Annotated in this window: 50 protein-coding genes, 1 tRNA gene and 2 riboswitches (2 of these 53 only partly in view); of the genes, 30 read left to right on the top strand and 21 right to left on the bottom strand. The window is 67.6% G+C overall.

All coding sequences use genetic code 11. The features are described 5' to 3' along the window. Both HZ989_RS12925 and HZ989_RS12920 read right to left on the bottom strand, forming a co-directional pair. Positions 1-739: the 5' portion of a lytic transglycosylase domain-containing protein gene (locus HZ989_RS12925; protein WP_209321210.1), read on the bottom strand. Its footprint begins 1,007 nt before the window's first position; the window shows 739 of its 1,746 coding nt (coding positions 1-739); the start codon lies at positions 737-739; its stop codon lies off the left edge, out of view. Positions 740-872: 133 nt separating this feature from the next. After that, positions 873-1,682 carry a uracil-DNA glycosylase family protein gene (locus HZ989_RS12920; protein WP_209321209.1) on the bottom strand — a complete coding sequence of 270 codons (810 nt, stop codon included), beginning with the start codon at positions 1,680-1,682 and terminating at the stop codon, positions 873-875. A 195-nt stretch (positions 1,683-1,877) separates the two neighbouring features. On the opposite strand from HZ989_RS12920, the gene HZ989_RS12915 reads away from it, so the two are divergent. Together HZ989_RS12915 and HZ989_RS12910 are read left to right on the top strand one after the other, a co-directional pair. Next, a complete protein-coding gene (locus HZ989_RS12915; RefSeq protein WP_209323130.1) occupies positions 1,878-3,530 on the top strand; it encodes an electron transfer flavoprotein-ubiquinone oxidoreductase in 1,653 nt (550 codons plus the stop codon). 56 nt (positions 3,531-3,586) lie between these two features. Further along, a complete protein-coding gene (locus HZ989_RS12910; protein WP_245162369.1) occupies positions 3,587-4,753 on the top strand; it encodes a mechanosensitive ion channel family protein in 1,167 nt (388 codons plus the stop codon). 114 nt (positions 4,754-4,867) lie between these two features. Here HZ989_RS12910 and HZ989_RS12905 read toward each other — a convergent pair whose 3' ends face one another. The 6 genes from HZ989_RS12905 to HZ989_RS12880 all read right to left on the bottom strand — a co-directional run bounded on the left by HZ989_RS12905 (position 4,868) and on the right by HZ989_RS12880 (position 11,420). Beyond that, on the bottom strand, positions 4,868-8,305 hold the full coding sequence (locus HZ989_RS12905; RefSeq protein ID WP_209321208.1) for an AAA family ATPase: 3,438 nt from the start codon (positions 8,303-8,305) through the stop codon (positions 4,868-4,870). An 8-nt stretch (positions 8,306-8,313) separates the two neighbouring features. Continuing rightward, the gene (locus HZ989_RS12900) at positions 8,314-8,946 is read right to left on the bottom strand and encodes a thioredoxin domain-containing protein (protein WP_209321207.1); all 633 of its coding nucleotides are present in this window, start codon (positions 8,944-8,946) and stop codon (positions 8,314-8,316) included. 4 nt (positions 8,947-8,950) lie between these two features. Next, on the bottom strand, positions 8,951-9,562 hold the full coding sequence (locus tag HZ989_RS12895) for a DsbA family protein (protein WP_371812955.1): 612 nt from the start codon (positions 9,560-9,562) through the stop codon (positions 8,951-8,953). Positions 9,563-9,569: 7 nt separating this feature from the next. Further along, entirely contained in the window at positions 9,570-10,211 is a 642-nt protein-coding gene (locus tag HZ989_RS12890) for a DsbA family protein (RefSeq protein ID WP_209321205.1), read from the bottom strand. Positions 10,212-10,478: 267 nt separating this feature from the next. After that, entirely contained in the window at positions 10,479-10,724 is a 246-nt protein-coding gene (locus HZ989_RS12885) for a hypothetical protein (protein WP_209321204.1), read from the bottom strand. Between the two features lie 120 nt (positions 10,725-10,844). Then, positions 10,845-11,420, bottom strand: coding sequence for a DUF721 domain-containing protein (locus HZ989_RS12880; protein WP_209321203.1), 576 nt, complete (start codon positions 11,418-11,420; stop codon positions 10,845-10,847). Positions 11,421-11,441: 21 nt separating this feature from the next. On the opposite strand from HZ989_RS12880, the gene mutY reads away from it, so the two are divergent. Beyond that, positions 11,442-12,506 (top strand): A/G-specific adenine glycosylase, encoded by a 1,065-nt coding sequence (gene mutY, locus HZ989_RS12875; protein ID WP_209321202.1) that lies wholly within the window; start codon positions 11,442-11,444, stop codon positions 12,504-12,506. A 382-nt stretch (positions 12,507-12,888) separates the two neighbouring features. Here mutY and HZ989_RS12870 read toward each other — a convergent pair whose 3' ends face one another. The 4 genes from HZ989_RS12870 to HZ989_RS12855 all read right to left on the bottom strand — a co-directional run bounded on the left by HZ989_RS12870 (position 12,889) and on the right by HZ989_RS12855 (position 17,999). Beyond that, a complete protein-coding gene (locus tag HZ989_RS12870; protein WP_209321201.1) occupies positions 12,889-15,036 on the bottom strand; it encodes an amylo-alpha-1,6-glucosidase in 2,148 nt (715 codons plus the stop codon). Positions 15,037-15,114: 78 nt separating this feature from the next. After that, positions 15,115-16,221, bottom strand: a complete 1,107-nt coding sequence (locus HZ989_RS12865; protein WP_209323129.1) for a glycosyltransferase family 4 protein — start codon at positions 16,219-16,221, stop codon at positions 15,115-15,117. Positions 16,222-16,398: 177 nt separating this feature from the next. Further along, on the bottom strand, positions 16,399-17,478 hold the full coding sequence (locus HZ989_RS12860; protein ID WP_209321200.1) for a site-specific DNA-methyltransferase: 1,080 nt from the start codon (positions 17,476-17,478) through the stop codon (positions 16,399-16,401). A 47-nt stretch (positions 17,479-17,525) separates the two neighbouring features. Next, positions 17,526-17,999: a hypothetical protein gene (locus HZ989_RS12855; RefSeq protein WP_209321199.1), complete on the bottom strand. Its 474-nt coding sequence runs from the start codon at positions 17,997-17,999 to the stop codon at positions 17,526-17,528. Between the two features lie 143 nt (positions 18,000-18,142). On the opposite strand from HZ989_RS12855, the gene murC reads away from it, so the two are divergent. The 14 genes from murC (at position 18,143) to HZ989_RS12785 (ending at position 37,695) form a co-directional block, all read left to right on the top strand. Beyond that, positions 18,143-19,576 (top strand): UDP-N-acetylmuramate--L-alanine ligase, encoded by a 1,434-nt coding sequence (gene murC, locus HZ989_RS12850; protein ID WP_209321198.1) that lies wholly within the window; start codon positions 18,143-18,145, stop codon positions 19,574-19,576. Positions 19,577-19,712: 136 nt separating this feature from the next. Next, on the top strand, positions 19,713-20,624 hold the full coding sequence (gene murB / locus HZ989_RS12845) for a UDP-N-acetylmuramate dehydrogenase (RefSeq protein WP_209321197.1): 912 nt from the start codon (positions 19,713-19,715) through the stop codon (positions 20,622-20,624). 15 nt (positions 20,625-20,639) lie between these two features. Next, positions 20,640-21,578 carry a D-alanine--D-alanine ligase gene (locus HZ989_RS12840; protein WP_209321196.1) on the top strand — a complete coding sequence of 313 codons (939 nt, stop codon included), beginning with the start codon at positions 20,640-20,642 and terminating at the stop codon, positions 21,576-21,578. After that, entirely contained in the window at positions 21,566-22,450 is an 885-nt protein-coding gene (locus tag HZ989_RS12835; RefSeq protein WP_209321195.1) for a cell division protein FtsQ/DivIB, read from the top strand. The genes HZ989_RS12840 and HZ989_RS12835 overlap by 13 nt, the downstream gene beginning before the upstream one ends. Before the next feature lie 27 nt (positions 22,451-22,477). Continuing rightward, positions 22,478-23,803: a cell division protein FtsA gene (ftsA, locus tag HZ989_RS12830; RefSeq protein ID WP_209321194.1), complete on the top strand. Its 1,326-nt coding sequence runs from the start codon at positions 22,478-22,480 to the stop codon at positions 23,801-23,803. Between the two features lie 174 nt (positions 23,804-23,977). Then, positions 23,978-27,766 (top strand): TonB-dependent receptor domain-containing protein, encoded by a 3,789-nt coding sequence (locus HZ989_RS12825; RefSeq protein WP_209321193.1) that lies wholly within the window; start codon positions 23,978-23,980, stop codon positions 27,764-27,766. Positions 27,767-28,089: 323 nt separating this feature from the next. Next, positions 28,090-29,649, top strand: coding sequence for a cell division protein FtsZ (gene ftsZ, locus HZ989_RS12820; RefSeq protein WP_209321192.1), 1,560 nt, complete (start codon positions 28,090-28,092; stop codon positions 29,647-29,649). 300 nt (positions 29,650-29,949) lie between these two features. Beyond that, on the top strand, positions 29,950-30,849 hold the full coding sequence (lpxC, locus tag HZ989_RS12815; RefSeq protein WP_209321191.1) for a UDP-3-O-acyl-N-acetylglucosamine deacetylase: 900 nt from the start codon (positions 29,950-29,952) through the stop codon (positions 30,847-30,849). Between the two features lie 60 nt (positions 30,850-30,909). Continuing rightward, positions 30,910-32,352: a M20/M25/M40 family metallo-hydrolase gene (locus HZ989_RS12810; RefSeq protein WP_209321190.1), complete on the top strand. Its 1,443-nt coding sequence runs from the start codon at positions 30,910-30,912 to the stop codon at positions 32,350-32,352. 14 nt (positions 32,353-32,366) lie between these two features. Then, a tRNA-Leu gene (locus HZ989_RS12805) sits at positions 32,367-32,451 on the top strand. Positions 32,452-32,528: 77 nt separating this feature from the next. Further along, positions 32,529-34,061, top strand: a complete 1,533-nt coding sequence (locus tag HZ989_RS12800; protein WP_209321189.1) for an acyl-CoA carboxylase subunit beta — start codon at positions 32,529-32,531, stop codon at positions 34,059-34,061. Between the two features lie 87 nt (positions 34,062-34,148). Continuing rightward, positions 34,149-35,114, top strand: coding sequence for a hypothetical protein (locus tag HZ989_RS12795; protein ID WP_209321188.1), 966 nt, complete (start codon positions 34,149-34,151; stop codon positions 35,112-35,114). 90 nt (positions 35,115-35,204) lie between these two features. Further along, positions 35,205-35,492 (top strand): phosphotyrosine protein phosphatase, encoded by a 288-nt coding sequence (locus HZ989_RS12790; RefSeq protein WP_245162368.1) that lies wholly within the window; start codon positions 35,205-35,207, stop codon positions 35,490-35,492. 220 nt (positions 35,493-35,712) lie between these two features. Beyond that, entirely contained in the window at positions 35,713-37,695 is a 1,983-nt protein-coding gene (locus HZ989_RS12785; protein WP_209321187.1) for an acetyl/propionyl/methylcrotonyl-CoA carboxylase subunit alpha, read from the top strand. Positions 37,696-37,701: 6 nt separating this feature from the next. Here HZ989_RS12785 and ispH read toward each other — a convergent pair whose 3' ends face one another. After that, on the bottom strand, positions 37,702-38,685 hold the full coding sequence (ispH, locus tag HZ989_RS12780; protein ID WP_209321186.1) for a 4-hydroxy-3-methylbut-2-enyl diphosphate reductase: 984 nt from the start codon (positions 38,683-38,685) through the stop codon (positions 37,702-37,704). A gap of 138 nt (positions 38,686-38,823) precedes the next feature. Between ispH and HZ989_RS12775 the strand changes: the two genes are divergently transcribed. The 11 genes from HZ989_RS12775 to HZ989_RS12725 all read left to right on the top strand — a co-directional run bounded on the left by HZ989_RS12775 (position 38,824) and on the right by HZ989_RS12725 (position 49,919). Further along, entirely contained in the window at positions 38,824-39,483 is a 660-nt protein-coding gene (locus HZ989_RS12775) for a Tat pathway signal sequence domain protein (protein WP_209321185.1), read from the top strand. Then, on the top strand, positions 39,480-41,282 hold the full coding sequence (argS, locus tag HZ989_RS12770; RefSeq protein ID WP_209321184.1) for an arginine--tRNA ligase: 1,803 nt from the start codon (positions 39,480-39,482) through the stop codon (positions 41,280-41,282). The genes HZ989_RS12775 and argS overlap by 4 nt, the downstream gene beginning before the upstream one ends. 71 nt (positions 41,283-41,353) lie before the next feature. Beyond that, on the top strand, positions 41,354-42,133 hold the full coding sequence (locus tag HZ989_RS12765; RefSeq protein WP_209321183.1) for an NYN domain-containing protein: 780 nt from the start codon (positions 41,354-41,356) through the stop codon (positions 42,131-42,133). 10 nt (positions 42,134-42,143) lie between these two features. Next, positions 42,144-43,151 (top strand): adenosine deaminase, encoded by a 1,008-nt coding sequence (locus HZ989_RS12760; RefSeq protein ID WP_209321182.1) that lies wholly within the window; start codon positions 42,144-42,146, stop codon positions 43,149-43,151. A gap of 88 nt (positions 43,152-43,239) precedes the next feature. After that, a riboswitch (glycine riboswitch) is annotated at positions 43,240-43,350 on the top strand. 4 nt (positions 43,351-43,354) lie between these two features. Then, a riboswitch (glycine riboswitch) is annotated at positions 43,355-43,463 on the top strand. Positions 43,464-43,522: 59 nt separating this feature from the next. Next, positions 43,523-44,638, top strand: coding sequence for a glycine cleavage system aminomethyltransferase GcvT (gcvT, locus tag HZ989_RS12755; RefSeq protein ID WP_209321181.1), 1,116 nt, complete (start codon positions 43,523-43,525; stop codon positions 44,636-44,638). Positions 44,639-44,679: 41 nt separating this feature from the next. Beyond that, a complete protein-coding gene (gene gcvH / locus HZ989_RS12750; protein ID WP_209321180.1) occupies positions 44,680-45,045 on the top strand; it encodes a glycine cleavage system protein GcvH in 366 nt (121 codons plus the stop codon). A gap of 144 nt (positions 45,046-45,189) precedes the next feature. Further along, positions 45,190-46,536: an aminomethyl-transferring glycine dehydrogenase subunit GcvPA gene (gene gcvPA, locus HZ989_RS12745; protein WP_209321179.1), complete on the top strand. Its 1,347-nt coding sequence runs from the start codon at positions 45,190-45,192 to the stop codon at positions 46,534-46,536. Positions 46,537-46,538: 2 nt separating this feature from the next. Then, the gene (gcvPB, locus tag HZ989_RS12740) at positions 46,539-48,119 is read left to right on the top strand and encodes an aminomethyl-transferring glycine dehydrogenase subunit GcvPB (RefSeq protein WP_209321178.1); all 1,581 of its coding nucleotides are present in this window, start codon (positions 46,539-46,541) and stop codon (positions 48,117-48,119) included. A 41-nt stretch (positions 48,120-48,160) separates the two neighbouring features. Beyond that, positions 48,161-48,559, top strand: a complete 399-nt coding sequence (locus tag HZ989_RS12735; RefSeq protein ID WP_209321177.1) for a nucleotidyltransferase family protein — start codon at positions 48,161-48,163, stop codon at positions 48,557-48,559. Further along, entirely contained in the window at positions 48,556-48,975 is a 420-nt protein-coding gene (locus HZ989_RS12730) for a DUF86 domain-containing protein (protein ID WP_209321176.1), read from the top strand. The genes HZ989_RS12735 and HZ989_RS12730 overlap by 4 nt, the downstream gene beginning before the upstream one ends. A gap of 5 nt (positions 48,976-48,980) precedes the next feature. Next, the gene (locus HZ989_RS12725; protein ID WP_209321175.1) at positions 48,981-49,919 is read left to right on the top strand and encodes an SDR family oxidoreductase; all 939 of its coding nucleotides are present in this window, start codon (positions 48,981-48,983) and stop codon (positions 49,917-49,919) included. Between the two features lie 87 nt (positions 49,920-50,006). Here HZ989_RS12725 and HZ989_RS12720 read toward each other — a convergent pair whose 3' ends face one another. The 7 genes from HZ989_RS12720 to HZ989_RS12690 form a co-directional block, all read right to left on the bottom strand. Then, positions 50,007-51,596, bottom strand: coding sequence for a hypothetical protein (locus tag HZ989_RS12720; RefSeq protein WP_209321174.1), 1,590 nt, complete (start codon positions 51,594-51,596; stop codon positions 50,007-50,009). A 546-nt stretch (positions 51,597-52,142) separates the two neighbouring features. Next, on the bottom strand, positions 52,143-52,730 hold the full coding sequence (locus HZ989_RS12715) for a hypothetical protein (protein WP_209321173.1): 588 nt from the start codon (positions 52,728-52,730) through the stop codon (positions 52,143-52,145). Positions 52,731-52,921: 191 nt separating this feature from the next. Then, on the bottom strand, positions 52,922-53,437 hold the full coding sequence (locus tag HZ989_RS12710) for a F0F1 ATP synthase subunit B (protein ID WP_209321172.1): 516 nt from the start codon (positions 53,435-53,437) through the stop codon (positions 52,922-52,924). Position 53,438: 1 nt separating this feature from the next. Further along, on the bottom strand, positions 53,439-54,038 hold the full coding sequence (locus HZ989_RS12705) for a hypothetical protein (protein WP_209321171.1): 600 nt from the start codon (positions 54,036-54,038) through the stop codon (positions 53,439-53,441). An 81-nt stretch (positions 54,039-54,119) separates the two neighbouring features. Beyond that, positions 54,120-54,344: a F0F1 ATP synthase subunit C gene (locus HZ989_RS12700; RefSeq protein WP_209321170.1), complete on the bottom strand. Its 225-nt coding sequence runs from the start codon at positions 54,342-54,344 to the stop codon at positions 54,120-54,122. A 55-nt stretch (positions 54,345-54,399) separates the two neighbouring features. Continuing rightward, positions 54,400-55,182, bottom strand: a complete 783-nt coding sequence (locus HZ989_RS12695; RefSeq protein ID WP_209321169.1) for a F0F1 ATP synthase subunit A — start codon at positions 55,180-55,182, stop codon at positions 54,400-54,402. Between the two features lie 48 nt (positions 55,183-55,230). Continuing rightward, positions 55,231-55,593, bottom strand: coding sequence for an AtpZ/AtpI family protein (locus tag HZ989_RS12690; protein ID WP_209321168.1), 363 nt, complete (start codon positions 55,591-55,593; stop codon positions 55,231-55,233). 244 nt (positions 55,594-55,837) lie between these two features. On the opposite strand from HZ989_RS12690, the gene tgt reads away from it, so the two are divergent. After that, on the top strand, positions 55,838-56,953 hold the full coding sequence (tgt, locus tag HZ989_RS12685) for a tRNA guanosine(34) transglycosylase Tgt (RefSeq protein WP_209321167.1): 1,116 nt from the start codon (positions 55,838-55,840) through the stop codon (positions 56,951-56,953). Positions 56,954-57,067: 114 nt separating this feature from the next. On the opposite strand, the gene HZ989_RS12680 is transcribed toward tgt, so the two are convergent. Next, entirely contained in the window at positions 57,068-57,241 is a 174-nt protein-coding gene (locus HZ989_RS12680) for a YdcH family protein (protein ID WP_209321166.1), read from the bottom strand. 126 nt (positions 57,242-57,367) lie between these two features. On the opposite strand from HZ989_RS12680, the gene HZ989_RS12675 reads away from it, so the two are divergent. Continuing rightward, positions 57,368-57,671, top strand: the 5' portion of a protein-coding gene (locus HZ989_RS12675; RefSeq protein WP_209321165.1) for a UbiX family flavin prenyltransferase. Its footprint extends 305 nt past the window's final position; 304 of the gene's 609 nt are visible here — the first part of the coding sequence; the start codon lies at positions 57,368-57,370; the stop codon falls past the right edge of the window.

Raw genomic sequence — 57,671 nt, 5'->3', positions numbered from 1 at the left:
GGCCCGACTGTCCGGCGGCGCGTGCGGCCCAGACGCCGGCTCCGGCCCGGATCCAGGCGTCCTCCGTCGGGTCGTTGGCGACGCGCTCGAAGGCGGCGAAGGCGCGGGGATAGTCAGCGGTTCGCCAGGCCGCCAGTCCCACCGTCCACCAGTCGCCGATCTGCTCGCCCAGTGTCAGCGCGCCCGACAGGTCGTCATGGTTCAGGGCGACGCGCGCGGCCCTGGCCGGGTCGCCCTCGGCGTTTCCACCGGCCGCGGCGACCGCATCCCAGGTGCGGCTGAAAAAGGTGCCGGTCGGGCGACGGGGCTCCTCGGCGCCATCCGGGCGACGACGCATGGCAAGGGCATAGACCCGCCGGGCGCTCGGAAGGTCGGCATAGGTCTGGAGCCAGGCCGCCAGCTCGTCATAGGTGGCGGTATAGTCGGGGTGGAACAGGCGCTCGAACTCGACCTGACCCACCAGGACCCGGTCGCCCGCCGCTTCTGCCGAGGCGCGGGCTCTGTCCAGATCACCGCGACGCAGGGCGTCGAACGCGTTGGTGTAGCTCAGGCGGTCGGCGTTCGACAGGGCGGTCGGTGTGATGCGCGCGCCGTTCTGGTCATCAGCCTCGGAGACACTCGCCTCGGGTCCAGTGACGTCATCGGACGCGGCGTACGTCGGGGCGGCGACACCCGACAGAGCGGCCAGAATCAGGGCAAGCGTCGGCGCGAGATACGCGCGGCGGCGGATTTTGAACAAGGCGGCGGCCCCCTCGTGCGACGCGTCCCCCAGGATCGATTCAGTCTCGATTCGGGATCAAACGCGCGGTCTGCGATCGGTCGTCAAGCAGGGACTATGCCGGAATCCCCTGTTAACTTCAATCACATCGGCGTCAGACGTCAGATAGCGCGGGTCTGTCGGCGTCGCTGTCCAGCCTGGCGGCCAGTTCCAGCATGTCGGCCCAGGCCTGCCGTTTGGCCTGGGGCTGCCGGAGCAGGAAGGCCGGATGCAGGGTCGCGATGACCGGGGCGGACACGTCCCCCTCGGTGGACCGCCAGTCTCGCCATTGCCCGCGCACCTTCATGATGCCGTCCTCGGTCCGCAGCACCGACCGCGCGGCCGCCGCCCCCAGCAGCAGGACCGCGCGGGGTTTCATCAGGACGAAGGCCCGCTCAACGAAGGGCGCGCAGACCGCCTGCTCCTGCGGGGTCGGGGTGCGATTGCCGGGTGGACGCCAGAAGACGGTGTTGGTGATGAAGACCCTGTCTGCCAGCCCGGCGGCGGCCAGCATCCGGTCCAGCAGCTTGCCTGCCCGTCCCACGAAAGGCTGACCGGCCGCGTCCTCTTCCGCCCCGGGTGCCTCGCCGACGACCAGGATCGGCGCATGGGGGTCGCCCCGGCCGAAAACGCAGCCGCGTGCGCCCATTCCGACCAGTTCGCAGCCCTTGAAGGCCGCCGCCGCCCCGGCCAGCGCCTCCATCGTATCCGCGTCGCTCGCCAGCCGCCGCGCCTCGGCCGTCGCGTTCCCCAGGTTCACCACCGGTGTGACCGAGGCCGTGGCCTTCGTGACCGCCTTCAGCGCGGGGGCCACGACGATCGTCCGGTCCTGCGGGGCGTCCTCGAAGCACGCGTCCACGCCCGCATCGCGCCAGAAGGCGAGCAGGCTTTCCATCGCAGCGGTATCGTGGGGCTGGGCGTTCATGGTCGGATGCGTCAGGGATAGGCCTTGACCGCCCTCGCGTCACCTTCCGATAAGGCGGGTGCACAGACAAAACCAAGGATTCCCGACCCCGTGACCGAACAAGCCTTCGAAGGCGGTGCCGAGACCCCGGCGCAGGACGCCATCATCGACAACCTGCCGCCGCTGGAGGCGCTGAAGGGCGTCGAGCGCGAGGTCATGGAATACGACGTCGTCATCGTCGGCGGCGGCCCGGCCGGCCTGTCGGCCGCCATCCGCCTGAAACAGCGCGCGGAAAAGGACGGCCGGGAGATCTCCGTCGCGGTGCTGGAGAAATCGGCCGAGGTCGGCGGGCACATCCTGTCCGGGGCCGTGATCGACCCCAGGGCCCTGCGCGAGCTGTTCCCCGACTGGAAGGAACGCGGCGCACCCCTCGAGACGCCCGTGACGAAGGACCGGTTCATGATCCTGGGCCCCATGGGTCAGGCCAGCCTGCCGATGGCGATGCTGCCGCCCATGATGCACAACGACGGCTGCTACATCGCCTCGCTCGCCAACGTCGCCCGCTGGCTGGGCGAGCAGGCCGAGGCTCTGGGCGTCGAGGTCTATCCCGGCATGGCCGCCAGCCACGTCGTCTGGGACGAACCCACCGGCCGGGTGAAGGGCGTCGTCGCCGGGGTCTTCGGCATCGACAAGCACGGCCAGCCCACGGACGACTTCCAGCCCGGCATCGAGCTGCACGGCAAATACGTTTTCATCGCCGAGGGGGTGCGCGGGTCGCTGGCCAAGACCATCATCGCCCGCCACAGGCTGGCCGAGGGCAAGGAGCCGCAGAAATACGGCATCGGCCTGAAGGAGCTGTGGCAGGTTCCGGCGGAGAAGCACCAGCCCGGTCTGGCCCAGCACACGACCGGCTGGCCCCTGGACGAGCACACCGGTGGCGGCAGCTTCATGTACCACTTCGGCGACAACTACGTGGCCATCGGCTACGTCGTGCATCTGAACTACAAGAACCCGCATCTGTCGCCGTTCGACGAGTTCCAGCGCTTCAAGCATCACCCCGCCATCGCCGAACACCTGGAGGGCGGCACCCGCATCTCCTACGGCGCGCGGGCGATCACCGAGGGTGGCTGGCAGTCGGTGCCCAGACTCGCCTTCCCGGGCGGGGCCCTGATCGGCTGTTCCGCCGGGTTCGTGAACGTGCCGCGGATCAAGGGCAGCCATAACGCCATGAAGACCGGCATGCTCGCTGCCGATGCCGCCTATGACGCCGTCATCGCGGGCCGGGCCGGCGACGAACTGGTCGAATATCAGGCGGCCTATGAGGCCAGCTGGGTGTTCAGGGAGCTGAAGGGCGTCCGCAACGCCAAGCCCCTGCTGTCGAAGTTCGGCACCACCCTGGGCGGGGCGTTCGGTGTGTTCGACCTGTGGACCAACCACCTGTTCGGCCTGTCGGTCTTCGGCACCCAGAAACACGGCAAGACCGATGCCGCCTCGACCGAACCGGCCTCGAAGCACAAGGCGATCGCCTATCCGAAGCCGGACGGGAAACTGTCGTTCGACAAGCTGTCCTCGGTGTTCATCTCCAACACCAACCATGCCGAGGAACAGCCCGCGCATCTGAAGCTGCTCGATCCGTCGGTGCCGATCCGCGTCAACCTGCCGAAATACGGCGAGCCCGCGCGTCTGTATTGCCCGGCCGGGGTCTATGAGGTGCTCTACGCCGACGAGGCGACGAAGTCGGATCCGCGCTTCCAGATCAACGCCCAGAACTGCGTCCACTGCAAAACCTGCGACATCAAGGACCCGTCGCAGAACATCGTCTGGACCACCCCCGAGGGCGGCGGCGGGCCGAACTATCCGAACATGTAGGGGCCACCCCGGCGGTCGCGTTCGAACCATGGGCGTGGCCGTGCGTTTGGGAGCGGATGCCCCCTGAAATCGTCGACCTGACCCACCGGATCGCCGTTCTCTGGCGACAGTTCCACTGGCTGCCCGAATGGGCGGTGGTGGCCATCGTCGTGGCCGTGTTCACGGGCGCGGGCTGGCTGGTCCATCGCGTGGTGTTCGCGATCCTGCGAAGGCTGGTGAAAAGCCGCGACCTGTTCTGGCGCGGCGTGGTCGAGCGGGCGCGCAAGAAGCTGCGCATCCTGATCATCCTGATCGCCATCGGCTTTTCGATCACCGTCTCGCCGCTGGATCCCGCGCCGTCGGCCAGCGTCCGCGCCGTGCTGCTGTTCGCGACCATCCTGGTTCTGGGGTGGATCGTGGCCGGGGCGGTCGACATGTGGGCGATCGTCTATATGCGGAGCTTCAACATGGCGGCCGAGGACAATCTCGTCGCCAGGAAGCACATCACCCAGACCCGTATCCTGCAGCGCGCCGCCATCATCCTGATCGGGGCCTTGACGGTGGCCCTGGCGCTGATGACGATCGGGGCGGTCCGTCAGTGGGGCATCTCGCTGCTCGCCTCCGCCGGCGTGGTCGGCATCATCGCCGGCCTGGCCCTGCAGCCGGTGCTGAAGAACCTGATCGCCGGCATCCAGATCGCCACCGCCCAGCCCATCCGCATCGACGACGCCGTCATCGTGGAAGGGGAGTGGGGCACGGTCGAGGAGATCACCTCGACCTATGTGGTGGTCAAGCTGTGGGATTGGCGGCGCATGATCCTGCCGCTCAGCTATTTCATCGAAAAGCCGTTCCAGAACTGGACCCGCGAGACCTCGCGCCTGATCGGCACGGCCATGCTCTATGTGGACTACGAGGCCCCGATGGACCGCCTCCGCGCCGAGCTGGAGCGCATCTGCCGCGCCTCGCCGCTGTGGGACGGCGACGTCGTCAATCTGCAGGTCACCGACATCACCGACCGCGTCGCCCAGGTCCGCTGCCTGGCCAGCGCCCGCTCGGCCCCGGTGGCCTTCGACCTGCGCTGCGAGATCCGCGAGAAGATGCTGGCCTTCATGCGCGATGAATGCCCGCAGGCCTTGCCGCAGGATCGCGTGGTGCCGGGGCGGAACGAGGCTTCTCCCTCTCCCAGCGGGAGAGGGCTTGAGCGCCTGAGAGCCGAAGGCGATCAGACTTGCGCGAAAGGGTGAGGGGTTATGCGCCAGCCGGTTCGCACCGCAACCCCTCACCCTTTCGGCTGAAGGCGCATCGCTTTCGCTCTGCGAGCCTCAAGCCCTCTCCCTCCGGGAGAGGGAAGCCAAGCATCACGCCACCAGGGTCTCGGCCTGTTTCAGGTCGACGCTGACCAGTTGTGACACGCCCCGCTCCGGCATGGTGACGCCGTACAGCCGGTCCATCCGGCTCATGGTGACCGGGTTGTGGGTGATGACGATGAAGCGGGTGTCGGTACGTTTGCGCATCTCGTTCAGCAGTCGGCAGAAGCGATCGACGTTGGCGTCGTCCAGCGGGGCGTCGACCTCGTCCAGCACGCAGACCGGGGCAGGGTTGGCCAGGAAGACGGCGAAGATCAGGGCCGCCGCCGTCAGGGCCTGTTCGCCGCCGCTCATCAGGCTCATGACCGACAGCCGCTTGCCCGGCGGACAGGCGAAGATCTCCAGCCCCGCTTCCAGCGGATCGTCGCTTTCGACCAGCTTCAGCTCCGCCTGACCCCCCCCGAACAGGGTCTCGAACAGGCTCTTGAAATTGTCGTTGATGACGTCGAAGGCGGCGGTCAGCCGCGCGCGTCCCTCGGCGTTCAGTTCGTCGATGCCGTCACGCAGGCGGGCGATGGCTCCGGTCAGGTCGGACCGTTCGATCCGCATGGTGTTCAGCCGCTCGCCATATTCCCCGGCCTCGTCCTCGGCGCGCAGGTTGACGGCCCCCAGATGCTCCCGCTCGCGTTCCAGACCGTACAGCAGGCTCTCGGCCCCGGCGGCGTCCGGCGGGCTCGCGATGGCGTCGTCGGACAGTTTCTGGCCCAGCTCCCCGGGCGACATCTGGGCCGTCTCGCGCACATGGGTTTCGGCCTCGGTCAGACGTGCGGCGGCGGCCTCGGCGCGGGCGGCCAGACCGGCACGGGCCTCGCGGGCGACAGCGGCGGCGCTGTCGGCGGCCCGGCCGGCGCGGTCGGCTTCCCCGGCCAGCCCTTCCGCGACCGACAGGGCGTCGGCGGCGGCCTTGCGACGGGTCTCGGCGGCGGTCAGGGCATCGATCAGCTTCGACCGCTGGGCCGCCAGGGCCTCGGGCGCCCGCGCGGCCTGGAGCAGCAGGGCGGCGATGCGGGTCGCATCGGCTTCCAGAGTGGCGATGCGGGCGGTGCTGTCCCTGGCGCGCGTGGCCCAGCCGTCGCGCTCGCGGGTCAGGCTGGTCAGACGCTGTTCGCGCCCGACGCGCTCGCGGGCCTCGGCGTCCCGGTCCGCCCGCGCGGCCGCTGAGGCCGAGCGGGCCGTATCGGCCGCCGTACGGGCGGCCGTCAGTTCGTCCCTCAGCGTCTGCTGCGTCTCCGCCGGCGTGTCCACCGAGGCAGCCTCGGCCAGCGCGGTTTCCGCCGCCTCGACCTCGGCGGTCTGGCGGATCAGGGTCTCGTCCAGCGCCTGGGCCCGGGCCTCGCGCCGGGCCTGGTCGCGGCCCAGGGCCTCGACGCGATCGCGGGCCGCCGTGACGGCCTTGTCGGCAGCGAAGGGCTGCAGACGGGCGGTCTTCACCGCCTCCTCGGACGCCCGGAAAGCTTCGGTCGCCGCTTTCAAGGCCGCCTGCGCCTCGGCCAGCGCGGGTTTGCCGGCATCGATATCGGCTTCCAGTTCCGAAAGCCGCGACCGCTGGGCCAGACGGATGGCGGCGGGGCGGGGGGCCTCGGCGCGGCTGATAAACCCGTCCCAGCGGAACAGGTCCCCCTCGCGCGTCACCAGCCGGGCCCCGGGCGGCATCCCCCGGGCCAGACGCGGAGCCTCGGCCCGGTCGGCAATGCCGCAGAAGGCCAGACGGGCCGCCAGCGCGCCCGGGGCTTCCACCTTCGCTGCCAGGGGTTCGATCCCCTGTGGCCAGACCGGCGGGATGGCATCCGCCCCGCCCCAGTGCGCCGCTGCCTTCGGATCGAGGGCGGCGTCCAGATCGTCGCCCAGCGCCGCCGCCAGCGCCGCCTCATAGCCTTTCGCGGCCGAGACCCTGTCCAGCGCGGGCGGATGATCCCGGCGGGTCGAGACCAGCAGCGAGGCCAGCCCCCGCGCCTCGGTCTGCAGCCGCCCCAGCCGGTCCTCAGCCGCCCGCGCCGCCGTTCGCGCCTCCTGTTCGGTGCGGGCCAGATCGCCCCGCGTCGCCTCCGCCGCCTCGACGGCCGCTCGCGCCTCGGCCAGCGCCCTTGTCGCTGCCTCCAGCGCGACCCGCGCCTCTGCCAGTTCCGGCGTCTCCAGCGGTCCCAGCGCCTCGCGTTCACGGCGGGCGGCATCGAGGGCGGCCTGCGCCCGCGTCACCCGCGCCTCGGCGTCGCGTTTCCGGGCCGTCTCGGCATTGGCCCGCGCCTCGACCGCGGCCAGGGTGCCGGCGACCCGCTCGACCTCGGCATCGGCGACCCGGCGCGCATCCTCCGCGGCCGCCAGCGCCCGCTCCAGCTCGGGGCCGCGTTCCGGTGCCGCCGCGACCTCGGCCGTCAGCCCCTCGAGCGCCTCGCCCAGCCGTGCCAGTTCGGCCCCGGCATCGCCCGCCATGGCGATCTCGCGTTCGGTATCGTTGGCGATGCGCTGACGTTCGGCGGTCAGACGGTCGACCTCTGCCCGCGCCTGCTGCTCGGCCATGTCCAGCCGGTCGCGTTCCAGACTGGCCCGGTGCAGCAGGGCCGCCGCGACCGCGTCCTCCTCCCGCGCGGGCTTCAGCCCCTCCTGTGCCGCCAGGGCCGCCGTCTGCGCCCGGGCCGCCGCGCCCGCCGCCTCAGCCACCGCCCGGTCGGCCTCGGCCAGCTCCTCCGCCGCCGCCTCGGCTGCCAGCCGCGCGTCGTTCCAGCGCACGAACAGCAGGGCCGCCTGCAGGGCGCGGATCTCGGCCGAGATCTTCTTGTACTTCTCGGCCTGCCGCGCCTCGCGCTTCAGCCGGTTCAGGGCGGTCTCCAGCTCGCGCCCGATGTCGTCCAGCCGCTCCAGATTGGCCTCGGCGGCCTTCAGCCTCAGCTCCGCCTCATGCCGTCGCGTATGCAGACCCGCGACCCCGCCGGCCTCTTCCAGGATGCGCCGACGGTTCTGCGGCCTGGCGGCGATCAGTTCGCTGATCTGCCCCTGACGTACCAGGGCCGGGGAGTTGGCCCCGGTCGAGGCATCGGCGAACAGCAACTGCACGTCCCGCGCCCGCACCTCCTTGCCGTTGATGCGATAGGTCGAGCCCTGGCCCCGGTCGATGCGGCGCGACACCTCGATGATGGCGCTGTCGGTGAAGGGCTGGGGCGCCTTTCTCTGCGCGTTGTCGATGGTCAGCTGGACTTCGGCATGGTTGCGCGGCGGCCGGTCGGAGGCCCCCGAGAAGATGACGTCGTCCATGCCGGCCCCGCGCATGGCCTTGGCCGAGTTGGCCCCCATGACCCAGCGCAGGGACTCCAGCACATTGGACTTGCCGCAGCCGTTCGGTCCGATGACGCCCGTCAGGCCGGGCTCGATCTGCACTTCGGCCGGATCGACGAAGGACTTGAAACCGACCAGGCGGAGACGCTGGAACTGCACCTGGTCCCTTAACGTCGCCGCGCGGGCGGAAGAAGCGGCGTGATCGCGGCGGTCAGACCGGTCAGGGAGCTGTCGGCGACGCGACGCCCGTTGACGAAGAAGGTGGGCGTGCTCTCGACCCCGGCGGCCATCGCCCCGGTGGCAGAGGCCCTCACCCCTGCCAGCGTGGCAGGATCGGCGAGGCAGGCATCGATCTCGGCCTGGGTCCGGCCGCTGACGGCGACGCCGGATGCGTACCAGGTCGGCACCGGACCTCCGGCGAACAGGGCCTCGTGGCCGTGAAAGAAGGCCCCTATGACGTCATAGAAGCGGTTTGGCGCGGCGCACCGCGCGATCCCGGCGGCGCGGGCGGCGACCAGCGCGGGCGGGGTCGGGAGGTCGCGAAACACGAGCCGCACACGCCCCGTGTCGATGAACTGGCGCTTGAACTCCGGATAGACGGTGCGGTGCCAGTCGCCGCAGTGCGAACAGACCAGCGACGCATATTCGATCACCGTCACGGGGGCGTCGGCGCGGCCCATGATGCGGTCGCTGGCCGTCACCGTCGGAGGGGCTATTGCCGTCTGCGCCGAGGCGACGACAGCCGATCCGCCCAGCGGAGCGAGCATCAGGGCAAGGATCAGCAGCAATCGCTTCGTCATCGGATCATTTCGCCAATTCGGCGTCGATGGCGGGGGCCAGGTCGGCCATCACCGTGCCCTCCCCGCCCGGGCTGGTCACGCGTTTTCCGTTGACCAGAAAGGTCGGCGTGTTGATCACGCCCGCATCGGTGGCCGCCTTGACCCGTGTTTCCAGTGCGGCGATGGCCTTCGGATCGGTGACGCAGGCGGTAAAGGCGGCTTGATCGATCCCGACGCCGCCCGCGATGCGGATCAGGCTGTCGCGTGGGTTGGTCCCCGTGCGCCACTCCGACTGGCTGTCCATGATGGCATGGATGACGTCGAAATATCTGTCCGGACCCGCGCAGCGGGCCAGCAGGAAGCCGGCGGCCGCGATGTCGGTCGGCGGGGTGGGCAGTTCGCGGAACACGTATCGGACCTTGTTGGTGTCGACATAGGCGGCCTTGAACGCCGGCCAGGTGTTCTGCTGCCACAGAGCGCAATGGGGGCAGGTGGGCGAGGCATATTCGACCACGGTGACCTTGGCACCCTCGGCCGCGCCCATCGCCATGTCGCCCTCGGCTGGTGCCCTGGAGCCGCCTCCACAGGCCGACAGGGTCAACGCCAAGAAGGCCAGACACAGATTGCGCACGTTCATCATCGGCTCAGCTCGCGGCCAGGGCAGCGTCGATCTTTTCCGACAGACCGGCCAGGGAACTGTCGGCCACCTTCACGCCATTGACGAAGAAATTCGGCGTCCCGTCGACGCCCGCGTCGAGGGCCGCCTTGATGCGGCCGTCCATCGCCGCGATGGCGTCCTTGTCGGTCACGCAGGTCTGGAACTGCTCCTCGTTCAGGCCGGCGCCGTTGGCGATGCGCAGCAGCACCGCGCGCGGGGCTCCGGAGAACAGCTCCCGCTGGCTGGCCATGATCTCGTGGATCACGGGGAAGTATTTGTCCGGTCCGGCGCAGCGTGCGACCAGGAAACCGGCCACGGCCAGCGGTTCCGGAGCGGTCGGGAACTCGCGGAAGATGTAGCGGATCTTGTTGGTGTCGATGTATTTGGCCTTGAACTCGGGATAGACCTGTTCCTGCCAGGCGGCGCAGTGACTGCAGGTGACCGAGGCATATTCGACCACCGTGACCTTGGCCCCCTCGGCGGCCCCCAGCGCCATGTCGCCTTCGGCGGCATCACCGCCGCTGGCCCCCGAACATCCCGCCATTGCCATCATGGCGGCCAGGGCCGCGCCGGTCGCGGCGGCGCGGCGGCTCATGGAGGCGTATTTGAAAGGTCGTTCGGCGCGCATGGCGTCTTCCCTCGAGAACTCTGTCCGGATGATCGCGCGATTCCCCTCGGATGCGCGATGACCCTGGTTGTCGAGAACAGGTGCGGCGGAAAAAGGTCAAGAGCCAGCCGTCGGAATCTGACCGAAGGCGAAGGGGCGAGGCGACGCAAAGGCGGGGTCGTATTGCCAGAACCAGCCGGTCTGAAGGTCGGCTATGGGTGGGAAGCGGTCATTGGCGAAAGGCTGAAGCAGAATGAAATGGCCCGTGACAAAGGACGTTCAGACCATCTAGCGATCATCTCGCCCCATTCGACCCCACATAATCGCCCCCCACTCACGCTTCTTCACGTAGCGTTGGTAGAGCAATGTGCAGATCAAAAGCACGGTCAACAAAGGGATCATGACCGCAAATCCAAGCCACTTCATCCCGAACATACTGACCACGAAGAGCGGCAGGAAAATCAAAAACCAGTTGCGCCACACCGTCGCTGGGCCGCCGCCCACCCGTTCACGGCCATCGTTCGCTTCACGCATAGCCAGCCTCCTTCTCCGAAAGACTATCCATGGTTGGGGACGTCCGCAACGCGTCGGGAGCGGACATTCCCTCGGCAACCAGAAGCGGACGCCTACGGGACCCGACGGGGCCAGTCGATCCTACCGTCTCCGCCCCTTCGCCTCGTCCGACAGCACCGCCCGCCCCAGTCCCGCCAGAACGGCTTTCAGCGCGTCCGGCGCCGCCTCGACCGAGCGGGCCAGTTCGGCTTCGGCGGCCGCGTCCAGAGGGTCGATCCGGCGGCGTGCGCCGCGTGTCGAGGCCGCCGCCACCGGCAACGGCTTCACCGGCCCTTGCGCGATCCGCAGCTTGTCCACGGCCCCGGCCCCCAGGAACAGGTTCACCCGCGCCAGGATGTCGGCCGACTGGTGCTGGACCAGCAGGGCGGCGGGCCCCGCGACCCGCAGTTCCAGGGTACCGCCCGTCTTCTTGCCGTCCGGGCCTGCGCGTCCCCTGGTCAGTTTCTGCGGCCGGGTGACGCGGGCCAGCTGATCGCCGACGATCTCGCGCCAGCGGGGCTCCAGGGCACCCGCGCCGCGTCCGAACTTCTCGTCCAGGTCCTTGATCAAGGGGGCCAGCGAGCGGCCGACCGGCGGTGCCGGGCGCGGCATGGGCCGGGTCCGTCGCCGCGACAGGATCTCGCGGGTCTCGCTTTCGGTGGGCAGATCGCGCTTCACGATGTCAGTATAGCGCGATCGATGACCGCCGTCGCCTCACACACCGCCGAACTGCGTGCCGCCCTGCTGGACTGGTACGACAGCCATGCCCGCAGTCTGCCGTGGCGCGCCCCGCCGGGATCGGCCGAGCGCACCGACCCCTACCGCGTGTGGCTGTCGGAGGTCATGCTGCAACAGACCACCGTGCCCCACGCCACCCCCTATTTCGAGCGGTTCACCGCCCGCTGGCCGACGGTGAACGACCTGGCGGCGGCGGAGGACGGAGAGCTGATGGCCGCCTGGGCGGGGCTGGGCTACTACGCCCGGGCCCGCAACCTGCTGGCCTGCGCCCGGGCCGTGGCGAAGGATCACGGCGGGGTCTTTCCGGATACGGAGGCGGGCCTGCTGGCCCTGCCGGGGGTCGGGGCCTATACGGCCGCCGCCGTCGCCGCGATCGCCTTCGACCGTCCGGCGAACGTCGTGGACGGCAATGTGGAGCGGGTGGTGTCGCGCCTGTTCGCCGTCCAGACCGCACTGCCCGCCGCCCGGCCCGAGCTGAAGCGGCTGGCGGGGACGCTGGTCGCGGACGACCGCCACGGCGACTGGGCCCAGGCCCTGATGGATCTGGGCTCCACCATCTGCCGTCCGAAATCGCCCCTGTGCCTGATGTGCCCGATCAGCGGCTTCTGCGCCGCCCGGACCGGGGGCAAGCCGGATCGCTATCCGGTCAAGGCCGCGAAGGCCGCGCGGCCGCACCGTCAGGGCATCGCCTGGGTCCTGCGCGACGGTCAGGGGCGGGTGGCGCTGGTCCGGCGGCCGGACAAGGGCCTGCTGGGCGGCATGGTCGGTCTGCCCACCAGCGACTGGGGCGAGGGCGAACCCGACGCCACGCCACCGGTCGCCGCCGACTGGGCGGACGCCGGAGCCGTCGAGCACGTCTTCACCCATTTCTCGCTGACGCTTGCGGTGCGGGTGGCGACAGGGCAGGGCGACTTCCTTTGGACGCCCGAGGCCGAGGCCCTGGACGCTCTGCCGACCGTCTTCGCAAAGGCTCTGGACCGCGCCCTGGCGATGGCGGAAATTATTCCTATAGACGTCTTGCAATAGCCTCAGACAAGCCCCACGTCGACCATCCGGTCTTTGACAACCAGACGAAAGTCCAGCCAGCCGCCGGACGATGCGGACTCCCCGGACTCCCCGGACGGTGTTCTTGAGTCCGGCCAGCTTCGATCGACATTGAACCTTGTCATCCCGGAAATCGCGCCAGCGATTATCCGGGACGCAGGACGCCCTCCTTCGACCTCCCGGAAGACGCGAAGCGGCTGTCCGGGAGACGGTTCTGGCGAGGCAGGCTGTCTCCCGGACAATCGCTGGCGCGATTTCCGGGAGTTACGGTCTCACGGTTCAGCGTCCCGGCGCTTCGCTTCGCTCCGGCCGGGATGACAAGTCTCTGAAGGACTGGATGTTGATCTGCCTCAGATCCGGCGACCTACCGCGTCTGCACGATCCTGAGCTCGCCCACCCGGTTCCGTGGCATCACCACGACCTGATCACCCAGGCGCTGGAAGGCCAGGTCCACGCTGGCCTCTCCGACCTGCAGCCGGCTGACGGTCAGGCGTTCGATGCCGTCGGGCAGGGTCGGGGCATTGACGGTGATCGTCCGGGCGAAGGCGTCGATGGTGATCCCCAGCGCCGCCTGCAGCATCAGGAACACCGACCCCGCCGCCCAGGCCTGGGGCAGGCAGGCGACCGGATAGGCGATGGGGCCTTCCCCGGGCTGACGCTCGAAGCCGCAGAACAGTTCGGGCAGTCGCATGTTGAAGTGGCTGGCCGCGGCATAGATCTCGCCCAGGATCATGGCGACGGCGTCGCGTTCGCCGTAGTGCGCCATGCCCGCGACGCCCAGAGAGGTATCGTGGGGCCAGACCGAGCCGTTGTGATAGCTCATCGGATTGAACCGCGGCTGGCCCCGCGCCAGGGTCCGGATGCCCCAGCCCGACCGGAACTCCGCCCCTAGCAGACGCCGCGAAACGGCCCTCGCGCGGTCGGCAGTCGGCAGGCCGGTGAACAGCAGGTGCCCGGCGTTGGAGCCGATGGCCTCGCAGGGCTCGCCGTCGCCGTCCAGGGCGATGGCATAGAACTGCTGGTCCTCCATCCAGAACCGTTCCTCGACCCGCTGGCGGACCTCTTCGGCATGCAGGTGCCAGGCTTTGGCCCTGCCGTCGGTCAGGTGTTCGCCCAGCTCGGCCATCGCGTTCCAGGCGGCAAAGGCATAGCCCTGGACCTCCAGCAGGGCGACCGGTCCCCGGGGGAAGCGGCCGTCGGCGTGGAAGATGGAATCCTCGGAGTCCTTCCAGCCCTGGTTCGACAGACCGGTCTCGGCGGCGCGCTGATAGTCGATCAGACCGTCGCCATTGCTGTCTCCATAGTCCCGCATCCACCCGGTCGCGGCGACCAGATTGGGCCACAGCTGGCGGATCAGGTCGAGGTCGCCGGTCCGGCGGGCATAGGCTCCGGCCAGGGCGACGAACAGGCAGGTCGTGTCGACCCCGCCGTAGTAGAGGCCGAATGGCACCTCGTGCAGGGCGCTCATCTCGCCGCTCCGGGTCTCGTGCATGATCTTGCCGGGCTGGGCGTCCTGAAAGGCGGAGATTTCGGTCGCCTGACGCGCGGCCAGATAGGTCAGCACCCCCTTGGCCAGCGACGGATCCAGCCACAGCATCTGCCAGGCGCTGATGATCCCGTCGCGCCCGAACGGCGTCGAGAACCAGGGCGTCCCGGCATACGGATAGGGGCCGGTCGGCAGGTCGGTGGTCAAAAGGGCGATGTCGGCGCGCGACTGATCCAGCCAGGCATTGAAGCGCGGGCTGCGCGGCCCCCTCAGCGAGGCGCCCCGACGACGCCGACGGCGCATGGCGAGGCGGGCGGCCACGGAATTCTCTCGCCAGCGCGGCTGGTCGGGCGTCAAACAGGCGTCGGCACCGCACTCGATATAGAGGTCCAGCGACTTGCCCATCGGCAGGCTGAACATGAACTCGGCGCGGTGGGTGCTCAGGCGGGCAGGCGGCTCGGAGAAGGCTAGGCAGCTGGCGCGGACGACCGCGTCCAGGCCGGTGTAGCGGAAGGTGACGCGGCGGCCGTCGTTCGTCGGCGCATGGCCCGTGCCGCGCGTCTCACGCGGCGTGCCCCGCACCTGGAAGATGTCGGCGAAGTCGGCCCCGAAGTCGAAGGCCAGCGGCAGCAGGACGTCCTCGATCCCATGGTTGGCCATCCGGACCCGCTCGAACATCCGGCGATCCCAGACGAAGCGGCGACGCTCGATATGCAGCACCCCCGCCGGTGCCGAGCGTCCGCCCATCGGGGGCAGCGGCCGGTTGGTCGAATGGGCGGTGAAGAAGACATTGTCGCGCGAGACCCCGGAACTCAGCTTCGACGGCCGGGCCAGACCCATGGTCATGACGAAGCGCGACAGGATGCGGGTGTCGTGGTCGAACAGGCCGTCGGCCCCGCCCTTCAGATCGCCCCAGCTGTCGGCCACCAGAAAGGTGTCGGCATCCTTCAGCGCCTGGAGATTGTCCAGGCCGCCGACCTCGGCGCTCTCGGCCGCCGTCGTCTGAACCGAATAGCCGTCGTCCATGAAGCCTCGCCGGGGTTGCGTCTCACCAGCGGTCTGGCTGTCGAATGCGAAGGGGAAATGGCCCCGGCGGGGTTTGGTTCAGACGAGGGAGGCGAAGCTGCGGCCTTCGCGCCGCGGCATGGCGACATCGTTGACCGCCACCTCGGCATAGGGCCGCCTCTCCAGCATGTCGCCATAGACGTCCAGATAGCGGCGCGCCATGGCGGTGGCCGAGAAGCGCAGTTCGAAGCGGGCGCGGATCGCCTCCCGGTCCAGCAGGTGAGCGCGGTCGGCGGCGGCGATCGCCTGCTCCATGGTGTCGACCAGGAAGCCGGTCGCGCCATCCTCGATGACCTCGGTGGTCGAGCCGCACTTGAAGGCCACGACCGGTGTGCCGCAGGCCATGGCCTCGATCATCACCAGGCCGAAGGGCTCGGGCCAGTCGATCGGGAACAGCAGCGCCTCGGCCCCACCCAGGAAGGCGGACTTCTGATGGTCGCCGATCTCGCCGATGAACTCGATCAGCGGAGTGGCGTCGATCATGGGTTTGATCTTCGTCTCGAAATAGACGCGGTCGGCGGCGTCGACCTTGGCGGCCATCTTCAGACGCTTGCCCAGCCGGGTGGCGATCTCGATGGCGCGGTCGGGCCGCTTCTCGGGCGAGATGCGGCCGAGGAAGGCCAGGTAGCCGTCCGACTTCGGAGAGTGGATGTACTGCTCGGCGGGCATGCCGTGATGGACCGTCGCCTTCCAGTTGGCGAAGGGCAGGGGGCGGCGCTGATCGTCCGAGATCGAGATCAGGCCGAACTGGGGCCACCGCTCATAGACCTCGGTCAGGTCCTTCATGTCGAGCCGCCCGTGGAGGGTGGTGATGGTCTTGCCCGCCACCCGTTCGAAGAACGGGAAGTGGATCATGTCGGTGTGGAAATGGATCACGTCGAAGTCGTCGGCCCGGCGCAGGACTTCCGACAGCATCGACATGTGGGCAGCGAGGTCGGACTTGAACGGAGCCGGGTCCAGGCGGATCGCCTGATCCCGCACGGGAACCAGCCGCGCCTTCGTTCGCGCCTCGGCCGAAGCGAAGAGGGTCACGTCATGGCCGAGATCGACCAGGGCATCCGTCAGGTGAGCGACCACACGCTCGGTGCCGCCATACAGCTTTGGAGGGACGGCCTCGTAAAGCGGCGTGACCTGCGCGATCTTCATGATGTCGAACTCCAGCCCGCTGAACCGGACCGAAAACATCAATGTTACTGCAACGGCGAAGTTCCCGCCCGAACGCGGAATTTCAGCAAGGATTGCTGTGGTTTAGAACTGCCACAATGTCCGCAAACCGACATTGAGTTGATGAAGTCAATCAAATGAGCCGGTTAGCGTGTTCGCCTACTGCATTCCGGCCCGGACCTCGGCCCGCAGCGCGTCGATCGAGCGAAGGCCGGTGTCGGTGCGAAAGCGCCAGTAGGTCCAGCCGTTGCAGGCGGGCGCATTCTCGAACAGGGCGCCCAGCTTGTGGATCGAACCGCTCATCGCCCCCGACACGAGCGAGCCATCGGCGCGAACCCGGGCCTCGCGTTCGCCCCTGGGGCAATAGAGGACATCGCCCGGTGCCAGCAGGCCGGCCTCGACCAGAGCCCCGAACGGCACCTTCACCTCGGCGCGTTTGGACCCCATGACCATCAGATCCTCGGGCCTGGCCGGGATGACGGCCTTGATGCGGGTCTCGGCGACGTCGGCATAGCCCTCGTCGCGCTCGATGCCGATGTAGTGACGACCCAGCCGCCGGGCGGCGGCCCCCGTCGTGCCGGTGCCGAAGAAGGGGTCCAGGATCACGTCACCGGGCCGGGTGGCGGCCAGGATCACGCGGTGCAGCAGGGCCTCGGGCTTCTGGGTCGGATGGGCCTTCTTGCCGTCCTCGCCCTTGATCCGCTCCTCGCCGGTGCACAGGGCGAAGGTCCAGTCCGAGCGCATCTGGGTGTCTTCGTTGAAGGCCTTCAGCGCATCGTAGTTGAAGGTGTAGCGCTTCTGGTCCCGCGACTTGGCGGCCCAGATCAGGGTTTCGTGGGCATTGGTGAAGCGCGTGCCCTTGAAGTTCGGCATCGGGTTCGACTTGCGCCAGACGATGTCGTTCAGCACCCAGTAGCCGATGTCCTGGATGGCCGTGCCCAGCCGGAAGATGTTGTGGTAGCTGCCGATCACCCAGAGCGAGCCCTCATCCTTGAGCACCCGACGGCATTCCTTCAGCCAGTCGCGGCAGAAGGCGTCATAGGCGGCGAAGCTGTCGAACTTGTCCCAGTCGTCGTCGACCGCATCGACCCGGGAGTTATCGGGCCGCAGCAGGTCGCCGCCCAGCTGCAGATTATAGGGCGGGTCGGCGAAGACCATGTCGACCGACCTGTCGGGCAGGCCGCGCAGGATCTCGAGGCAGTCGCCCCGATGGATGATGTCGGTCTTCAGTTCGGTCACGAAGGCGGCCCCGCAAAGCTTGAGGCCTGAAGCGTGAGTCCTCCTGGTTAAGGCCGGGTAACCGCAGGCGCGTTTCGGTTGTCCATCGCCGCACGCGCCGCGACCTGATCGGGAAAGACGGCTCCGTCGGAGTTGGATTCCGGCTCGCAGATGACCTGCCAGGCACCGTCCACCAGAGTGCCGGCCGTGATCGGGGCGGGCTCTTCATACAGGGGCGTCTGTGAGACGAAGGCTCCGTCTCGATAGGCCTCGAGCACCAGGGCGCGACGCGTGTGGGCGGCGCAATCATAGATGATGCTCGTCGCCACGGTGTCGATCGCTCCATCTTCGGAGTCGACCGCCTCATCGAGGAAACTCCATTCCCAGACGAAGGGATCGGCGCTGACGCCCTGGACCATGACCACCCGCGTCTGGCCCACGGCCGCGATCCGGAGCTCGCCCGTCGCCTTGAGGGCGTCCTGGGCATGGGCGGGAGAGAGGCTGGCGGCCGTCAGGGCAACGGCGAGGGCGGCGATGCGCATGGTCTGTATCCGTCTATTCACTGGTCGCGGTTCCCTTATCCCGATCAGGGTCGCGCCCGTCGAGAGCGAAAGAAGGCGGACGAAATCGCAGACCTGAAACAGTCGCTCGTGCAAATCGAAATCGTCATGGCTATGACACAGGGATGATCGCTCGCCTTCGCCCCGTTCCGTTCGACCTCGGTCCCGTCCATTTCGTCGGCATCGGCGGCATCGGCATGAGCGGCATTGCCGAGATCATGCTCAAGATCGGCTATTCGGTTCAGGGGTCGGACGCGAAATCCTCGGCCAATACCGAGCGGCTGGCGGGGCTGGGAGCCAGGATCTTCATCGGCCACGACGCCGCACATGTGGGCGAGGGCGTTTCGGCGGTCGTCTATTCCACGGCGGTCAAGGCCACCAACCCGGAGATGATGGTGGCGCGCGAGCGGCGCATCCCCTTGGTGCGGCGTGCCGAGATGCTGGCCGAGCTGATGCGGCTGCAGTTCTCGATCGCGGTGGGGGGCACGCACGGCAAGACCACGACGACCTCTATGGTGGCGGCCCTCCTGGACGCGGCCGGGTTCGATCCCACGGTGGTCAACGGCGGCATCATCAATGCCTATGGCACCAACGCGAAAGTGGGCGACGGCGACTGGATCGTGGTCGAGGCCGACGAGAGCGACGGCAGCTTCCTGCGGTTGAAGTCGACGGTCGCCATCGTCACCAACATCGATCCGGAGCATCTGGATCACTACGGCGACTTCGACGCCGTGCGTAAGGCCTTCATCGATTTCGTCGAGAACATCCCCTTCTATGGCTTCGCTGCGGTCTGTCTGGACCATCCGGAGGTGCAGCGGCTGGTGGCCCAGATCGATAACCGGCGCATCGTCACCTATGGCATGAACCCCCAGGCCATGGTGCGGGCCGACAAGGTCGAGATGGCCCCGGACGGAGCCCGGTTCGACGTCCTGATCCAGGGACGCGGTGCCGCCGCGCTGGAGGAGCCTGTGCGGATCCCCGATCTGCACCTGCCGATGGCCGGCTGGCACAATGTGGCCAACGCCCTGGCCGCCATCGCCGTGGCGCGCGAGCTGGATGTGTCGGACGACGCGATCCGCGCCGGGCTGGCCTCGTTCGCGGGGGTGAAGCGGCGGTTTACGACGACCGGCGTCGTCAACGGCGTGCGGATCGTCGACGACTACGGCCACCATCCGGTCGAGATCGCGGCCGTACTGAAGGCCGCGCGTCAGGTGGCCGAGGGGCGTGTCATCGCCGTGGTCCAGCCGCACCGCTTCACCCGGCTGCGCGACCTGATGGACGAGTTCTCGACCAGTTTCTCCGACGCCGACAGCGTGATCGTCGCCGACGTCTATGCGGCGGGAGAGGCGGCGATCGAGGGCGTGGACAAGCAGGCCCTGGTCGACGGCATCCGCCGCTATGGCCACCTGCGGGTTTCGGCGCTTGAGAATGCCGCCGTGCTGCCCCGCGTGATTGCCGAGGAGGCGAAGCCGGGGGACGTGGTCGTGCTGCTGGGAGCGGGCGACATCACGGCGTGGGCCTATGCGCTACCGGCGCAGCTGGAGGCGCTGGCCACATAACTCCCGCTCATCCCCGCGAAAGCGGGGACCCAGTTCTTGCGTGACACGCTGCGTTGGACAAGCAGAGCGAGACACTCATAAAGCCGTCATCCAAAGCACTGGGTCCCCGCTTTCGCGGGGATGAGCGGATTAGAATATGACCTGGCGTAACACCCTCCCTGCCGTCCGCGGCAAGCTAATGAGCGACGAGCCATTGGCCCCCTTCACCTGGTTCCGGGTCGGAGGGGCGGCGGATGTGCTGTTCCTCCCCGCCGACGCCGACGATCTGGCCGACTTCCTGAAGGCGCTGGACCCGGCCGTGCCGGTGACGATCCTGGGCGTCGGGTCGAACGTCATTGTGCGCGACGGCGGGGTCGAGGGGGTGGTGATCCGGCTGGCCGGGCGGGCCTTCGCCGGCATCGCGACCGACGGCGACACCATCACCGCCGGCGCGGGCGCGCTGGACGCGATGGTCGCCAGGGCCTCGGCAAAAGCCGGGCTGGCGGGGCTGGAGTTCTATGCGGGCATCCCCGGCACGATCGGCGGGGCCCTGACGATGAACGCCGGCTGCTATGGCGCGGAGACGAAAGACGTTCTGGTCTCGGCCTGGGGGCTGACGCGGGCGGGCGAGCGGGTGGATTATGCTCTGGCCGACTTCGGCTACACCTATCGGCACTCACAGGCCCCGGCCGACATCCTGTGGATTGAGGCCGTCTATCGCGGGACGCCGGACGACCCGGAGGCCGTTGCCGCCCGCATCGCCGGGATCACGGAGCGGCGCGAGACGACCCAGCCGATCCGCGAGAAGACCGGCGGCTCCACCTTCAAGAACCCGCCGGGCCATTCCTCATGGAAGCTGGTCGACGCGGCGGGCTGGCGCGGCAAGCTGAACGCCGTCACCGGCGGCGGGGCGATGTTCAGCGACCTGCATTCCAACTTCATGATCAATCCGGGCGAGGCGACTGCCGCCGATATCGAGGGATTGGGAGAAACCGTCCGCGCCGACGTACAAAGTAAACTCGGCGTAAACCTTGAATGGGAGATCAAGAGGATCGGCCGCCCCCTGTAACCGCGCAGAACGCACATGACCCGCCCGCTTTCAGAGCTGCACGTCGCCGTCCTGATGGGCGGACTGTCCTCGGAACGGGACGTGTCACTGTCGTCGGGCAAGGGATGCGCCGATGCGCTGGAGGCCCAGGGTGCGCGCGTGACCCGGGTCGATGCCGGACGCGACCTGGCCCAGGTGCTGGCCGCTCTGAAGCCCGACGTCGTCCTGAACGCCCTGCACGGCGAATGGGGCGAGGACGGTTGCGTCCAGGGCATCCTGGAGACGCTGCAGATTCCCTATACCCACTCCGGCGTCCTGGCCTCGGCCCTGACGATGGACAAGGACAAGACCAAGGCCGTGCTGGGCGCGTCGGGCGTCAGGGTGCCGGGCGGCGGTCTGTTCGATCGACACGAGGTCGCCCGTCGCCACGTCATCGAGCCGCCTTACATCATCAAGCCGAACGCCGAGGGGTCTTCAGTCGGCGTCTATCTGGTCCTGGCCGGGGCCAACGGGCCTCAGACGGACGTCGGGGCCGACGACTGGACCTATGGCGACCGGGTCATGGTCGAGCCCTATATCCCCGGCAAGGAACTGGCGGTCGCCGTGATCGGCGAGGCACGCGGGCCGCGCGCCCTGACCGTGACCGACATCACCCCGGTGAAGGGCTTCTATGATTACGAGGCCAAATACGCGCCGGGTGGATCTGTCCACAAGTTGCCGGCTGACCTGCCACCCCATGTTTTCCACGCCGCCATCCGGGAATCCGAGCTGGCGCACTCCGCCCTGGGGTGCCGGGGCGTGTCTCGATCCGACTTTCGTTATGACGATGTTAAGGACGAGCTCGTCTTGCTGGAGGTCAATACCCAGCCTGGCATGACCCCGACCTCTCTGGTGCCAGAGCAGGCCGCCTATTGCGGGATGTCGTATCAGGATCTGGTCCGGTGGATGGTGGAGGACGCCTCATGCCCGCGGTAGTTCGCGGCGGTCGGCGCGCGAATGTCGCGTCGGCTCCCAAACGCAGCGCGGGGCCGAAAGGGCAGGGGCGTGGCCGTGGGCGCGCCCCGCATGCGGCGGGCGGCGTGCCGGGCAAGATGGCGGCCCTGGGCCGGCTGGACCTGACACCACGTGCGGTGGTGCTCTCGATCTGCGCCGGTGTGGCGGTCCTCGTTCTGGTGCTGGCGACCGGCGCGCGCGCCGAGCGGATCGGACAGTCGCTCAGCCACGGCATCGACGGCATCACGACCGGCATGGGGCTGAAGCTGAACCGGGTCCGTATCAACGGGGCGTCGGCCGAGGCGACGCCGGCGATCCGGCGGGCCCTGGCGGTCCGGGCCGGACAGCCGATCACGACGCTCGATCTCGACGCGTTGAAGGCCAGCGTCGAACGGGTCGGCTGGGTGAAGTCGGTGCGGATTGTTCGCCTGCTGCCCGACACCCTGATCGTCGATGTGGTCGAGCACGACCGGCTGGCCGTCTGGCAGACGGGCGGGCGGGTGCTCGTCATCGACGGCGAAGGCAAGGCGATCCCGGGCGCGGACGCCGGGCTCTATCCCAACCTGCCGCTGGTGGTCGGCACCGGGGCCGATGCGGCGGCCGGGGCGATCCTGCCGCTGCTGGCCGAACGGCCGCGGCTGATGAGCCGGATCGATGCCCTGGTGCGGGTGGACCAGCGGCGCTGGGACCTGCGGCTGAAGGACGGTAGTCTGATCCAGCTGCCCGCCACGAAACAGGAAGCCGCCCTGATCCAGCTGGACGCGATGGACCAGCGCGACCGGCTGCTGGAACTCGGATTTTCGCGCATCGACCTGCGCACGGAGGGCCAGGTCGCGGTGCGGCCGGGCGCTTGACGACAGTAGCCCAGGGAGCGGCATGCCATGGCGAACAGGAAGGGTGATCCCTCGGTCGAAGCGGGGCGGACGGCGGCGCGTGTACCCGTCGTGGCTGCGTTGGACCTGGGCCAGTCCAAGGTCGCCTGCTTCATCATGAAGCCCGACGGCGTCCGCCACGCCGACCGCACCGTCCGCGTGGCGGGCGCCAGCCATGTCCAGTCCAAGGGCGTGCGCGGCGGCGCCATCGTCAACATGGACGAGGCGGCCCAGGCCATCGGCCATGCCGTCGAGCGGGCCGAGCGCACCGCGGGCGCGCCCGTCTCCGGCGTCATCGTCACCACCGCCATCGGCCAGATGTCCAGCCACCGGGTGCAGGCGCGCGTCTCGCTGGGGGCCAACCCCGTGGGCGACGCCGACCTGGCCCGGGCCATCGGCATGGCTCTGGCGCAGATCCGCCTGCCCAACCGCCGCCCGATCCATGTCCTGCCCATCGCCTGGTCGGTGGACGGGGCCAGGGGGGTGCACGATCCGCGGTCGATGCGCGGCGGCTCGCTGGGGCTGGACCTGCTGGTGGTGTCGATGGCCGAGGGCGCGTTCGCCTCGCTGAGTCACTGCCTGGAACTGGCGCATCTGGATCTTCAGGGCGTGGCGGCGGCACCGGTGGTGTCGTCCCTTGCAGCGCTGGAAGAGGACGAAATGGACCTCGGCTGCGTCTGCATCGACATGGGCGGGGGATCGACGTCCGCCGCCGTCTGGGGCGGGCGCTCGCTCCTGCATATCGAGTCGCTGAACGTCGGCGGCGACCATGTGACGGCCGACATCGCCCGCGGCCTGTCGACCTCAAAGAGCGGGGCCGAGCGGCTGAAGACCCTGCACGGCTCGGCCATGGCTGGGGCCCATGAGGATCGCGAGATGCTGGAGGCGCCGCCGCGCGGGGAAGATGCGTCCGCCGGACCGGTGATCGTTCCCCGCGCCATGCTGAAGACCGTCATCGCCCCGCGCGTGGAGGAAACGCTGGAGCTGCTGCGCGACCGGTTGCGGAACGCCGGCGTCGGTATGGATCCGGGGGCCGGCCTGGTCCTGACCGGCGGTGCCAGCCAGCTGAACGGCGTGCGGGAACTGGCCGTGCGCGTGTTCGATCGGCCCGTCCGCCTCGGCCGTCCGCAGCGTACGCCTCATCTGGCGGATGCCGCGTCCGGCCCCGCCTTCTGCTCGGCGTCCGGAGTCTTGCTTCGTGCGGCCTATGGCCCGCGCGAGGCCGTGTCCGCGCGACGTCTGATGTCCCGCCAGATCACGGCCGCCGACGCGCCTCGCGTCCACCAGGGCAATCTGATCCGCCGTGCCGCAGGCTGGCTGAAGGATAACCTGTAGAGCGCCGTTCGCGCGTAACGCGACTGTGTCTCGAGTGTAACAAAACTGCGTTCACGTTGCCGCAGGCCCGCCTCAATGGTTGCGACGTGACGGAATGTTGTTAGGAATGCGACGATCTGTGACGACTCCGTCCCTGGGGTGCGTCGCCAAATTTTCCTCCACGGGGCGATGTTTATGATTTCCAAGCGCAAGTATCTTTTTGGCACGACCGTACTGGCCGGCATCCTGTCGATCGCCGCACCATCCTTCGCCCAGACCGCTCCGGCCGCGCCGCAGGACGACGAAGATGAAGTCGAAGAGGTCGTTGTCACCGGTTCGCGCATCGCCCGTCCCGAAACCAGCGGAACCATCCCCGGCGTGTCGGTCGGCGAGAAGGACATCGAAGAGCGTCTGTTCACCAACGCCGGCGACATCCTGAACGACGTGCCGCTGGTCGGCGCGGGGGCAAGCCTCGGCGGCACCAACGGTGGCCAGACGGCCTCGCTCGGAGTCACCTATATCGACCTTCTGAACCTCGGCACCGCGCGCACCCTGACCCTGGTCAACGGCCGCCGCTTCGTGTCCAACAACTCGGCCACCATCTTCGTGGCCGGCAACGAGACGGGCTCGCAGGTCGATGCCTCGACGATTCCGGTCGCCCTGATCGACCGCGTCGACATCCTGACCGTCGGTGGTGCCGCCGCCTACGGCGCGGACGCGGTGTCCGGCGTCGTCAACTACGTGCTGAGGGACGATTACGAAGGTGCCGAGGTCACCATCATCGGTGGTGAGGCCTCCAACAACCGCGACGCCGGCCGCTATTCGATCAACGGTGTCTGGGGTGACAACTTCCTGGACGGTCGCCTGAACCTCGCCGTGTCGGGCGAATACTCCTACATCGACGACCTGCGCGCCATCGACCGCGAAGTCCGCGCCAACAACCCCGGCCTGACCGGCAATCCGCTGAACGGCGCGCAACGCAACCCGCTGTTCGTGCCCGGCGGTACCGCAACCGTGTTCCTGTCATCGGTCGCCGATGGCATCCTGCCTTCCGTCTTCCGCCCCAACCTGCGCACTACGACGCTGACCAAGGGCGGCCTGATCTTCAACGTCACCCAGTCGAACGGCACCGCCGAAAATCCGGTTATCGCCAGCTTCGTCCCGGGCAGCGCGGCCATCCCGGTCAGCACGGCCTTCTTCCAGCCCGGCAATTCGTTCAAGTTCCCCGGCTTTGCGCAGATCTCGCCCTTCCCGTGGTCGACTGCCAACCTCACCACCCTGCAGCTGGTCCCGAACACCCCGTTCGGTGCCTGTATCACAACCGCGACCGACGTCTGCGCCTTTGCGCCCGGGTCCCTGACGGCCGCCCAGGTGACCGCCGCGCGGGCCCGCTATGGCCTGCCGGCGACCTATACGACGGCTCAGGTTCTGGCGGTTGTTCAGGCCAACCGCCCGACCGCGCGCGAATACTATGCGGCCAATCCGTCGACGAACGTCAACGACTTCATCGGCACCTTCGTCCCCGGCGTGCCGGACATCGCCAACCCGAGCGGTAACTCGGCCCTCCTGCCCCGTCGCGCGGTTCCGATCCGGTTCGACCGCAACGGCAACATCGAAACCTACAACCTGGCCGGCGAACTGGCGACCAACCCGGGCGCTCCGGGCACCAATACGACCCAGGCCGGCAGCGACGGTCAGAACCGCACCGACGCCACGGTCCTGCGCGTCAAGCAGGAACGCTACGTCGCCAATGTGATCGCCAACTATCAGATCACCGACAGCCTGCGTTTCTACACCGAGAACCTGTATTCGGACGTCACGGTCCGGAACCCGATCTCGACCGGTGGCCTGGCCAACTCGGCCAGCTCGAGCACGCCGGAAAACGCGGGCCTGCTCGTCAATGTCAATCATCCGTTCCTGACCGACGCCAACCGCACGACTCTGGCCAACGCCGGGATCACCACCAACTTCATCCTGTCGCGGAACAACGAGGACGTGGTCAACGACCTGTCCCAGCAATCGACCAACGAGACGTTCCGCAGCGTCAACGGCATCAGCGGCGACTTCAGCCTGCTGGGTCGCGATTTCGGCTTCGATATTTCCCACACCTACGGCCAGGCCAAGACCCACGTCGAGTTCAGCGCCCTCAACGATGTGGCCTATGCCATGGCGATCGATGCCGTTCAGGTCGGCTCCAACGTGGTTTGCCGCGCCAAGCGCGACGGCCTCGCCGGCTACCTTGCCAGCTACGGCGGAAATAACACGACCGGCTACATCCCGGGCTCGATCCAGCAACCGATCTCCACGATCGGACCTGACGGCATCCGCACGCAATCGCTGTTCGCCCCGACGATCACCCAGGCCATGGTGGATGCCTGCCAGCCGTTGAACGTCTTCGGCGAAGGCCGTGCGTCGCAAGCCGCCAAGGACTTCGTGTCGGTTCGGGAAACCTTCGACAACGAGTCGACCCAGAACTTCACCCAGGCGACGGTGACGGGCTCGGTGTTCGACCTGCCGGCTGGCCCGCTGCAGTTCGCCGTCACCGGCGAATACCGCAAGGAAGAGCTGAGCTACTTCCCGTCGTCGATCACGGGCCTGGGCCGCACGCGTTCGGCACCTTCGGCCACCACCAATGCAGAGACGACGACCACGGAGTATGGTCTGGAACTGCGCATCCCGCTGCTCGGCGAAGGGTTCAATATCCCGTTCGTCAAGTCTCTCGAGCTGAACCCCGCGATCCGTTACACGGAACAGGAAGGTGAGGCCGAGCGTTACCGCAACCTCAGCGGCACAGTGGTGACGCCGAGCTATGACGGCGATCGTGAGGAAATCTACACCATCGCCGGCACCTGGGAAGTCAATGATCAGCTGCTGCTCCGCGGGAACATCTCCAAGTCGGTCCGCAATCCGTCGATGGTGGAACTGTTCCTGGGCAACCAGGCATTCTTCACCTCGTCGGGCGACGTCTGCTCGTCGGCCAACATCGCGTCTGCCTCGGCTCCCGCCACGCGCCGCCCCAACTGTATCGCTGAAGTCCGACGTGTGGCCGCCCAGTTCGGCGGTTCGCTGCTCGGGTCCGATGGCGTGCTTCGCGCGATCACGGACGATGCGTCGGCGCTGGCCTTCATCACGGGCACGGGCGGATATGTTCCGACCGGTGCCAGCTTCACCGGCGTGATCTCCGGCCGCCAGACCCTGGTCCCGGAAAAGGGTGACTCCTTCACCTTCGGCTTCGTGGCGCGCCCTGCATTCGTGCCGAACCTGATCGTCGCCGCGGACTATCTGGAAATCACGGTCACCGACGCCCTGGGACCGCTGCTGGCCGGCAGTGCCGCGACGTTCTGCTACGACAGCCCGAAGTATCCGGACAACACCTCGGAAATCGGCGTGAACAGCTGCGCGGGCATCCGTCGCGACAACACGTTCAACTACACCAACGGCTTCGAACTGCCCTTCTTCAACCTGGGCGGAACGCGGGTGAAGGCGATCAACGCGAACCTGAGCTATTCGATGGATCTGTCGGAGGTCTTCTCGACCGACTACGATCTGGGTGACTTCAGCTTCCGGACCAACGTCTACTACCTGATGGAGTACACCACGTCCTCCAGCGGCGACTTCCTGCCCACGGACATCACGGCCAACGAAAACACGCTGGCTAACCCGTCCTGGAAGACGCAGATGACCTTCCTGTACAACCGTGGCCCGCTCAGCGCGCGCTGGACCACGAACTTCCAGGACTCGGCCATCGTGTTCGGCGGCCCGACCGCTCAGGCGACGCTCGAGCAGTTCAACGTCATCCGCTACGACTCCTATGCCCTGCACAACCTGTCGCTGGGCTACGACATCACGGACGACATCACGGCCCGCGTTGCGATCGACAACGTGTTCGACCAGCAGGAGCTGGGCGAGAACGGCCTGTACAACGGTGTCTACGTCGACACCCTGGGTCGCCGCTGGACGGCGTCGCTGAGCTACACCTTCTAAGGCCGGCTCCGCCTCAGGTCGGTTCCAGACATCGGGGCCGGGCGAGCAATCGTCCGGCCCCTTTTCTGTCGTGGGGCTGTGGAACCAACCCCCTGCGTCGCTACGCCCGATTCCAGCCCGTCCGCGTCGTCAAAGGGGCCCGCGACGAAAATTTACCCGGGCCGCGCTTTGGTTTTCTGCCCATCCTCTCCGACTCACCGTATTCGGTAACCTTCCCTTAAGGGCGTTGGGTGATCCTTAACGCGCTCATAACCAATGCGGATCTGCGGGGACTTCGCATTGGAACCTTGGGGAGCAGGGTCGAAAAAAAGGTCGGTTTGGATATGTCTCTCTCGCTGGTGCGGCCGCAAGCCACGGAACTGAAGCCCCGGATCGTCGTGTTCGGCGTCGGTGGCGCGGGCGGAAACGCGGTCAACAACATGATCGACGCCGGCCTCGAGGGGGTCGAGTTCGTGGTGGCCAACACCGACGCCCAGCACCTGTCCTTCGCCAAGACCGACCGCCGCATCCAGCTGGGCGAGACCATCACGCAAGGGCTCGGCGCCGGGGCCCACCCCGAAGTCGGCATGAACGCCGCCGAGGAAAGCGCCGACGAGATCCATGCGCACCTGGAAGGCGCGCACATGATCTTCATCACCGCCGGAATGGGCGGCGGCACCGGGACGGGCGCGGCCCCCATCATCGCCAAATGCGCGCGCGACCGGGGCATCCTGACTGTCGGCGTCGTGACCAAGCCCTTCACCTTCGAAGGTCGTCACCGCATGCGCCTGGCCGACGCGGGCATCGCCGAGCTGCAGCGCTACGTCGACACCCTGATCGTCATTCCGAACCAGAACCTGTTCCGCGTCGCCAATGAGCGCACGACCTTCGCCGACGCCTTCGGCATGGCCGACCAGGTGCTGCACTCGGGCGTCCGTTCGATCACCGACCTGATGATCCTGCCCGGCCTGATCAACCTGGACTTTGCCGACGTCCGCGCCGTCATGTCCGAGATGGGCAAGGCGATGATGGGCACGGGCGAGGCCTCGGGCGACGACCGCGCCCTGCTGGCGGCCCAGAACGCCATCGCCAACCCGCTGCTGGACGAGACCAGCCTGAAGGGTGCCAAGGCCGTGCTGGTCAACATCACCGGCGGTCTGGACATGACCCTGCTGGAAGTCGACGAGGCCGCCAACGCCATCTCGGCCGAGGTGGACGGCGACGCCAACATGATCTTCGGTGCGGCGTTCGATCCGGCCCTGGACGGCAAGATCCGCGTCTCGGTCGTGGCCACCGGCATGGACGAGGTCGGTGGCATTCGTGCAGAGCCCGTCGCGCCGCGGCCGACCGCCTTCCACGATTCCCGCGGCACAGCCCCTGTCGCCCCGGCTCCGGCCGCCCGTGCCCCGGAACCCGCCTACCGCGAGCCGGCCTATCGCGAGCCGGTCCGCAGCGAGGCCGCCTATCGCGCACCCGAGCCCGCGCCGGTCGTGCCGACCTTCCAGGCCCCGCCGCCCGTCGCCCGCGCGCCCGAGCCGGTCATCCTCGCCGCCGAAGAGCCGCGAACGCTCGAACCCATCGTCGACCCCTGGGTCGAAGAGTTTGAGGCCGCTCCGACCCGTCCGACCGCCGCCGCCCAGGATCAGGGCGACCTCTATATGGACGGTGCCGCCCAGGCACCGCGTGAATACGACGAGCCAGGCTATGACGACCGCGATCACCGGAAGTCGGGCTGGAGCCTGTTCGGCAAGAAGCCCCGCGCCCCGTCCGCCTATGCGCCGGTCCAGCAGACCCCCCAGCGCGGCCAGCCCCAGTTGCGCACGACAGCCCAGCCCGCGCCCGAGCCCCAGAAGACGGAAGACGATCTGGAGATTCCTTCGTTTCTGAGGCGGCTGGCCAACTAGGGATTGGGCACCAGGCAGTAGGCAGTAGGAAAGGGGCGGTCCGGCGGATCGCCCCTTTTTCGTCTTGCCGGCGAACGTCGCGACAATCACTCGACTGCCTACTGCCTACTGCCTACTGCCTACTGCCTACTGCCTACTGCCTACTGCCTACTGCCTACTGCCTTCTGCCTGCTGCCTCCGCCACCATCCGTAACATTCCGAAACCCGACTTTGGTTTATGGTTTCCGAACAGACGGCTAGGCATCGATCTTCGGATATTGCGCTGCACACCAGCGCAGGTCGACGATCGAGTTGAACGCCTTGCCCGCACGCCACGATCATCGTGAACGGACCCTGGTCGCCCCGGCGATCTGCGCCGGCGTGGGCGTGCACACGGGTCAGCGCGTGCGCCTGGTCATCCGTCCCGCCCCGACCGGGACCGGCATCGTCTTCGTCCGCACCGACATCACGGACCGCGAAAACCGCATCGTCGTCTCGGGCGACGCCGTCGTCGATGCCCGGCTGAACACCATGATCGAGAATGCGGCGGGCGTGTGCCTGTCGACGATCGAGCATCTGATGGCGGCCTTCTGCGCGCTCGGCATCTCCAACGTCATGGTCGAGGTCGATGGGCCCGAGCTGCCGATCCTCGACGGTTCGGCCCTGCCGTTCGTGCAGCTGCTGGACCGCGCCGGGTTCCGCCGTCAGGAGGCCCCGGTCCGCTACATCGAGATTCTGGAGCCCATCCACGTCACCGACGGCGACAAGCACGCGGCCCTGCTGCCGTGCGACCGCTACGAGATGCGGTTCGAGATCGATTTCGACAATGCGGTCGTCGGCCATCAGGTCATCGATTTCGTCGTCGACGAGGAGACCTTCCGCACAGAGATCATGTCGGCCCGCACCTTCGGCTTCGCGCATGAGGTCGAGGCCCTGCGTCAGGCCGGACTGGCGCGCGGCGGCAGCCTCGAGAATGCGGTCGTCATCGACGGCGACGAGATCCTGAACCCCGGCGGCCTGCGGATGGAACGCGAGTTCGTGCGGCACAAGGCGCTGGACGCCATCGGCGACCTCTACGTCCTGGGCGCGCCCCTGCTGGGCCGCTACGAGGGCTACAAGGCCGGGCATGCGGTGAACAACCTGCTGGTCCGCGCCCTGCTGGCGACGCCGCACGCCTGGCGCGAGGTTGTGCTGGAGCCTGAACTGGCCCGCGTCGGCTAGACGGCCTTCTCCCCGCCGGTTGCAGTCGCTAGGGTCTGCCCCTGTCTGGTGGAGATTCCCATGTCTGTTTCCCTTCGTCTCGCGGCGTCCGGCGCGATTTCGGCCCTGGCGCTGCTCGCCGGTCTTTCCGCGCCGGCCGTGGCCCAGGACGCAGCGACCATTGCGGCGGCCGAGCGCGTCCGTGATGCCGCCCTGGCCGACAACATCGCCCTGGACTACGTCACCCAGCTGACCACCCGCTTCGGGCCGCGCCCGGCGGGCTCGTCGAGCGAGACGGCGGCGGCGGAATGGGCGGCGGGCTATATGCGCGAGCACGGCTTCAAGAACGTCCGCATCCAGGAATTCCCGCTGGTCGGCTGGGAGCGGGGCGAGGAAAGCGCCGCCATCGTGGGCGCGAACCCGCAGCGGCTGGTCGTCGCCGCCCTCGGTCATTCGCCCGGCACGCCGGAAGGCGGCATCGAGGCGGAGGTGGTGCGCTTCACCTCGCTGGAGGATTTCCAGGCGGTGCCGGACGGATCGCTGGCGGGCAAGATCGCCTATGTCGATGCCGGCCAGATGGTGCCGATGCAGACGGGCGCGGGCTACGGGCCGCTGACCCGCATTCGGGGTGCCGGACCCGGCGTGGCGGGGCAGAAGGGGGCGCTGGCCTTCATCATGCGCTCGGCCGGATCGGACCAGCACCGCATGCCGCACACGGGCACCACCCGCTATGTGAACGGCGTGGTGCCGGTCCCGGCCTTTGCGCTGAGCGCGCCCGACGCCGACCAGCTGAGCCGTCTGATCGGCTATGGCGAGCCGGTGCGCATACACCTGTCCTCGACCGCCCACACCTATCAGACCACCTCGCGCAATGTGATCGGCGACCTGCCGGGGCGGACCCGGCCCGAGGAGATCATCGTTCTGGGCTCCCACATGGACAGCTGGGACCTGGGCACCGGGGCCATCGACGACGGGGCAGGGGGGGCCATCACCATCGGCGCCGCGCGGGCCATCGCCGACCAGGGCCGCACGGCCCGCACCATCCGCGTGATCCTGTATGGATCCGAGGAAGTGGCCCAGCCGACCAATACCGGTAACGGCGGCGGAGCCTATCTGCGCAGCCTGTCGCCCGAGGACCTGGCCAACCATGTCTTCACCGGCGAGAGCGATTTCGGGGCCGACCGGGTCTATGCGCTGCAGCTGCCGGCCGGCGCCCAGACGGGGACGTTCGCCGATGCCGCGAACCGCGTGCTGTATCCGATCGGCGTGCTGCGCTCGTCCGAGCCGGAAACCGAGGGCGGGGCCGACATCGGGCCGATCGTCCAGGCCGGCGTGCCGGTGTTCGGCCTGCTGCAGGACGGTCTGCGCTATTTCGACCTGCACCACACCGCCGACGACACCCTGGACAAGATCGACCCGGAACAGCTGAACCAGAACGTCGCCGCCTGGGCGGGGCTGATCTGGCTGGCGGCGGATTCGGACGTGGATTTCCGGGCCCTGGCTCCGGGCAAGACCGCGCCCTGAGGCGGGCGTCGGCCGCGAGCGTGGCGAAACTGGTAGACGCAAGGGACTTAAAATCCCTCGACTTCGGTCATGCGGGTTCGATCCCCGCCGCTCGCACCATTCCCCTGCGCGCAGGGCCCGGCGGGTGACGAGGCCGGGCGTTCCGCCTATGACCGCTCCATGACGAGAGGATCGAGATGAAAGCCATTCTGGAACAGCTGGAAGCCCGCCGCGAGGCGGCGCGTCAGGGCGGCGGGGCCGCGCGGATTGCCGCCCAGCACGCCAAGGGCAAGCTGACTGCGCGCGAGCGGATCGAGGTGCTGCTGGACGAGGGCTCCTTCGAGGAGACCGACATGTTCGTCGAGCACCGCAGCCACCAGTTCGGCATGGAAAACCAGCGGGTGCCGGGCGACGGCGTGGTCACCGGCCGAGGCACGATCGGCGGGCGGCTGGTCTATGTCTTCTCCAAGGATTTCACCGTCTTCGGCGGCAGTCTTTCCGGTGCCCATGCGGCCAAGATCGTCAAGCTGCAGACTATGGCCCTGACCAATGGCGCGCCGATCATCGGCCTGTTCGACGCGGGCGGGGCGCGCATCCAGGAGGGGGTGGAGAGCCTAGCCGGATACGCCGACATCTTCCTGCAGAACACCCTGGCCAGTGGCGTCATCCCCCAGATCAGCGTGATCATGGGGCCGTGCGCGGGCGGCGACGTCTATTCGCCCGCCATCACCGACTTCATCTTCATGGTGAAGGACACGTCCTACATGTATGTGACCGGCCCGGACGTGGTTCGCACCGTCACCAACGAGGTGGTCAGCCACGAGGACCTCGGCGGGGCCCGGGTCCATGCCGGCAAGTCGGGCGTGGCCGACGGCGCGTTCGAGAACGATCTGGAGGCCCTCAGCGAAGTCCGCCGCCTGATCGGCTTCCTGCCCCTGTCCAACCGCGAAAAGCCCCCGGTGCGCGAGAGCTACGACGATCCGGACCGGGACGAGGCCAGCCTCGACACCCTGGTCCCGGCCAATCCGAACCAGCCCTATGACATCAAGGAGCTGATCCTGAAGACGGTCGACGAGACCGAGTTCTTCGAGATCGGGGCCGATTTCGCCCGGAACATCGTCTGCGGCTTCGGCCGGCTGGACGGCCAGTCGGTCGGCATCGTCGCCAACCAGCCGCAGGTGCTGGCCGGGGTGCTGGACATCGACAGCAGCCGCAAGGCCGCGCGGTTCGTGCGGTTCTGCGATGCCTTTTCCATTCCGCTGGTGACCTTCGTCGACGTGCCCGGCTTCATGCCCGGCACGCGCCAGGAATACGGTGCCCTGATCAAGCACGGGGCCAAGCTGCTGTTCGCCTATGCCGAGGCCACGGTGCCCAAGCTGACGGTGATCACGCGCAAGGCCTATGGCGGCGCCTATGACGTGATGAGCTCCAAACACCTGCGCGGCGACGTCAACTACGCCTGGCCCAGTGCCGAGATCGCGGTGATGGGGGCCAAGGGCGCGGTCGAGATCATCTTCAGGAAGGAGGCCGACGACCCGGCGGCCCTGGCCGCGCGCGAGGCCGAATACAAGGAACGCTTCGCCAATCCGTTTGTGGCGGCGGGGCTGGGATACATCGACGACGTGATCATGCCGCACGGGACGCGGCGGCGGCTGATCCGGGCATTACGCACGCTGAAGGGGAAGGTGCAGGCTAATCCGTGGAAGAAGCACGATAATATTCCGCTTTAGAATGGTGTTTCGATAAATTTTGACTAAGGAATTCAGTTGGCAAGGGCTACAATAAAATTTCCCGTACAGAGTGACCTTGCTACAATATTGGCATTTGCTCGAGAGCTTGATTATTTCGCAGGTCACGACGAGCTAATTATTGACTTCGGCAAAGAGCATTTCTTTGCGCCGTACGGAATGCTTTTGCTGGCATCCAAGCTCAAACATTTTCGATTGCGGAACGCTGATCTGAATATCAGTTTTCGAAATTACCAAGGACATCACTATCCAGCCCATATGGGCTTTTTTCGAATGTTTGGCGTTGATCATGGGCGGGAAGTTGGTGAGGCTTGGGGTAGTGAAAACTACCTGCCCATCACGAAAATGGTTCGTGATGATTTCTATGAGGTCGCGCATGATAAATTTCGGGAGCTCCCCGACTTAATTCAGAGGCACGCCGACAAAATTGCCCTGATGATTGCGCGTGATCAGACTGAAAACCGGGACCTTTTCGACGTTTTGTCATATTCGGTTCGAGAGGTGATGCGCAACGTCTTTGAGCACAGTGAAGCAAATGAGCTTTATTACTGCGCTCAGTATTGGCCAAAAAGTAATAAAGTAGAGTTTGCGCTCGCCGATTTCGGCGTTGGCATAAGGCGTGGGCTCGGGGAGAACCCGAATTTCCGATTTAAGTCGGACAAGGAAGCAATAGAATACAGTCTGCTGCCTGGCGTTTCCGGGAAAACGCACCTGCCGCGCACTTCGGAGGTTTGGTTCAACTCTGGCTATGGTCTCTACATGACCAGCCGACTCGCTCGAACCGGAGGTAATTTCGTTATCGCGAGTGGACAGATGGCGATTCATCTGTCGAGAAAAACCAAGAACAATTATCAAACTTCGTTCCCGGGGACGGCCTTGCGTTTCAATATGGATGTTGGCCAGATCGGGAACGTCAAAGCTCGTTTGGATGAGTTCCGAAAAGAAGGAGGCGAGATTGCCAAGACGATCTCTGGCTCAGGTAATCGTCCGCCATCGGCTATGTCGCTTCTGCTTCGCCGGGACTATTCTCGATAACTTTGAGCGCGTGCGAGCAGGATTTTTGACCTGACCAACCTCCTCTTCCTCTGCTCCCGCAACCGCCTCCGGTCACCGACGGCGGAGCAGGTGTTCGCCGCCTGGCCGGGGGTGGAGACGGCGTCGGCGGGGCTGGCGCCGGATGCGGACGAGCCCTGTACCGATGAACTGGTCGAATGGGCCGACATCGTCTTCGTCATGGAGCGGACGCACCGGGCGAAGCTGCAGCGGCGGTTTCGACAGAGCCTGAAGCGGGCGCGGGTGGTGTGCCTGGATATCCGGGACGACTACGCCTTCATGCAGCCTGAGCTGGTGGCGCTGCTGGAGCAGAAGGTGGGTCCGCATCTCCGCTCCCTCTCCCGGAGGGAGAGGGCTTGAGGCTCGGGGAGCGGAGCGATCCGTCAAGCCGAAAGGGTGAGGGGTTTGGCTGCCAACCGGTGAGGGCTTTACCCCTCACCCTTTCGCGTATCCAATCGCTGCGCTCCTGGACGCTCAAGCCCTCTCCCTCCGGGAGAGGGGTCGTGGGACGGACTTCCCACCTCCGGTTTGCCTTGCCCGCCGCGTCTCGCTAAGCCCTGAGGCGCAAACAGAGGCCAGAATGTTCTCAAAGATCCTGATCGCAAACCGGGGCGAGATCGCCGTCCGGATCATAAAGACCGCTCGCCGCATGGGCATCCAGACCGTGGTCGTGCACTCCGACGCCGACGCAGGCTCGATGGCGGTCGAGATGGCGGACGAGGCGATCCACATCGGGCCGTCGGCAGCGTCCGAGAGCTATCTGGTGCAGGACAGGATCGTCGAGGCCGTGCGTCGCTCGGGGGCCGAGGCCGTGCATCCGGGCTTCGGCTTCCTGTCGGAGAACCCCGTCTTCGCCCGGCGGCTGGAGGCCGAGGGCATCGCCTTCATCGGGCCGAACCCGCACGCCATCGAGGCCATGGGCGACAAGATCACGTCCAAGAAATTCGCGGCCGCAGCCGGGGTCTCGACCGTGCCCGGCTATATGGGGCTGATCGAAGGCGATGAACACGCCATCCAGATCGCCAACGAGATCGGCTATCCGGTCATGATCAAGGCCTCGGCCGGGGGCGGGGGCAAGGGCATCCGCGTGGCCCATTCGGACGCCGACATGGCCGAGGGGTTCTCCGCCGTGAAGGCCGAGGCGCTGACGGCGTTCGGCGACGACCGGGTCTTCCTGGAAAAGTTCATCATCGACCCGCGCCACATCGAGATCCAGGTGCTGGGCGACAAGCACGGCAACATCGTCAGCCTGTTCGACCGCGAATGCTCGATCCAGCGCCGCAACCAGAAGGTCATCGAGGAGGCGCCGTCGCCCCTGCTGGACGACGCGACGCGGAAGGCCATGAGCGAACAGGCCGTCGCCCTGGCCCGGGCGGTGAACTATGACTCGGCCGGGACGGTCGAGTTCGTCGCCGGTCAGGACCGCAGCTTCTTCTTCCTGGAGATGAACACCCGGCTCCAGGTGGAGCACCCGGTCACCGAACTGATCACCGGCGTCGATCTGGTCGAACAGATGATCCGCTCGGCCGCCGGAGAACGGATGGCCTTCGGTCAGGACGATCTGAAGATCAACGGCTGGGCCATCGAGAGCCGCATCTATGCCGAGGACCCCTATCGCGGCTTCCTGCCCTCCATCGGCCGTCTGGTCCGCTACGACCAGCCCGAGGAAGGCCAGCAGGACGGCTATGTGGTCCGGAACGATTCCGGCGTCCGCGAGGGCGACGAGATCTCGATGTTCTACGATCCCATGATCGCCAAGCTGAACACCTGGGCCCCGACCCGCATCGCCGCCATCGACGGCATGAAGCGGGCGCTGGAGGACACCCACCTGCAGGGCGTCGGCCACAATGTGCCCTTCCTCGCCGCCGTGATGGATCAGGCGCGGTTCCGGTCGGGCGCCCTGTCGACCAGCTACATCAAGGATGAGTTCCCCGACGGCTTCAGGGGCGTGGCCCCCGACCGGCGGCGGACCGACATCCTGATCGCCACGGCGGCGGCGATGAACGAGATCCTGACCGAACAGTCCGGCGACCCGTCCGACCGCACCGACTGGATCGTCCTCATCGACCGTGAGGCGCACGGCGTGTCCCTCGGATACGACGACGAGGAGGCGCTGACGCTGGAACTGGCGGGCGAGGACCGCGCCCTGCAGCTGTCGGACATCGACTGGCGCCCGGGCCTGGCCCAGTTCCGCGCCGTCCTCGACCACGAACCCTATACCGCCGAGGTCGCGCGCATCGCCGACGGCTTCCGCATCCGCACCGGCCCGGTCACCGCGCGCGTCCGCGTCCTGACGCCCCGCATGGCCGAGCTGTTCGCCCGCCTGCCCGAGAAACAGGCGGCGGATACCTCGAAGCTGATCCAGTCCCCCATGCCCGGGCTCGTCGTCTCCATCGCCGTCGAGGTCGGTCAGGAGGTCAAGGCCGGCGAGACCGTCGCCGTGATCGAGGCCATGAAGATGCAGAACATCCTCAAGGCTGAACGCGACGGGGTGGTGAAGGCGGTGGGGTCGAAGGCCGGCGACCCGGTCGCGGCCGACGACGTGCTGGTGGAGTTCGCCTGAGCCGGTTCAGGTCGTCAGGGCGCGGGGCAGTTTGAAGGTGACGGTTTCCGGCTCGCCCGGATCGTCGGCCAGGGTCACGGCGAACCGCGCCTGCATCGCCGAGACGACGGCCTGAACCAGCGGCTCGGGGGCCGAGGCGCCGGCCGTGACGCCGACCGTGTTCACGCCCTCGAACCAGCTCCAGTCGATCTGGCTCGCATCGTCGATCAGCCGCGCGTCGCGGGCCCCGGCGCGCAGGGCCACCTCGACCAGACGCACGGAGTTGGACGAGTTCTTCGATCCCACCACGAGCACCAGATCGGACCCGTCGGCCAGCTGTTTGACCGCCTCCTGCCGGTTGGTGGTGGCGTAGCAGATGTCTTCCTTGTGGGGGTCGGGCAGTTCGGGAAAGCGGCTCTTCAGCACGCCGACGATCTCGGAGGTGTCGTCCAGCGACAGGGTCGTCTGGGTCGCATAGGCCAGGGGCTGGTCGCCGGGACGCTGGAAGGCCATGGCGTCCTCGACCGTCTCGACCAGGCTGATCGCGCCGTCGGGCAGCTGGCCCAGGGTGCCGACGACCTCGGGGTGGCCGGCATGGCCGATCAGGATGATGTGCTTGCCCTGGGCATGATGGCGCTCGGCCTCGACATGGACCTTGGACACCAGGGGGCAGGTGGCGTCCAGGAACAGCAGGTCGCGGGCCCGGGCCGTGGCGGGCACCGACTTGGGCACGCCGTGGGCCGAGAAGACCACGGGCCGGTCGTCGGGGCATTCGTCCAGTTCCTTGACGAAGACCGCGCCCAGACCCTTCAGCCGGTCGACGACATGCCGGTTGTGGACGATCTCGTGGCGGACATAGACGGGCGCGCCGAACTTCTCGATCGCACGCTCGACGATCTGGATGGCGCGATCGACCCCGGCGCAGAAGCCGCGCGGCGTGGCCATGCGCACGGTCAGGGGACGGGCGGCCGCGAGCGGGGCGGTGACGGGCGAGGGGGCGAGAGCGTCCATGAACCGAACCTAGTCTTTCTGCGGCTTCCTCGCCACCGGGACGGGCTTCACGGTTTGCGACGCCTCGCTTTAGCCGCTATCAGGCGGGAAGCCTGACCGGGTTCCCCGCCAGCGGTTCAGCTTTCCGGATTTCGATACATGCGTCTTGCGACCGTCGCCCTCGCCGCCCTGGCCGTTCTCGCCTCCGCCGGTGCCGCCTCCGCCCAGAGCAGCCAGAGCCAGCGTGACCGCCAGGGCCAGCAGCAAGGTCGGGAAGACGAGGATGAGGCACGGCCGCCGCGCATCGCGCCCCTCCGTGCCCGCCCCAACGCCGGACCCTGCCCGTTCGTGAAGGTGCTGTACGACGCCGCGCGCTATGTCGAGCTGGACGGGGGCCGCGCCGCCGCCAGTGCCGTCGGCTATACCGGCGAAATCCAGGGCGTGACGGCCGGGTGCCGCTATCTGAACGACGACCCGATCGAGGTCCAGATGAACATCCTGTTCGATCTGGGTCGTGGCCCGATGGCCCAGGGCGATCAACGCACCTATCGTTACTGGATCGCGGTCACGGAACGGAATGAAGCCGTCCTGGCCAAGGAGTATTTCGATCTGCCGGTGAATTTCGACGGGTCCTCGACCACGTCGGTGACCGAAGCGCAGTCCGTGGTCATCCCGCGCGCGTCGGCGACCACCAGCGGCGGCAATTTCGAGATTCTGGTCGGCTTTGAGGTCACGCCGGAAATGGCCGAGTTCAACCGTTCGGGCAGCCGCTTCCGCATCAACGCCGGCACGACCGCGGCGACCCCTCCGGCCCCATGACGGACCTCAGGACCGCACTGGGCGAAGCGGTCGCGGCCGCCTTCGCCGCCGAAGGCGTGGACGCGGGCCTGGCGCGGGTCACGACCTCGGACCGCCCGGACCTGGCCGACTTCCAGTCCAATGGCGCCCTCGCCGCCGCCAAGGCGCTGAAGGCCAATCCGCGCGAACTGGCGGACCGGGTGGCGGCGCGGCTGAACGGCGACGCACGTCTGGCCGCCGTCGAGGTCGCGGGACCCGGGTTCATCAATCTGAAGGTCGCCGATGCCGCCCTGTCGGCGCGGGCGGCCGAGGTGGCGTCGGATGCGGACCGGGCCGGAGCCTCGCCGGTCGCGGTGCCGCGAACGGTGGTTATCGACTTCGGCGGGCCGAACGTGGCCAAGCCCATGCACGTCGGCCATCTGCGCAGCGCGATCATCGGCGAGAGCCTGAAGCGGCTGTTCCGGTTCCGGGGCGATGCCGTGACCGGCGACGCCCATTTCGGCGACTGGGGCTTCCAGATGGGGCTGCTGATCGTGGCCTGTGGTGACGAAGGTCTGGCCGACGCCTTCATGGCCGGCGGCGACGGGCCGTTCCCGGCCGAAAGCCCGGTGACCCTGGCCGATCTGGACCGGCTGTACCCGCTGGCCGCCGGGCGAGCCAGGGAGGATCCCGCATTCCGGGACCGGGCGCGCAAGGCCACGGCGGAACTGCAGGGCGGACGGCCCGGCTATCTGGCGCTGTGGCGGCATTTCGTGGCGGTCAGCCGCGAGGCCCTGGTGCGGGAATACGGCACCCTGGCCGTCGATTTCGACCTGTGGAACGGCGAGAGCGACGCCGATCCCCTGATCGCGGGCATGGTCGTGGACCTCAAGACCAAGGCCCTGCTGGTCGAGGACGACGGAGCCCAGGTGGTGCACGTCGCCCGGCCCGGCGAGACCCGCAAGAAGAAGCTGGCCGACGGTTCGGTGGTCGAGGCCCCCAGCCCGCCGCCGCTGCTGGTCGTCTCCTCGGAAGGCTCGGCCATGTATGGCACGACCGATCTGGCCACGATCCTGGACCGCAAGAACCGGATCGATCCCGACCTGATGCTGTACGTCGTCGACGAGCGCCAGGCCGAGCATTTCGAACAGGTGTTCCGCGCTGCCTGTCTGGCCCGCTATGCCGAGCCGGGTGCGCTCGAGCATCTGGGCTTCGGCACCATGAACGGCACCGACGGCAAGCCGTTCAAGACCCGGGCGGGCGGGGTGCTGAAGCTGAACGATCTGATCACCCAGGCCACCGACAAGGCGCGCGACCGCCTGCGCGAGGCCGAGCTGGGGGCCGATCTGGACGAAGCGACGTTCGAGGACACGGCGCACAAGGTGGCCATTGCGGCGCTGAAGTTCGCCGACCTGTCGAACAGCCGGACGACCAGCTACGTCTTCGACCTGGACCGGTTCATGAGCTTCGAGGGCAAGACCGGGCCCTATCTGCTGTACCAGGTCGTGCGCATCAAATCGCTGCTGCGCCGCGCGGGCGAGCAGGGGGCGAAGGCCGGGCTGGTGGCGATCTCGGAGCCTGCCGAACGCGATCTGGTCTTGACGCTGGACGCCTTCGACCAGGCGGTCGGCGAGGCCTATGACAAGCGCAGCCCGCACGTGATCGCCGAGCATGCCTATCGGCTGGCGCAGGCCTTCTCGAAATTCTATGCGGCCTGCCCGGTGCTGGCGGCGGCGGACGCGGCGACGGTGGCCTCGCGGCTGACCCTGTCGAAGGCGGCGCTGGACCAGCTGGTGATCGCGCTGGACCTGCTGGGAATCGATTCGCCCGAACGGATGTAGCCTTGACGACACGGACTCCGGTGTTCCCGAAGGGTTAACTGTTTCCTTCAGGGGCGGGACGAGGCCAGGTCATGGCACGGTCGGGGACGAGGGGAGGGCAGACGCAGGCAATCCGCCGCGACGGTTTTCGCCTGCCGATCTTCCGCAAGCGGGCCCGGCTGTATGTCGACGGGTTCAACCTGCATCACGCCATCCTTGACCTGAACCGGCACGAGCTGCTGTGGCTGGATCTGGCGGCCCTGGGGCGGGCCCTGCTGCCGCCGGACGAGCGCCTGGCCGGGACCGTCTGGGTCAGCGCCCATCGGCCGCAGCGCCGCGACCGGATGCAGGCGCTGATGGCCTATGAGGGTGCGCTCGGAGCGCGCGGCGTGCGCTGCCTGATGGGACATTTCGTCGTGCACGGAGATCATTGCCACGCCTGCGGCCACCAGTGGATGGACGCGACGGAAAAGCAGAGCGACGTCAACCTGGCCCTGTCCATCGCCGCCGACGCGGCCGCCGACCGGTTCGATACGGCTTACATCGTCACGACCGACGGAGATCATGCCGCGACCACGCGATTCCTGCACGAGAGCTATCCGCGCAAGCGGATCGTCAGCGTCGCGCCGCCGGGGCGAGGCCACAATCGCCAACTTCTCGAATGGGTCCATGCCCGGACCGAGATCGAGATCGGGATGCTGGAACGTTGCGGTCTGCCGGAGCGTGTCTTGACCCGGTCCGGCTATGTCGAGCGACCGATGGGGTGGCAGGCGAATGAAGAGGTGACGCCGCCTCCGTCCACGCCATCGCCGTCGGTGCCCGACATCCGTCGCGGTCATTTGCGCCTTGTGGTGTCCAACGCCTCGTCCTAGCGGAGCGATCATGACCGACCTGAACACCTTCATCGACGGCCTGCCCAAGGCCGAGCTGCATCTGCACATCGAGGGTTCGCTGGAGCCGGAGCTGATGTTCGCCCTGGCCGAGCGGAACGGGGTCGCCATCCCGTTCGACAGCGTCGAGGCGGTCCGGGCGGCCTATGACTTTTCCAACCTCCAGGACTTCCTCGACATCTACTATGCCGGGGCGAACGTGCTGCTGACGCGGCAGGATTTCGAGGACCTGGCCTTCGCCTATTTCCAGCGGGCGGCGGCGGACACGGTGCGCCACGCCGAGATCTTCTTCGATCCCCAGACCCATACCGATCGCGGCGTGCCGTTCGGGGTGGTGGTCGAGGGGCTGATCGCGGGGATGGATCGCGCCAGGGCCGAGCTGGGCGTGACGTCGGGCCTGATCCTGAGCTTTCTGCGCCACCTGTCGGAGGACGAGGCCTTCGCCACGCTGGAGATGGCCAGGCCCTATCTGCATCACTTCGTCGGCGTGGGGCTGGATTCGTCCGAGGTCGGCCATCCGCCGTCGAAGTTCCAGCGCGTGTTCGCCGCGGCCCGGGACCTGGGCCTGAAGCTGTGCGCCCACGCAGGCGAGGAGGGGCCGCCGGCCTATGTGTGGGAGGCGCTCGATCTACTTCGCATCGACCGGATGGACCATGGCAACCGGTCGATGGAAGACCCGGCGCTGGTCCGGCGGATCGTGGCCGAGGGGATGACGCTGACGGTCTGTCCGCTGTCGAACCACAGGCTCTGCGTCGTCGACGACCTGAAGGACCACCCGGTGCCGGAGATGCTGCGCCAGGGGATCAGGGTCACGCTGAACTCGGACGATCCCGCCTATTTCGGCGGCTATGTGAACGAGAACTACCGCCAGCTGGCCGCGGCCGTCGGCCTGACCCGCGAGCAGCTGACGCTGATGGCGAAGAACAGCTTTGCCGGATCTTTCCTCAGCGAGGCCGACAAGGCCGCGCGGATCGCCGAGGTGGAGGCCTACGCGGCCTGACCTTCATCATCCCGGCCGGAGCGCGGCGCGCGGTGCCGACGTCGGTTTGCCGCGCTTGACTTGGCGACAGAGTCGGGGCCTAGGTCGTCTCGCTCTCGCGGGAGAGATCGGGCCGTCCAGCCTCCCACTTTCGGACGGACCCGGAGCCGAAGGCGCAACCGCCCCGGAAACGCTCAGGCAAACGGACCGCGAGGACATTCGGACGCTGGAAAGTCACCCTTTGAGGGTGCGCCGACGGAGCAAGCCTTGTCATCCCGGACGGCACCCGCCGAGCCGGGACGGGGCGGAATCTCTCAGGTTTCACGGACAGCGGGGGCGCAGATGGCGGCGGAGCCTTCCGCCTCAACACGCGACCCCGAGAGTCTGACAGAATGACCGACCCGACGCTGAAGACGACCGTCCTGAACGCCGCGCATCGTGCGCTGGGCGCGCGCATGGTCGGGTTCGGTGGCTATGACATGCCGGTTCAGTACGAGGGTGTGCTGGCCGAGCACCGCTGGACCCGCGAGCATGCCGGCCTGTTCGACGTCTCTCACATGGGCCAGGCCAGGATCACCGGGGCCGATGCCATCGCCCAGTTCCAGCGGTTCGTGCCCGGCGACTATGCCGCGCTGAAGGCCGGGCGTCAGAAATACAGCCTGCTGCTGAACGAGAGTGGCGGCATCATCGACGATCTGATGGCCGGAAAGCCCGATCACAGCGGGCTCTATATCGTCGTCAACGCAGGCAACAAGGACGAGGACTTCGCCTTCTGGCGCGCCCATCTGTCGGGTGACGCGACCCTGACCGTGCTCGACGACCGCGCCCTGATCGCCATTCAGGGGCCCGAAGCAGCCGAGGTGATGGTCGCCCATGAGCCGGTGCTGGCCGAGTTCGGCTTCATGGACTGCGCCCGTCTGATGCTGTTCGGGGTCGACTGCTACGTCTCGCGCTCGGGCTATACGGGCGAGGACGGCTACGAGATTTCCGTGCCGGCCGTCGAGGCCGAACGGATCTGGAACACCATTCTGGAAGACGCCCGGGTCAAGCCGATCGGGCTGGGCGCGCGGGACAGCCTGCGTCTGGAGGCCGGCCTGCCGCTGCATGGCCACGACATCGATGCGACGACCTCGCCGGTCGAGGGGGCGCTGACGTTTGCCCTGTCGAAATCGAGGAAGGACGCCGCGGACTTCAACGGGGCCGGGCGCATCCTGAAGGAATTGGCCGAGGGCCCGTCGCGGGTCCGCGTGGGCCTCAGCATCAAGGAAGGCGCCCCGGCCCGCGAGGGTGCGGAGATCGCCGATGCGGACGGCACGGTGATCGGCGTGGTCACCTCGGGCGGACCGTCACCGACGCTCGGCCGCAACATCGCCATGGGCTATGTGCCGCCGTCGCACGCCGCGCTCGGCACCAACCTCAAGGTCATCGTGCGCGGCAAGACCTCGGCGTGCGAGGTCATCGACATGCCTTTCGTCGCCCAACGCTATCACCGCAAACCCGCAGCCTGATCCTCCGGTCAAGCCGGAGGATGACGAAGAAGGAACACCCCATGCATTTCACCAGGGATCACGAATGGGTCCGGCTGGATGGCGACATCGCCACCGTCGGCATCACGAAGCACGCCGCCGACCAGCTGGGGGACGTCGTGTTCGTCGATACGCCGGAAGCCGGCAAGACCTTCGGCAAGGGCGACAGCTTTGCCGTCGTCGAGAGCGTGAAGGCGGCCTCGGACGTCTATGCCCCGGTGTCGGGTGAGGTGGTCGAGGGCAATGCGGCGCTCGCCAGCGCGCCCGAGACCGTCAATGCCGATCCGGAAGGCGAGGGCTGGTTCGCGAAGATCAAGGTGTCCGACGCCAGCCAGGTCGACGGCCTGATGGACCGGGCGGCCTACGACGCCTTCCTCGCCACGCTGTAAAGTCTCCGCTCATCCCCGCGAATGCGGGGACCCAGTTCTGTCGTGAGGCAGGGTGGCTGGGATGAGCGGTTCGTCCTCCCCGGCGACAGTCTTCGCCCAAAGCACTGGTTCCCCGCATTCGCGGGGATGAGCGGAAAAAACAGAATGCGCTATCTGCCCCTGACCCCCGACGACCGCACGGCGATGCTCGCCGCCATCGGCGTCAACTCCATCGACGACCTGTTCGTGGATGTGCCCCAGGCGGCGCGGCGCGACGGCTTTGTCGACCTGCCGCGCGTGATGGGCGAGCTGGAGGTCGAGCGGGCGTTGAAGGCTCTGGCGGGCAAGAACACGGCGGCGGGGGATGTGCCGTTCTTCTGCGGGGCCGGGGCCTATCGCCACCATGTGCCGGCGACGGTGGACCACATCATCCAGCGGTCCGAGTTCCTGACCAGCTATACCCCCTATCAGCCCGAGATCGCCCAGGGGACGCTGCAGTACCTCTATGAGTTCCAGACCCAGGTCGCCAACCTGACCGGGATGGAGGTCGCCAATGCCTCGCTCTACGACGGCTCGACCGCGACGGCCGAGGGCGTGCTGATGGCGACGCGGGTGACGCGCCGGAACAAGGCGGTCTTCTCGGGCGGGGTGCATCCCCATTATGTCCGGGCGTCGGAGACGGTGGTCCACGCCGTGGGCGTCGAGACCGTCAGCCTGCCGGCCGCGATCGATGCCGAGGCCGCCGTGATCGAGGCCATCGACAGGGACACGGCCTGCGTCGTGGTCCAGACCCCGAACGTGTTCGGCACCGCTACCGACGTGACCAGGATCGCGGAGGCCGCAAAGGCCGCAGGGGCCCTGCTGATCGTCGTGGTGACCGAGGCCGTGTCGATGGGTCTGCTGAAGTCGCCGGGCGAGATGGGGGCCGACATCGTCGCCGCCGAGGGCCAGTCGATCGGCAATGCCCTGAACTATGGCGGGCCCTATGTCGGCCTGTTCGCCTGCAAACAGAGCCTGATCCGCCAGATGCCCGGTCGCCTGTGCGGCGAGACGGTGGATGCGGACGGGGAGCGGGGCTTCGTCCTGACCCTGTCGACGCGCGAGCAGCATATCCGCCGCGACAAGGCGACCTCGAACATCTGCACCAACTCCGGCCTGTGCTGCCTGGCCTTCTCGATCCACATGAGCCTGCTGGGCGAGACGGGACTGCGCAAACTGGCCTTGCTGAACCACGAGAAGGCGCTGGCCACGCGTGATGCGCTCGCCGCCATTCCCGGTGTCGAGATCCTGACGCCGCGCTTCTTCAACGAGTTCGCGGTCCGCCTGCCGAGGCCCGCCGCCGAGGTGGTCGAGGCGCTGGGCAACCACCGCATTCTGGCCGGCGTGCCCTACAGCCGTCTGGCCCCCGGCGTCGGCATGGACGACGTCCTGCTGATCGCCGCCACCGAGACGACGCTGGATGCCGACATCCAGATCCTCGCCAAGTCGCTGACCAAAGTTTTGGGAGCCTGAAGATGAGCACGATGAACACCGTCGGCCGCCCGACCGCCCCGAACGCCGTCCCTGACCACGACTACAAGCACCCGACCCTGACGGGCGGGCGCGGCCTGTTGCAGGACGAGCGGCTGATCTTCGAGACGGACGGCTGGTACAAGACCGGCGTTGACCTGCCGGAGCCGGCGTCGGACGGCGGCGATCTGGGCGCTCTGGTGCGGCGCGATCCGATCGGCCTGCCGGGGCTCTCCGAGCCCGAGGCGATGCGCCACTATGTGCGGCTGAGCCAGAAGAACCACGCCATCGACCTGGCCCTGTATCCGCTGGGCTCGTGCACGATGAAGCACAATCCGCGGCTGAACGAGAAGATGGCGCGCCTGCCGGGGTTCTCCGACATCCACCCGCTGCAGCCCGTCTCGACCGTGCAGGGTGCGCTGGAGCTGATGGACACCCTGGCCCACTGGCTGAAGACCCTGACCGGCATGCCGGCGGTGGCGATGTCGCCCAAGGCCGGAGCCCACGGCGAGCTGTGCGGCCTGATGGCCATTCGCGCCGCGCATGAGGCCTCGGGCCAGCATGAGGCGCGGCGCAAGGTGCTGGTGCCGACCTCGGCCCACGGGACCAATCCGGCGACGGCGGCCTTCGTCGGCTATACGGTGGTCGAGGTGGCCCAGACGGACGATGGCCGCGTCGACGTCGCCGACCTGGCCTCGAAGCTGGGGCCGGACGTGGCCGCCATCATGGTGACCAACCCCAACACCTGCGGCCTGTTCGAGCGCGACATCGTCGAGATCGCGCGGCTGACGCATGAGGCCGGGGCCTATTTCTACTGCGACGGGGCCAATTTCAACGCCATCGTCGGGCGGGTGCGGCCGGGCGATCTGGGCGTCGATGCCATGCACATCAACCTGCACAAGACCTTCTCCACGCCGCACGGCGGCGGCGGGCCGGGTGCCGGTCCGGTGGTGCTGTCAGCCGCCCTCGCGCCCTTCGCCCCGGCCCCCTGGGTGGTCCATGACGGGGACGGCTTCAAGCTGATCGAGCGCGAGGAGGACGAGGCGGCCCAGGCCTTCGGCCGCATGTGCGCCTTCAACGGCCAGATGGGGATGTTCGTCCGGGCGCTCAGCTACATGATGAGCCATGGCTCGGACGGTCTGCGCCAGGTGGCCGAGGACGCGGTCCTGAACGCCAACTACATCAAGGCCCGGCTGTCCGACGTCATGTCGGCCGCCTTCCCGAACGGACCGTGCATGCACGAGGCCCTGTTCGACGACGAATGGCTGAAGGGCACGGAGATCACCACGCTCGACTTCGCCAAGGCGATGATCGACGAGGGCTTCCACCCGATGACCATGTATTTCCCCCTGGTCGTCCACGGGGCCATGCTGATCGAGCCGACCGAGACGGAATCGAAGGCCGAACTCGACCGGTTCATCCACGCCCTGCGCCTGCTGGCCGGGGCCGCGAAGGCCGGCGAGGTCGAACGCTTCAAGGGCGCGCCCTTCCATGCGCCCCTGCGTCGTCTGGACGAGACCCGCGCCGCGCGGTCACCCAGGCTGCGCTGGACGGCCCCCGAGGGGCACAATATGGCGGCGGAATAGGGTCGTTTGGCAGGGGGCGGCGGAAGGGCTAGGCTCCGCCCATGTCGCCAGACACCGCCGTCCCGATTCTGGAGCGCCTGATCCCCGGCCTCGCCGCTGTCTATGTGTTTGGCAGCGCGGCCCGGGGCGATGCGCGCGCCGACAGCGATCTGGATCTGGCGATCGTCGTGGACGGGCCCCTCGCGCCGGGCTTGCGCGAGGAGGCGCGTCTGGCCGTCGAGGACGGCTTGGGCATCGACGTCGATCTGGTCGATCTGGCGACGGCATCGCCGATCCTGGGCCGGGAGGTTCTGCGGGAAGGCCGCAGGATCGCCGCCTTCCGACCCTTCATCGCTGACCTCGCCGAGATCCGGATGATGCGGGACTACGAAGACCTGAAGGAACGCCGGCGCGGGATCGAGGCGGACATCGCCCGCCGCGGCCGGGTGCTGGCGGCGTGAGTGACGACGTCATCCTTGCCAAGGCGCAAAGCCTTGAGCGTTGCGTCCGAAGGGCACGTGAGGAACTTGCGGCGAGCGCCGACTTCGCAGTCGATCTGACCCGTCAGGATGCCGCCATCCTGAATGTCCAGCGCGCCTGCGAGCTGGCGGTCGACATAGCCTTTCGTCTGGTTCGCCTGAACGATCTCGGCGCACCCGCGACGAACCGCGACGCCATCGACCTGCTGGCGGCCGCAAGGATGATCGATGCGTCCCTGGCCCTGTCCCTGAAACGGATGATCGGCTTCCGAAACGTGGCTGTGCATCAGTACATCGATCTGGACATCACCGTGGTCGAAAGCGTCATCCGGCTCGGCCTTGATGATCTGCTGGCGTTTTCGAGCGTCGCCCTCAGGCTCTCGCCGAACGCAGGATAGACCCGATGCCTCACTGGACCACCGCAAACATTCCCGACCAGACCGGAAAACGGGCCATCGTCACCGGCTCGACCGGTGGCACCGGATACGAGACGGCGCTGGAGCTGGCCCGCAAGGGGGCCGAGATCGTGATCGCGGCGCGCAACCCGGCCAAGGGCGAGGACGCGGTGCGCCGCATCCGCCGCGCCGTGCCGACGGCACAGGTGCGGTTCGAGGCGCTGGACCTGGCCGATCAGGCCTCGGTCGTGGCCTTTGCCGACCGGATGCTGGCGACCGGGCGGCCCATCGACATCCTGGTCAACAATGCCGGGGTCATGGCCCTGCCGACGCGCGAGGTGACCGGCGACGGGTTCGAGATGCAGCTGGCCACCAACTATCTGGGCCATTTCGCCCTGACGGCGCGTCTGCTGCCGCTGCTGACGGCGGGGCGGGCGCGGGTGGTGCAGCTGTCCAGCATCGCCCACCGGCGGGGGCGGATCCGGTTCGACGACCTGAACCATGCCACGGGCTACAGGGCCTGGCCCGTCTATGCCCAGTCGAAACTGGCCATGCTGATGTTCGGGCTGGAGCTGGACCGGCGCAGCGCGGCGAACGGCTGGGGCCTGACCAGTGTGGTGGCCCATCCCGGCTATGCCCGGACCGGCCTGATCGCCAATGGCCCTCTGGTGCGCGCGCCCTTCCAGCGGGCGGTCATGGCCGTGATTTTACGGCCGCTGATCGAGCCCCTGATCAGCCATTCGGCGGCGGCGGGCGCCCTGCCGATCCTGATGGCGGCGACCGACCCCTCGGTGGCCGGCGGGGCCTATGTCGGGGCGACGCGTCTGATGGAACTGAAGGGCCCGCCGGGACCGGCCAAGGCCGAACCCCAGGCGCTGGACACGGCAGCGGCGGCGCGGCTGTGGGAGGCGACGGAGGCCATGCTGGGGGTTCGGTTTCCGATCTGAATGTGGATCATCATCGGGCCAAGGCGCGTGGGGAGGATACGACGTTCAGGTCGTATCTCCCCGGGCCTCGATGGAACGGCACAGGCCCTAATGGTGGTGCGCTTCGGTCGTCGGGGCGTTGTCAGTCTGCGGCAGGGATGAAGCCTCGGCGGATGGATGGGCGGCGGCGGCCTGGGCGCGGGCCAGACCGAGCATGGTCATCCTGCGACCCGGCGTCCGCGCCAGCGCCCGGCGGTAGGCATCCTCCGCTTCCACGGGACGTCCCGAAGCCAACAGAAGATCGCCGAGGAGCTCAAGGGTCGGCTTGGGAATGGCCGGCGGGCCGAAATCCTGCGGTACCGCCAGCTCATGCTCAGCGGCCAGCCTCAAGGCGGCCAGGCCGCCGTCTGCATCGCCCCTGGCGATCAGGGCGAGAGCCGCGATCTCCTCATCCATCACCTTGTAAAGTCTGAGAACCTGGGCCTGTTGCGCTTCGGAACCAGGCGTGGCCGGGCGTCTCTCCAGCTGCGTCACCAGATCATGCAGGCGGCCCGCGACTGCCTGCATCCGCGCCGGGTCGGCCACCGCTGTCAGGGCTTCGCCATAGGCCAGGTTGATCCGGGTCTCCAGGAGTGCGTCGTCGTCCAGCCGTGTCGCCAGATCGGACGACCATTCGCCGGTCTCGACCGCCCGGCGAACCAGCATATCGGAGTAGGATTGCACCGCGGCCTGGTAGAAACGGGGCCGCTGGGGGCGCATCTCAGATATGGTCCGGGTCGTCTGCCAACAGGCCGCGATCCGGTCGTCGGCCCGCGGCACATCGCCCTTCTGCAGGTGGCCGTAGACGAGCCACTCCTCGTAATGGAAGCAGGCGGCGGCCGGCTGACCCTGAGCGATCTCGCGGGCGTTCTCCGCGCGCGTCGCATTGATATTGGCCTCGATCACCTCGTCCCACATGCCCAGCGCAATGAAGATGTGGGAGGTCATGTGCAGGGCGTGCGGGGCCTCGGGTGCGACGGCACCGTAGAGACGCGCGGCCCGAAGCCCCAGGGGCGCATGAACCGGGTCGTCATAGGAATGGATCAGATAGTGCAGCACGCCCGGGTGATGCACGTGCGTCGGGAACTCCGCCTCCAGGAGCGCCGCCGCACGCATATAGGTCGCAAAGTCGCGCCCCTCATGCGCCGTGCCCAGCAAGGACAGGGCATAGAAGGCGGTCGCATCGACATCGGTTGGAAAGTCCGTATGGAGCTTCTCCATCGCGGCTGCGTAGAGGTCATCGCGGACCTCCTTGGGACCGTCGCCATAGAGGGTTTCTATGGCCGCGAGATAGCCGGCCTCGCGCGGAGTCCGGGCAAACCCGGCCCGGGCGTCTCGCGTGGGGGCCAGCCGCTCGAGGACGGCGCGAGCGGCGGTCGTATCCTGCTCCATCCAGACCGCGTGATTATAGGTCATGGCCTCGCCCCAGTAGGCCATGGCGAACCCCGGGTCGGCCTTCTGAGCCTCCTGGAAGGCCTCTGCAGCCTGCTCGTATTCGAAGTTATGCAGCAGTGCGAGGCCACGCAGGAAGGGCGCCTGCGCCTCGGCCGCGCCGGAATTGGCAAAGGTGACGTCGCCGAGCTTTGCGCTCGGCACCGTGGCACAGGCCGAACCAAGAAGTGCCAGAAGGCACCCCAATGCCGCCAGGATTTTCCCCACCTGTATCTCCCGACGCGTTCGACGACTGCAGGAATTTCAAGGCCGCACGCACGAGAGCGCCACGCTTCTGACGCTCCCGTGCGCGCGTCAACTTGTCAATAGTCAGCGATCCCGCCGGGCTGCCCGGCGAGGGAGGTATGGTGAGGGTGCGGTTCTGCCGCGGCTATTTCATGCCAGTCCAGAGACTTGCAGCGCCTCGCGTAGCGAAGCGGAGATCGCTCCCTTGTCATCCCCGACGGAGCGCCAAGCTTGTCATCCCGGCCGTAGCGAAGCGAAGAGCCGGGACGTTCGGCCGTGACATCAAACCTCCCGGAAATCGCGGCAGCGATTGTCCGGGAGACAGTCTGACCGCACTCCCCGTCTCCCGGACAGCCGCTTCGCGTCTTCCGGGAGGTCGAAGGAGGGCGTCTTCCGTCCCGGATAATCGCTGGCGCGATTTCCGGGATGACAAGGGGACTCGTTTCAAGGTGCCTATATCGAGTTTGGATAATCGCTTCGCTTCGGCCGGGATGACAAGGTGAAGCTCGATGTGATGGGCCCCCGGCCTCACGGCGGGCCGGTCTTGCGGGCCCGGGCGGCCTGGCGGCGGCGTTCGGCGCGGGAGAGCGGCGGAACAGGGTGGACTTCCTGTACTTCCTGTACTTTCGACGACGACGGCGAGTGGGTACCCGTGTCGGCGACCGCGCCGACGAGGCGGGCCGACTGGACGATTGAGCGGGCCGTGGCGTTGATCTCGTTGAGGGTGTCGATCGACGCGCGCGACGCGGCCCGGGCGACCCGGGCCTCCAGCCGGGCGCGGTCGGACACCTGACGCAGGGCCATGTCGCGCAGCCGGCCCCAGGCCAGGGCCCGGTTCAGCCGACCGCGTCGCGCCTCCACGCTCATCCGGCGAAAGGCGAGGGCGGCCAGGGCCTCGTCGTCGATGTCGGGCAGGTCGTCGTCCGTGGGGAGGTCTTCGGGTTCGGGATCCGCCTGATCCACCCGCCGCCAGCCCTCCGCCCGCGCCCGCTTGTGGAAGGCGGATTCACCCAGGTCAAACCGGACGCAGACCTCCTCTGCGGTCAGGCCGCCGAGCCAGGCGTCCCGGGCGGCGGTCCAGGTCTCGGGCGATCGTTTGCGGTAGGGCTGGCTCATGGGCGGGAGCCTGGCATGGGGGTGCGTCAGAAGCGGACGTAGGGGCGGGGCGGGGGCAGTGAATCCTCGATCTCCCGGACAATCGCTGGCGCGATTTCCGGGAGGGGTTCCGCCTCGATGGCCAACGTCCCGGCGCTTCGCTACGCTACAGCCGGGATGACAAGGTGTCCGAAATGGAGACGCCCCAGCGCCTAGTTCAACCGCGTGCCGATCTGGCCGATGGCGGCGTCGAGGAGAGGGTCGGTCTTCTGGGTCGCGAGGCGGGCGGCGAGGATGGTCTCGGCGGCCTCTGCGGCGATCTCGGCCGCGGCGGCCTTGACGTCGGCGGAGGCCTGGGCTTCGGCGGCGGCGATGCGGCGTTCGGCCAGGGCCTGACGGCGGGCCAGGGTTTCTTCAAGCCGGACCCTGGCCTCGGCCTCCATGATGCGGGCATCGGCCTCGGCGGCGGCGAGCATCTCGCGGGCCTGGATGTCGGCGGCGGCCTTTTCGGCACGGATCTGGGCCAGCAGGGCCTCGGCCTCGGTGCGCAGGCGCTGGGCCTCGTCCAGCTCGGACTGGATCTTCTGGGCAGCACCATCGAGCTGGGCTGCGATCATGGCCGGGACCTTGACGAGGATCAGGATGCCGAAGAACACCACGAGGCCGGCACCGACCCAGAACTCAGGGTTGGACAGGTTCCAGAACTCACCGTCGAAAAAAGCGGGCATATCAGGTGGCTCCCTTGACGGCGGCAGTGGCATCGGCGGCGGTCGGAGCCACACCGGTCAGGCGCTCAACGATGGCCGAGGCGGTATCGGCGGCGATGGCGGCGACGTTGGACATGGCGGCGTCGCGGGTCTTGCCGATGGCGGCCTCGGCCTCGGCGATGCGGGCGTTGACGACGGCCTCTTCCTCGGCGGCGCGGCGGTTGGCGTCTTCGGTCACGCGCGCCCTGGCGGCGACGGAGGCGGCGCGGGCGTCGGCGCGAGCCTTGGCGACCTCGGCCTTGGCGATTTCGGCCTGGCCAGCGGCCTCGACCTGAACCTGGCGAGCGGCTTCGACGGCCGTTGAAATGGTCGCGGCTCGCTCGTCCTTCACGGCCCGCAGACGCGGAAGGAAGATCCTGGACAGCAAGACATAAAGGACCGCGAAGATGATCAGCAGCCAGACGATCTGGCCCGCCCACCACTGGAACTCGAACTGCGGCAGCCCGCCCGAGGCGTGTTCGGCCTCTGTCCCGGTCGCGTGGGTATCCGCGGCGTGAGCGGCCTCGGCCGACCCCGTCGTGACGTCATGAATGGGAGGGGCGTCGCTGGGATGCACAGCCATGATCAATCCGGTGGGCGAGTGAATTTGTCACGGGCGGCGTCCGGTTTTCCAACCGCCGCCGCCCGCGCAACAGGGGAGGTATCAGCTGAAGAGGATCAGCAAGCCGAGCACGAAGGCCAGGATGCCCAGGGCTTCGGTCAGGGCGAAGCCCAGGACCAGGTTGGTGAACTGCCCACCGGCGGCCGAAGGGTTGCGCAGTGCACCTTGCAGGAAGCCCGAAAAGATCGTGCCCACGCCGATGCCGGCACCGATCATGCCCAGGGTGGCGAGGCCCGCACCGATGTATTTTGCTGCTTCAGCGTCCATTTTAGTCCGTCCTTGAGAGAAGTCTTCGAGTGAAGAGGGGTGGGTGAAGGGGTGATTAGTGGTGGTCGGCGTGGACCGCGTCGTTCAAGTAAACGCAGGTGAGTACCGCGAACACGAACGCTTGCAAGAAGGCGACGAGGAACTCCAGCGCCGTCAGGGCCAGCACGCCACCAAACGCCAGCACGGCTGCCACATAGGCCAGGTAGGCGATCCCGCCCGAGGCGGCCAACGCAGCCAGGGAGACGATGAAGCCGGCGAAGACCTTCATCGCCACGTGACCGCCCAGCATGTTGCCGAACAGTCGGAGCGATAGCGTCACCGGGCGAAGGAAGAAGGAGATGATCTCGATCGGCGTAACGAAAAGCAGCATGTACCAGGGCACACCGGAAGGGGCGAACAGCTTGAAGAAGCCCCAGCCGCTCTTCACGAAGCCGACGATGATGACCATCACAAATGTCATGGCGGCAAACGTCAGGGCCACCGCCAGTTGGGCTGTCGCTGTGAAGACCGTGAACATGCCCAGCATGTTCATGGCCAGCAGGAAGATGAAGAGCGTGAACACATAGGGGAAGAAAGCGCGCCCCTCGTGACCGATGATACCGGTCGAGAGGTCGTCGATGAAGCTGAACATACCCTCGCCGACGACCTGCAGGCGTCCCGGTACGACTTTCGGCGAAGCCGTCACGGCCGCGAAGAACAGCACGATGAGTGTGGCGGCAACCATCATCGCAACCGTCGAATTGGTCAGCGACAGGTCGATCAGACCCAGACCCGGTACGGATACCGGGGGGATGTCCAGAACCTTCTGGACCTGGAACTGATGCATCGGATCGGCCATGCCGATGTGTCTCCTTAGTCAAGGTTCCGAACGCCCTGCGGCGTGCGGTCAGCGTTGGTCGTCGCCTTCGTCCGGCTCATCGGGAAGGTCCCGGGGCGGGCCAAACTCCGACAGAGCGCGAGCGCTGAGCTTTTTGGCGGAATGCACCGCCAGCCAGATCGAAACGCCGAAGCCCAAGAGGGTCCCGACGATAGTTCCCCATGGCCGGGACCCGACAAACGCGTCGAACCCCCAGCCCAGTCCCAGACCCACAAGCACCCCGCCGATCATCTCGGCCATGATGCGATACCCGTAGCCCGCAGCGGCTTCGCCGTACTGCGTCGGTGCCGGCGTTGCCCTTGCCTTGAGCGAGTCGGCCTGAGCGTTGAGGCGTTTGATCGCCTCTTCGCGCGATTCCGTCGGTAGGGACATGGGTTGTGGCTCAGCGTCCCGGCAAGCCAGGACGGGGTCTGAATTCGGCGCGGAACCTATAGGCGGGGGCACGGAAGGTCAAGGCGGGCGAGTGCATCGCTAACTCTCTGAAATAAAATGATTCTTTCCGAGCTTCTGTGCCTGTCCGCCATATTCGCCGGGGTGCACGGAGGTTGGAGGGGCTGCACGCTTCCCACGCCACCGCCCCCGGCCTATAGGCCCTGCCTTTCCCGGAGCCGCCGCCGTGCCTTTTCCCTTCACCCTGACTGCGACCGAAGGGCGCGCCCGGACCGGGGTGCTGACGACGCCGCGCGGCGACATCCGCACACCCGCCTTCATGCCCGTGGGCACGGCCGCGACGGTCAAGGCGATGAGCGTGGATCAGGTGAAGGCGACGGGGGCCGACATCATTCTGGGCAACACCTATCATCTGATGCTGCGCCCGGGGCCCGAGCGGATGGAGCGGCTGGGCGGGCTGCACGCCTTCATGGGCTGGGACAAGCCGATCCTGACGGATTCGGGCGGGTTCCAGGTCATGTCCCTGGCCGGGATATCGAAGGTGAAGGAGGAGGCGGTGACCTTCTCCAGCCACATCGACGGATCGAAACACGTCCTGTCGCCGGAGCGGTCGATCCAGATCCAGGCCGACCGGATCGGGGCCGACATCTCCATGCAGCTGGACGAATGCGTCGCCTGGCCGGCCGAGGAAGCCCGCGCGCGGGCGGCCATGGAACTGTCGGCGCGCTGGGGGGCGCGATCAAGGGTCGCGTTCGGGACGCGGGAGACGCAGGGTCTGTTCGGCATCCAGCAGGGATCGACCTTCGAAGCCCTGCGGCGCGAATCGTCCGAGCGGCTGATCGAGATCGGCTTCGACGGCTATGCCATCGGTGGCCTGGCGGTGGGGGAGGGGCACCAGGCCATGTGCGAGGTGCTGGACTATGCGCCCGACATGCTGCCCGCCGACCGGCCGCGCTATCTGATGGGGGTCGGCAAGCCGGTCGATCTGGTCGAGGCGGTCTGGCGCGGGGTGGACATGTTCGACTGCGTCCTGCCGACGCGGGCGGGCCGCCACGGTCAGGCCTGGACCTGGGACGGGCCGATCAATCTGAAGAATGCCCGCTTCGCCGAGGACCGCACGCCGCTGGATCCCTCGATCGATTGCATCGCCTCGTCCGGCTATTCGAAAGCCTATCTGCATCACCTGATCCGGGCCGACGAGATCCTCGGCAAGACCCTGCTGAGCTGGCACAACATCGCCTTCTATCAGGCCCTGACGGCGGCGATGCGCGACGCCATCGCCCACGGCCGGTTCGAGGCATGGCGCAAGGCCTTCCACGCCCGGCATGTTTCGAACGGCTAAGGCAACACAGCCTTCGTCATCCCCCGTCTCGCTGCGCTCGCCGGAGGATGACGACATGAGAAAACGGCCCCGGAGCGATCCGGGGCCGTTCGGTTTTCTGACGGAGACCCGGGGCTAGCCTGCCCTGGCCTCCAGACTGGTGATTTCTTCCTTCAGTCGGAGCTTTCTTCGTTTCAGCTCCCTGACCTGCAACTCATCCACGGCCGGTCGACTGAACTCCCGCTGGATGGTCTCATCCAGCTGGCGGTGACGGTTTCCCAGTTCGCGGATACGAGCTTCGATGGTCATGGCTTGCGCCTCCATGTCTAAGGGACCACACAGTGAGCGCCCGGATTGGCGGTCTGTGAAATCACGGTTCGGTGACGTAAATGGACCGTTAAAATCCTCCGGGCACCGATCAGCCTGACCCCCAATATGGACCATGATGTGAACGGAGCCGTACGGAACCCGCCGAGCCGACTGGTGGTCGGCATTTCGGGCGCATCGGGCGTGATCTATGGCGCGCGGGTGCTGGATGCGCTGAACGAACTGGGTGTCGAGAGCCATCTGGTGGTGACGCGCGCGGCCCTGCTGACATTGTCGCAGGAAACCGATCTGACGCCCGACGAACTGACGGCGAAGGCGAGCGTGCTTCACAGGCTGAACGACGTCGGCGCGACCATCGCCTCGGGCTCGTTCCGGACGCTGGGCATGATCGTGGCCCCGTGTTCGGTAAGGA

It is taken from the genome of Brevundimonas sp. AJA228-03 (genome assembly GCF_017795885.1).
Classification (GTDB): domain Bacteria; phylum Pseudomonadota; class Alphaproteobacteria; order Caulobacterales; family Caulobacteraceae; genus Brevundimonas.
Note: the sequence above shows the minus strand (reverse complement) of the source record. Positions and strands in the feature narration are given on the sequence as shown.

Bases quoted from the DNA above. Each gene is read 5' to 3' on its own strand.
- HZ989_RS12840 (WP_209321196.1), top strand. From the start codon at position 20,640: ATGACCCGCCCGCTTTCAGAGCTGCACGTCGCCGTCCTGATGGGCGGA.
- HZ989_RS12775 (WP_209321185.1), top strand. From the start codon at position 38,824: ATGCGTCTTGCGACCGTCGCCCTCGCCGCCCTGGCCGTTCTCGCCTCC.
- HZ989_RS12785 (WP_209321187.1), top strand. From the start codon at position 35,713: ATGTTCTCAAAGATCCTGATCGCAAACCGGGGCGAGATCGCCGTCCGG.
- HZ989_RS12765 (WP_209321183.1), top strand. From the start codon at position 41,354: ATGGCACGGTCGGGGACGAGGGGAGGGCAGACGCAGGCAATCCGCCGC.
- argS (WP_209321184.1), top strand. From the start codon at position 39,480: ATGACGGACCTCAGGACCGCACTGGGCGAAGCGGTCGCGGCCGCCTTC.
- murC (WP_209321198.1), top strand. From the start codon at position 18,143: ATGATCGCTCGCCTTCGCCCCGTTCCGTTCGACCTCGGTCCCGTCCAT.
- HZ989_RS12855 (WP_209321199.1), bottom strand. From the start codon at position 17,999: ATGCGCATCGCCGCCCTCGCCGTTGCCCTGACGGCCGCCAGCCTCTCT.
- ispH (WP_209321186.1), bottom strand. From the start codon at position 38,685: ATGGACGCTCTCGCCCCCTCGCCCGTCACCGCCCCGCTCGCGGCCGCC.
- HZ989_RS12890 (WP_209321205.1), bottom strand. From the start codon at position 10,211: ATGCGCGCCGAACGACCTTTCAAATACGCCTCCATGAGCCGCCGCGCC.
- HZ989_RS12760 (WP_209321182.1), top strand. From the start codon at position 42,144: ATGACCGACCTGAACACCTTCATCGACGGCCTGCCCAAGGCCGAGCTG.
- HZ989_RS12835 (WP_209321195.1), top strand. From the start codon at position 21,566: ATGCCCGCGGTAGTTCGCGGCGGTCGGCGCGCGAATGTCGCGTCGGCT.
- HZ989_RS12900 (WP_209321207.1), bottom strand. From the start codon at position 8,946: ATGACGAAGCGATTGCTGCTGATCCTTGCCCTGATGCTCGCTCCGCTG.
- HZ989_RS12710 (WP_209321172.1), bottom strand. From the start codon at position 53,437: ATGCCCGCTTTTTTCGACGGTGAGTTCTGGAACCTGTCCAACCCTGAG.
- HZ989_RS12690 (WP_209321168.1), bottom strand. From the start codon at position 55,593: ATGTCCCTACCGACGGAATCGCGCGAAGAGGCGATCAAACGCCTCAAC.
- HZ989_RS12895 (WP_371812955.1), bottom strand. From the start codon at position 9,562: ATGAACGTGCGCAATCTGTGTCTGGCCTTCTTGGCGTTGACCCTGTCG.
- HZ989_RS12705 (WP_209321171.1), bottom strand. From the start codon at position 54,038: ATGGCTGTGCATCCCAGCGACGCCCCTCCCATTCATGACGTCACGACG.
- HZ989_RS12825 (WP_209321193.1), top strand. From the start codon at position 23,978: ATGATTTCCAAGCGCAAGTATCTTTTTGGCACGACCGTACTGGCCGGC.
- HZ989_RS12695 (WP_209321169.1), bottom strand. From the start codon at position 55,182: ATGGCCGATCCGATGCATCAGTTCCAGGTCCAGAAGGTTCTGGACATC.
- HZ989_RS12870 (WP_209321201.1), bottom strand. From the start codon at position 15,036: ATGGACGACGGCTATTCGGTTCAGACGACGGCGGCCGAGAGCGCCGAG.
- HZ989_RS12735 (WP_209321177.1), top strand. From the start codon at position 48,161: ATGTCGCCAGACACCGCCGTCCCGATTCTGGAGCGCCTGATCCCCGGC.
- HZ989_RS12725 (WP_209321175.1), top strand. From the start codon at position 48,981: ATGCCTCACTGGACCACCGCAAACATTCCCGACCAGACCGGAAAACGG.
- HZ989_RS12715 (WP_209321173.1), bottom strand. From the start codon at position 52,730: ATGAGCCAGCCCTACCGCAAACGATCGCCCGAGACCTGGACCGCCGCC.
- HZ989_RS12700 (WP_209321170.1), bottom strand. From the start codon at position 54,344: ATGGACGCTGAAGCAGCAAAATACATCGGTGCGGGCCTCGCCACCCTG.
- HZ989_RS12810 (WP_209321190.1), top strand. From the start codon at position 30,910: ATGTCTGTTTCCCTTCGTCTCGCGGCGTCCGGCGCGATTTCGGCCCTG.
- HZ989_RS12920 (WP_209321209.1), bottom strand. From the start codon at position 1,682: ATGAACGCCCAGCCCCACGATACCGCTGCGATGGAAAGCCTGCTCGCC.
- gcvH (WP_209321180.1), top strand. From the start codon at position 44,680: ATGCATTTCACCAGGGATCACGAATGGGTCCGGCTGGATGGCGACATC.
- HZ989_RS12885 (WP_209321204.1), bottom strand. From the start codon at position 10,724: ATGCGTGAAGCGAACGATGGCCGTGAACGGGTGGGCGGCGGCCCAGCG.
- gcvT (WP_209321181.1), top strand. From the start codon at position 43,523: ATGACCGACCCGACGCTGAAGACGACCGTCCTGAACGCCGCGCATCGT.
- HZ989_RS12680 (WP_209321166.1), bottom strand. From the start codon at position 57,241: ATGACCATCGAAGCTCGTATCCGCGAACTGGGAAACCGTCACCGCCAG.
- mutY (WP_209321202.1), top strand. From the start codon at position 11,442: ATGACCGCCGTCGCCTCACACACCGCCGAACTGCGTGCCGCCCTGCTG.
- HZ989_RS12915 (WP_209323130.1), top strand. From the start codon at position 1,878: ATGGAATACGACGTCGTCATCGTCGGCGGCGGCCCGGCCGGCCTGTCG.
- HZ989_RS12800 (WP_209321189.1), top strand. From the start codon at position 32,529: ATGAAAGCCATTCTGGAACAGCTGGAAGCCCGCCGCGAGGCGGCGCGT.
- ftsA (WP_209321194.1), top strand. From the start codon at position 22,478: ATGGCGAACAGGAAGGGTGATCCCTCGGTCGAAGCGGGGCGGACGGCG.
- murB (WP_209321197.1), top strand. From the start codon at position 19,713: ATGACCTGGCGTAACACCCTCCCTGCCGTCCGCGGCAAGCTAATGAGC.
- ftsZ (WP_209321192.1), top strand. From the start codon at position 28,090: ATGTCTCTCTCGCTGGTGCGGCCGCAAGCCACGGAACTGAAGCCCCGG.
- HZ989_RS12910 (WP_245162369.1), top strand. From the start codon at position 3,587: ATGCCCCCTGAAATCGTCGACCTGACCCACCGGATCGCCGTTCTCTGG.
- gcvPA (WP_209321179.1), top strand. From the start codon at position 45,190: ATGCGCTATCTGCCCCTGACCCCCGACGACCGCACGGCGATGCTCGCC.
- HZ989_RS12865 (WP_209323129.1), bottom strand. From the start codon at position 16,221: ATGAAGATCGCGCAGGTCACGCCGCTTTACGAGGCCGTCCCTCCAAAG.
- gcvPB (WP_209321178.1), top strand. From the start codon at position 46,539: ATGAGCACGATGAACACCGTCGGCCGCCCGACCGCCCCGAACGCCGTC.